Annotated in this window: 51 protein-coding genes, 1 tRNA gene and 4 pseudogenes (1 of these 56 only partly in view); 20 read left to right on the top strand and 36 right to left on the bottom strand. The window is 61.2% G+C overall.

The features are described from left to right. Positions 1 to 130, top strand: the 3' portion of a protein-coding gene (nudC, locus tag ACF8RA_RS02205; protein WP_176682264.1) for an NAD(+) diphosphatase. 701 nt of this gene lie to the left of the window's left edge; 130 of the gene's 831 nt are visible here — the last part of the coding sequence; its start codon lies beyond the left edge, outside the window; it ends in the stop codon at positions 128 to 130. Here the strand turns inward: nudC and ACF8RA_RS02200 are convergent. The 12 genes from ACF8RA_RS02200 to ACF8RA_RS02145 form a co-directional block, all read right to left on the bottom strand. Continuing rightward, positions 98 to 877, bottom strand: coding sequence for a TSUP family transporter (locus ACF8RA_RS02200; RefSeq protein WP_176682265.1), 780 nt, complete (start codon positions 875 to 877; stop codon positions 98 to 100). The two genes, nudC and ACF8RA_RS02200, sit on opposite strands and share 33 nt — an antisense overlap. Before the next feature lie 134 nt (positions 878 to 1,011). Next, positions 1,012 to 1,875: an RHS repeat-associated core domain-containing protein gene (locus ACF8RA_RS02195; RefSeq protein ID WP_176682266.1), complete on the bottom strand. Its 864-nt coding sequence runs from the start codon at positions 1,873 to 1,875 to the stop codon at positions 1,012 to 1,014. 202 nt (positions 1,876 to 2,077) lie between these two features. Beyond that, positions 2,078 to 2,908, bottom strand: a complete 831-nt coding sequence (locus ACF8RA_RS02190; RefSeq protein ID WP_392518738.1) for an alpha/beta fold hydrolase — start codon at positions 2,906 to 2,908, stop codon at positions 2,078 to 2,080. A gap of 194 nt (positions 2,909 to 3,102) precedes the next feature. After that, positions 3,103 to 4,392, bottom strand: a complete 1,290-nt coding sequence (locus tag ACF8RA_RS02185; RefSeq protein WP_392518736.1) for an NAD(P)/FAD-dependent oxidoreductase — start codon at positions 4,390 to 4,392, stop codon at positions 3,103 to 3,105. 145 nt (positions 4,393 to 4,537) lie between these two features. Continuing rightward, on the bottom strand, positions 4,538 to 6,502 hold the full coding sequence (locus ACF8RA_RS02180) for a DNA topoisomerase III (protein WP_392518735.1): 1,965 nt from the start codon (positions 6,500 to 6,502) through the stop codon (positions 4,538 to 4,540). A 207-nt stretch (positions 6,503 to 6,709) separates the two neighbouring features. Further along, a complete protein-coding gene (locus ACF8RA_RS02175) occupies positions 6,710 to 7,138 on the bottom strand; it encodes a GNAT family N-acetyltransferase (RefSeq protein ID WP_003251237.1) in 429 nt (142 codons plus the stop codon). Continuing rightward, positions 7,131 to 8,297, bottom strand: coding sequence for a cupin domain-containing protein (locus ACF8RA_RS02170; protein WP_176682271.1), 1,167 nt, complete (start codon positions 8,295 to 8,297; stop codon positions 7,131 to 7,133). The genes ACF8RA_RS02175 and ACF8RA_RS02170 overlap by 8 nt, the downstream gene beginning before the upstream one ends. Positions 8,298 to 8,378: 81 nt before the next feature. Next, positions 8,379 to 9,749 (bottom strand): adenylosuccinate lyase, encoded by a 1,371-nt coding sequence (purB, locus tag ACF8RA_RS02165; RefSeq protein ID WP_003251234.1) that lies wholly within the window; start codon positions 9,747 to 9,749, stop codon positions 8,379 to 8,381. Positions 9,750 to 9,964: 215 nt separating this feature from the next. Next, entirely contained in the window at positions 9,965 to 10,591 is a 627-nt protein-coding gene (gene hflD, locus ACF8RA_RS02160) for a high frequency lysogenization protein HflD (RefSeq protein ID WP_010954818.1), read from the bottom strand. Further along, the gene (mnmA, locus tag ACF8RA_RS02155; protein WP_176682272.1) at positions 10,588 to 11,712 is read right to left on the bottom strand and encodes a tRNA 2-thiouridine(34) synthase MnmA; all 1,125 of its coding nucleotides are present in this window, start codon (positions 11,710 to 11,712) and stop codon (positions 10,588 to 10,590) included. Before mnmA ends, hflD begins: the two co-directional genes overlap by 4 nt. 59 nt (positions 11,713 to 11,771) lie before the next feature. Next, positions 11,772 to 12,212 (bottom strand): NUDIX hydrolase, encoded by a 441-nt coding sequence (locus ACF8RA_RS02150; RefSeq protein WP_176682273.1) that lies wholly within the window; start codon positions 12,210 to 12,212, stop codon positions 11,772 to 11,774. Positions 12,213 to 12,413: 201 nt separating this feature from the next. Beyond that, on the bottom strand, positions 12,414 to 14,639 hold the full coding sequence (locus tag ACF8RA_RS02145) for an NADP-dependent isocitrate dehydrogenase (protein WP_176682274.1): 2,226 nt from the start codon (positions 14,637 to 14,639) through the stop codon (positions 12,414 to 12,416). Positions 14,640 to 15,052: 413 nt separating this feature from the next. Between ACF8RA_RS02145 and icd the strand changes: the two genes are divergently transcribed. Continuing rightward, positions 15,053 to 16,309: an NADP-dependent isocitrate dehydrogenase gene (icd, locus tag ACF8RA_RS02140; protein WP_176682275.1), complete on the top strand. Its 1,257-nt coding sequence runs from the start codon at positions 15,053 to 15,055 to the stop codon at positions 16,307 to 16,309. 71 nt (positions 16,310 to 16,380) lie between these two features. Here the strand turns inward: icd and cspD are convergent, their stop codons facing one another. Further along, complete coding sequence (cspD, locus tag ACF8RA_RS02135; protein ID WP_176682276.1) at positions 16,381 to 16,647, bottom strand: cold shock domain-containing protein CspD; 267 nt, start codon at positions 16,645 to 16,647, stop codon at positions 16,381 to 16,383. Between the two features lie 230 nt (positions 16,648 to 16,877). Here cspD and clpS point away from each other — a divergent pair, with 230 nt between their 5' ends. Both clpS and clpA read left to right on the top strand, forming a co-directional pair. Then, a complete protein-coding gene (clpS, locus tag ACF8RA_RS02130; protein ID WP_003251220.1) occupies positions 16,878 to 17,240 on the top strand; it encodes an ATP-dependent Clp protease adapter ClpS in 363 nt (120 codons plus the stop codon). A gap of 30 nt (positions 17,241 to 17,270) precedes the next feature. Further along, positions 17,271 to 19,541 carry an ATP-dependent Clp protease ATP-binding subunit ClpA gene (gene clpA, locus ACF8RA_RS02125; protein ID WP_012051826.1) on the top strand — a complete coding sequence of 757 codons (2,271 nt, stop codon included), beginning with the start codon at positions 17,271 to 17,273 and terminating at the stop codon, positions 19,539 to 19,541. An 85-nt stretch (positions 19,542 to 19,626) separates the two neighbouring features. Here the strand turns inward: clpA and infA are convergent, their stop codons facing one another. The 3 genes from infA to aat all read right to left on the bottom strand — a co-directional run bounded on the left by infA (position 19,627) and on the right by aat (position 21,391). After that, positions 19,627 to 19,845, bottom strand: coding sequence for a translation initiation factor IF-1 (gene infA / locus ACF8RA_RS02120; RefSeq protein WP_002553999.1), 219 nt, complete (start codon positions 19,843 to 19,845; stop codon positions 19,627 to 19,629). A gap of 101 nt (positions 19,846 to 19,946) precedes the next feature. Then, entirely contained in the window at positions 19,947 to 20,654 is a 708-nt protein-coding gene (locus tag ACF8RA_RS02115) for an arginyltransferase (protein ID WP_176682277.1), read from the bottom strand. Positions 20,655 to 20,710: 56 nt separating this feature from the next. After that, positions 20,711 to 21,391 (bottom strand): leucyl/phenylalanyl-tRNA--protein transferase, encoded by a 681-nt coding sequence (aat, locus tag ACF8RA_RS02110; protein WP_209967039.1) that lies wholly within the window; start codon positions 21,389 to 21,391, stop codon positions 20,711 to 20,713. A 395-nt stretch (positions 21,392 to 21,786) separates the two neighbouring features. Between aat and ACF8RA_RS02105 the strand changes: the two genes are divergently transcribed. The 6 genes from ACF8RA_RS02105 to cysG all read left to right on the top strand — a co-directional run bounded on the left by ACF8RA_RS02105 (position 21,787) and on the right by cysG (position 29,377). Beyond that, a complete protein-coding gene (locus ACF8RA_RS02105) occupies positions 21,787 to 24,279 on the top strand; it encodes a DNA translocase FtsK (protein ID WP_392518733.1) in 2,493 nt (830 codons plus the stop codon). A 62-nt stretch (positions 24,280 to 24,341) separates the two neighbouring features. After that, entirely contained in the window at positions 24,342 to 24,965 is a 624-nt protein-coding gene (lolA, locus tag ACF8RA_RS02100) for an outer membrane lipoprotein chaperone LolA (RefSeq protein WP_176682280.1), read from the top strand. Between the two features lie 12 nt (positions 24,966 to 24,977). Next, positions 24,978 to 26,303 carry a replication-associated recombination protein A gene (locus tag ACF8RA_RS02095; RefSeq protein WP_176682281.1) on the top strand — a complete coding sequence of 442 codons (1,326 nt, stop codon included), beginning with the start codon at positions 24,978 to 24,980 and terminating at the stop codon, positions 26,301 to 26,303. Further along, a complete protein-coding gene (gene crcB, locus ACF8RA_RS02090) occupies positions 26,300 to 26,674 on the top strand; it encodes a fluoride efflux transporter CrcB (protein ID WP_176682282.1) in 375 nt (124 codons plus the stop codon). Before ACF8RA_RS02095 ends, crcB begins: the two co-directional genes overlap by 4 nt. 30 nt (positions 26,675 to 26,704) lie before the next feature. Then, on the top strand, positions 26,705 to 27,985 hold the full coding sequence (gene serS, locus ACF8RA_RS02085) for a serine--tRNA ligase (protein WP_392518732.1): 1,281 nt from the start codon (positions 26,705 to 26,707) through the stop codon (positions 27,983 to 27,985). After that, complete coding sequence (gene cysG, locus ACF8RA_RS02080) at positions 27,986 to 29,377, top strand: siroheme synthase CysG (RefSeq protein ID WP_176682283.1); 1,392 nt, start codon at positions 27,986 to 27,988, stop codon at positions 29,375 to 29,377. It abuts the gene before it with no gap. A gap of 33 nt (positions 29,378 to 29,410) precedes the next feature. Here cysG and ACF8RA_RS02075 read toward each other — a convergent pair whose 3' ends face one another. From ACF8RA_RS02075 to ACF8RA_RS02045, 7 genes are all read right to left on the bottom strand, one after another. Beyond that, positions 29,411 to 30,370, bottom strand: coding sequence for a glutathione S-transferase family protein (locus ACF8RA_RS02075; RefSeq protein WP_392488505.1), 960 nt, complete (start codon positions 30,368 to 30,370; stop codon positions 29,411 to 29,413). Positions 30,371 to 30,463: 93 nt separating this feature from the next. Then, complete coding sequence (locus tag ACF8RA_RS02070) at positions 30,464 to 31,465, bottom strand: glycosyl transferase family protein (protein ID WP_392488504.1); 1,002 nt, start codon at positions 31,463 to 31,465, stop codon at positions 30,464 to 30,466. Further along, complete coding sequence (locus ACF8RA_RS02065) at positions 31,462 to 31,797, bottom strand: TusE/DsrC/DsvC family sulfur relay protein (protein ID WP_010954804.1); 336 nt, start codon at positions 31,795 to 31,797, stop codon at positions 31,462 to 31,464. The genes ACF8RA_RS02070 and ACF8RA_RS02065 overlap by 4 nt, the downstream gene beginning before the upstream one ends. After that, positions 31,794 to 32,090 (bottom strand): sulfurtransferase complex subunit TusB, encoded by a 297-nt coding sequence (tusB, locus tag ACF8RA_RS02060; RefSeq protein WP_392488503.1) that lies wholly within the window; start codon positions 32,088 to 32,090, stop codon positions 31,794 to 31,796. The genes ACF8RA_RS02065 and tusB overlap by 4 nt, the downstream gene beginning before the upstream one ends. Then, positions 32,090 to 32,449 (bottom strand): sulfurtransferase complex subunit TusC, encoded by a 360-nt coding sequence (tusC, locus tag ACF8RA_RS02055; protein ID WP_176682287.1) that lies wholly within the window; start codon positions 32,447 to 32,449, stop codon positions 32,090 to 32,092. Before tusC ends, tusB begins: the two co-directional genes overlap by 1 nt. A gap of 1 nt (position 32,450) precedes the next feature. After that, positions 32,451 to 32,843 (bottom strand): sulfurtransferase complex subunit TusD, encoded by a 393-nt coding sequence (gene tusD, locus ACF8RA_RS02050; RefSeq protein ID WP_176682288.1) that lies wholly within the window; start codon positions 32,841 to 32,843, stop codon positions 32,451 to 32,453. A 95-nt stretch (positions 32,844 to 32,938) separates the two neighbouring features. Next, positions 32,939 to 34,318 carry a nucleobase:cation symporter-2 family protein gene (locus tag ACF8RA_RS02045; RefSeq protein ID WP_003251186.1) on the bottom strand — a complete coding sequence of 460 codons (1,380 nt, stop codon included), beginning with the start codon at positions 34,316 to 34,318 and terminating at the stop codon, positions 32,939 to 32,941. On the opposite strand from ACF8RA_RS02045, the gene ACF8RA_RS02040 reads away from it, so the two are divergent. Next, positions 34,309 to 34,461, top strand: a complete 153-nt coding sequence (locus ACF8RA_RS02040; RefSeq protein WP_176682289.1) for a hypothetical protein — start codon at positions 34,309 to 34,311, stop codon at positions 34,459 to 34,461. The two genes, ACF8RA_RS02045 and ACF8RA_RS02040, sit on opposite strands and share 10 nt — an antisense overlap. A 193-nt stretch (positions 34,462 to 34,654) precedes the next feature. Here the strand turns inward: ACF8RA_RS02040 and ACF8RA_RS02035 are convergent, their stop codons facing one another. Further along, positions 34,655 to 35,326, bottom strand: coding sequence for a Bax inhibitor-1/YccA family protein (locus tag ACF8RA_RS02035; protein ID WP_176682290.1), 672 nt, complete (start codon positions 35,324 to 35,326; stop codon positions 34,655 to 34,657). A 133-nt stretch (positions 35,327 to 35,459) separates the two neighbouring features. Between ACF8RA_RS02035 and ACF8RA_RS02030 the strand changes: the two genes are divergently transcribed. Next, positions 35,460 to 35,547, top strand: a tRNA-Ser gene (locus ACF8RA_RS02030). A gap of 110 nt (positions 35,548 to 35,657) precedes the next feature. Here the strand turns inward: ACF8RA_RS02030 and ACF8RA_RS02025 are convergent. Next, positions 35,658 to 36,056, bottom strand: a complete 399-nt coding sequence (locus ACF8RA_RS02025) for a hypothetical protein (protein WP_176682291.1) — start codon at positions 36,054 to 36,056, stop codon at positions 35,658 to 35,660. On the opposite strand from ACF8RA_RS02025, the pseudogene ACF8RA_RS02020 reads away from it, so the two are divergent. After that, positions 36,036 to 37,087: pseudogene (locus tag ACF8RA_RS02020) on the top strand (DUF4113 domain-containing protein). The gene ACF8RA_RS02025 and the pseudogene ACF8RA_RS02020 sit on opposite strands and share 21 nt — an antisense overlap. A gap of 400 nt (positions 37,088 to 37,487) precedes the next feature. Here ACF8RA_RS02020 and ACF8RA_RS02015 read toward each other — a convergent pair. The 7 genes and pseudogenes from ACF8RA_RS02015 to ACF8RA_RS01985 all read right to left on the bottom strand — a co-directional run bounded on the left by ACF8RA_RS02015 (position 37,488) and on the right by ACF8RA_RS01985 (position 45,109). Continuing rightward, positions 37,488 to 38,069, bottom strand: coding sequence for a TetR/AcrR family transcriptional regulator (locus tag ACF8RA_RS02015; protein WP_176682292.1), 582 nt, complete (start codon positions 38,067 to 38,069; stop codon positions 37,488 to 37,490). Between the two features lies 1 nt (position 38,070). Continuing rightward, positions 38,071 to 39,354, bottom strand: a complete 1,284-nt coding sequence (gene fabF / locus ACF8RA_RS02010) for a beta-ketoacyl-ACP synthase II (RefSeq protein ID WP_176682293.1) — start codon at positions 39,352 to 39,354, stop codon at positions 38,071 to 38,073. Between the two features lie 28 nt (positions 39,355 to 39,382). Further along, positions 39,383 to 39,739 carry a hypothetical protein gene (locus tag ACF8RA_RS02005; protein WP_392488522.1) on the bottom strand — a complete coding sequence of 119 codons (357 nt, stop codon included), beginning with the start codon at positions 39,737 to 39,739 and terminating at the stop codon, positions 39,383 to 39,385. A gap of 49 nt (positions 39,740 to 39,788) precedes the next feature. Continuing rightward, positions 39,789 to 40,187, bottom strand: a pseudogene (locus ACF8RA_RS02000) (SDR family NAD(P)-dependent oxidoreductase); the annotation flags it as partial. A gap of 31 nt (positions 40,188 to 40,218) precedes the next feature. Next, positions 40,219 to 43,308: an efflux RND transporter permease subunit gene (locus tag ACF8RA_RS01995; protein ID WP_392488502.1), complete on the bottom strand. Its 3,090-nt coding sequence runs from the start codon at positions 43,306 to 43,308 to the stop codon at positions 40,219 to 40,221. Further along, positions 43,305 to 44,420 carry an efflux RND transporter periplasmic adaptor subunit gene (locus ACF8RA_RS01990; RefSeq protein ID WP_392514338.1) on the bottom strand — a complete coding sequence of 372 codons (1,116 nt, stop codon included), beginning with the start codon at positions 44,418 to 44,420 and terminating at the stop codon, positions 43,305 to 43,307. Before ACF8RA_RS01990 ends, ACF8RA_RS01995 begins: the two co-directional genes overlap by 4 nt. Positions 44,421 to 44,491: 71 nt before the next feature. After that, positions 44,492 to 45,109 carry a TetR/AcrR family transcriptional regulator gene (locus ACF8RA_RS01985; protein ID WP_392514337.1) on the bottom strand — a complete coding sequence of 206 codons (618 nt, stop codon included), beginning with the start codon at positions 45,107 to 45,109 and terminating at the stop codon, positions 44,492 to 44,494. A gap of 103 nt (positions 45,110 to 45,212) precedes the next feature. Here ACF8RA_RS01985 and ACF8RA_RS01980 point away from each other — a divergent pair, with 103 nt between their 5' ends. After that, a complete protein-coding gene (locus ACF8RA_RS01980; protein ID WP_392514336.1) occupies positions 45,213 to 46,013 on the top strand; it encodes a TolC family protein in 801 nt (266 codons plus the stop codon). A gap of 280 nt (positions 46,014 to 46,293) precedes the next feature. Here ACF8RA_RS01980 and ACF8RA_RS01975 read toward each other — a convergent pair whose 3' ends face one another. The 3 genes from ACF8RA_RS01975 to ACF8RA_RS01965 form a co-directional block, all read right to left on the bottom strand. Then, positions 46,294 to 47,211, bottom strand: a complete 918-nt coding sequence (locus ACF8RA_RS01975) for an oxidoreductase (RefSeq protein WP_392514335.1) — start codon at positions 47,209 to 47,211, stop codon at positions 46,294 to 46,296. Between the two features lie 48 nt (positions 47,212 to 47,259). Then, positions 47,260 to 47,829 (bottom strand): TetR/AcrR family transcriptional regulator, encoded by a 570-nt coding sequence (locus ACF8RA_RS01970; protein WP_176682299.1) that lies wholly within the window; start codon positions 47,827 to 47,829, stop codon positions 47,260 to 47,262. A gap of 264 nt (positions 47,830 to 48,093) precedes the next feature. Next, a complete protein-coding gene (locus ACF8RA_RS01965; RefSeq protein WP_392514334.1) occupies positions 48,094 to 48,852 on the bottom strand; it encodes an SDR family NAD(P)-dependent oxidoreductase in 759 nt (252 codons plus the stop codon). A gap of 164 nt (positions 48,853 to 49,016) precedes the next feature. Here ACF8RA_RS01965 and ACF8RA_RS01960 point away from each other — a divergent pair, with 164 nt between their 5' ends. The 3 genes and pseudogenes from ACF8RA_RS01960 to ACF8RA_RS01950 all read left to right on the top strand — a co-directional run bounded on the left by ACF8RA_RS01960 (position 49,017) and on the right by ACF8RA_RS01950 (position 52,074). Continuing rightward, positions 49,017 to 49,916: an AraC family transcriptional regulator gene (locus tag ACF8RA_RS01960; protein ID WP_176682301.1), complete on the top strand. Its 900-nt coding sequence runs from the start codon at positions 49,017 to 49,019 to the stop codon at positions 49,914 to 49,916. A 212-nt stretch (positions 49,917 to 50,128) separates the two neighbouring features. Next, positions 50,129 to 51,307 (top strand): annotated as a pseudogene (locus tag ACF8RA_RS01955) (IS1182 family transposase); the annotation flags it as partial. Between the two features lie 185 nt (positions 51,308 to 51,492). After that, on the top strand, positions 51,493 to 52,074 hold the full coding sequence (locus ACF8RA_RS01950) for an MliC family protein (RefSeq protein ID WP_392514333.1): 582 nt from the start codon (positions 51,493 to 51,495) through the stop codon (positions 52,072 to 52,074). A gap of 203 nt (positions 52,075 to 52,277) precedes the next feature. Here the strand turns inward: ACF8RA_RS01950 and ACF8RA_RS01945 are convergent. Continuing rightward, a pseudogene (locus ACF8RA_RS01945) lies at positions 52,278 to 52,562 on the bottom strand (transposase); the annotation flags it as partial. A gap of 50 nt (positions 52,563 to 52,612) precedes the next feature. Here ACF8RA_RS01945 and ACF8RA_RS01940 point away from each other — a divergent pair. The 3 genes from ACF8RA_RS01940 to ACF8RA_RS01930 all read left to right on the top strand — a co-directional run bounded on the left by ACF8RA_RS01940 (position 52,613) and on the right by ACF8RA_RS01930 (position 55,276). Further along, a complete protein-coding gene (locus ACF8RA_RS01940) occupies positions 52,613 to 53,767 on the top strand; it encodes an NAD(P)/FAD-dependent oxidoreductase (protein WP_176682302.1) in 1,155 nt (384 codons plus the stop codon). A 37-nt stretch (positions 53,768 to 53,804) separates the two neighbouring features. Next, positions 53,805 to 54,158, top strand: a complete 354-nt coding sequence (locus tag ACF8RA_RS01935) for a RidA family protein (RefSeq protein WP_176682303.1) — start codon at positions 53,805 to 53,807, stop codon at positions 54,156 to 54,158. Between the two features lie 665 nt (positions 54,159 to 54,823). Beyond that, positions 54,824 to 55,276 (top strand): PACE efflux transporter, encoded by a 453-nt coding sequence (locus ACF8RA_RS01930; RefSeq protein WP_176682304.1) that lies wholly within the window; start codon positions 54,824 to 54,826, stop codon positions 55,274 to 55,276. Positions 55,277 to 55,509: the final 233 nt, after the last annotated feature.

Genomic DNA, 55,509 nt, shown 5'->3' with positions numbered 1-55,509 from the left:
CGAGGACGCCAAGTGGTTCAGCGTCCACGACCTGCCGCCGCTGCCGGCCGGGCGGTCCATTGCCCGGTACCTGATCGACCTGTATGTAGCCAGGCGCCTAGGGTTGCCCGAACCAGTGTTGCCACGCTAAGCGCACGGTCAACGCCAGCACCACGGTGATGAACACCGGGCGGATGAACTTGCTGCCACCGCTGATTGCCGTGCGTGCGCCGAAAAAGGCGCCGACCATCACCGACAGGCCCATGCATAGGCCAACGATGTAGTCCACCTGCCCGGAAATGATGAACACCGTCAGCGCCGCGATGTTGCTGACGAAGTTCATGCTGCGCGCCACGCCGCTGGCGCGTACCAGGTCGATGGGGTACAGCAGCAGGGTACTGACGGTCCAGAACGCCCCGGTACCCGGGCCGGCCACGCCGTCGTAGAAGCCCAGGGTGAAGCCTTGCGGCACTTGCCACTTCTTCTTGATTGGCGCATCGGCATCCAGCGGTGCCTTGGGCGTGCCGCCGAACAACAGGTAGATGCCACAGGCGAAGACGACCACCGGCAGCATCTTGTTCAGCCATTCAGCTGGCATGTAGTGGGCGATGACAGCGCCGAGCAACGCCCCGGCCAGGGTGGCGAACAATGCCGGGCGCCACTGCGCCGGATGGAACAGCTTGCGTTTGTAGTAAGTGAAACTTGCGGTGGCCGAGCCGAAGGTGGAACTGAGCTTGTTGGTGCCCAGCACCAGGTGCGGTGGCATGCCGGCCGTGAGCAGGGCCGGAGTGGTGAGCAGGCCCCCGCCACCGGCGATGGCGTCGATGAATCCGGCGACGAAGGCGACCAGCGCCAGGATGAGCAGGGTCAGGGGTTCTACGGTGAGTTCGAAGGGCATGGGGTTTGGGCGCAGGGAGAAAGGCAAAAGGTGAGCAAAGGTCGCTCTGAAGGCTGAGATGGTAATACTCACCGGTTAGGCTTGCCAGTGCCAGGTGTTTGCGAGATTGCCCTTGCGCTTTAACCTCTGGCAGTTCACTTGGTTTGACCCCTCACGTTCGATTGTTCGGGCTGAAATGAAAAATTCGCAGGGGGTGATGGTAGCTTATGAATGACGACTGCCTCTTCTGGAGGGGTATATACTTTTTCAATGCGTTTTGCGGTTTTATTGATCTTCCTCATGTAAATGGTGGTTATGTTATCTGCTTGCGCCTCATCGTTGAGCAGATACCTGGCATCGTTATTAGGCTCCCAATTTTCTAGCGTCTCTTTGTATTTGATTAGGTTTGCAGCTTTCTCTAAATGTTTTCCTTGGGTGTGTGGGCTATCATACCACTTGGGGAATTTGGCCAGTGCAGGGAAGGTTTCAGTAGCCTTGACAGCATCGTTGTAGTACGGGTTTTCATTGTTCGGTGAGAGCGTCGAGGTGTCGCGTTTTATCTTGAAGAAATCCAAAATTCTCCTCAGCATCTGGCCGGATGGGTCCAGATTGTTCGTTGGGTCGCCCTCGCAATAGGCATATGCATTTCGCCCCCCCTTGCCAAAAGGGCTGAGGTTGTCAGGCGAATAAAAGCGCATGAGATAAGGGCTATATGCACGGTGGCCGTTGCCAAGGAGGTACAGTTTCGTGAAGCGATCACAACGTTGCCCGGTGTATCCCAGGATATGCTCAATGTGGCTGTGCCCATAAGCGCTGTAGGTCAGACTTTGAATGCGGTCACGATGTATGCTGTTGGTTATGGAGTTCTGCGCATTTACTGCCGTTATCAGCGTTTCGGCAGCGCGCTCCGCGAGTGGAGTGCCTGTGGCTGAAAACAGTGTAATAGATTGGTTGATGCCAACTGCTGTTGATAACTGGTCGATATTATAGAATAAGTGCTGCTTTAGGTTCTGTTGCATGATCAGCCTGCCGGCAATGTAATGTATTGATGCTACCTTCGGATAATTTAGCCATGCGTGCAACTGGTATATTTGCCAGTTGCACGCAGGCACTCTATATGTGTTGCCAGTGCCGGCCCTTTCGCGGGCAAGCCCGCTCCTACGAAGATGGCGTAATCCCGGATCGGGTTTACCCGCGAAAGGGCCGGTACTGGCGAAAACATCAACTACGGATAAACGCCAGCAAATCCGCATTGATCACATCGGCATGGGTGGTGGGCATGCCATGCGGGTAGCCTTTGTAGGTTTTCAGCGTGCCATTGGGCAGCAGCTTGGCCGACAGTACCCCGGAGTTTTCATAGGGCACGATCTGGTCATCGTCGCCGTGCATCACCAGCACCGGCTGCTTGATGCCCTTCAGGTCCTCGGTGAAATCGGTCTGGGAAAACGCCACGATGCCATCGTAATGGGCCTTTGCACTGCCGATCATGCCTTGGCGCCACCAGTTGCCAATGATGCCTTCGCTGGCTTCGACCCCTGGGCGGTTGTAGCCGTAGAACGGCCCTGCTGGCACATCCCGGTAGAACTGCGCCCGGTTGCTGGCAACCTGGGCCTGGAAGCCGTCGAATACCGACTTGGGCAGGCCACCGGGGTTGCCGGGGGTTTGTACCATCAAGGGGGGTACGGCCGCGATCAGCACGGCCTTGGCCACCTTGTCTTCAGGGTACCGGGCCAGGTAGCGCACTACCTCGCCGCCGCCGGTCGAGTGGCCGACATGCACAGCACCCTGGGTGCCCAGGTGGGCGACCACGGCGGCTACATCGTCGGCATAGTGGTCCATGTCGTGGCCGTCCCATACCTGGCTGGAGCGGCCATGGCCTCGCCGGTCGTGGGCGACCACCCGGTAGCCTTCAGCGAGGAAGAACAGCATCTGCGCGTCCCAGTCATCGGCACTGAGCGGCCAGCCGTGGTGGAAGTGGATCACCGGCGCATCGCGCGGGCCCCAGTCCTTGTAGAAGATCTGTACGCCGTCCTTCGTGGTTACATAGCTCATGGTCGTGTCTCCTGAGTGCAGGAAGCGAAGGGAGCTATTGAGAATAGGAGGAATTTTGGCGGGTATCAGGAAGTTGTGTTGCCTGTGTGGGCCTCTTCGCGGGTGAACCCGCTCCTACAGGGATCTCATGGATTTTGAATGCGCAGGAGCGGGTTCACCCGCGAAGAGGCCCGCACAAGCAACACTCATGTCCTTCAGACACGGTCGCGCATGCGGTACCAGGCCTTTGCCGCAGCTTCCAATGGCGCAGCCAGCAGGTCGCCGCCGGGGAAGCGGCCGTTTTCGATGCCTTGGTACAGCGCCAACAGGTCTTCATCGCCGAGAATGGCATCGCTGACCGCACGCGCCGCCGCCAGGGTCGGCAGAACGCCATGGCCGGAGAAACCCTGCAGCCAGTAGCGCTGGCCCTCGCGGCCGACGTCCGGGGTGCGCTTGATGCTGCAATCGATGTGGCCGCCCCAGGCATAGTCGATGGCCACCCCGGCCAGTTGCGGGAATACCCGCTCCAGGTACGGGCAGGTGGCGCTGGCGACGTCCTTGGGAATGCCGCCCAGGTAAGTGCAGCCACCGCCGAACAGCAGGCGGTGGTCCGGGGTCAGGCGGAAGTAGTCGGGTACGAACTGGTTGTCGATCACGCAACTGTTGCGAGGTAGTAACGAATGGGCGAAGTCGGCATCCAGAGGCGCAGTGGCTACCTGGTAGGAACCGACGGGCAACAGGCGGCGCGACAGGCCGCGGTCAAGGCGGTCGATGTAGGCGTTGCAGGCCAGCACCAACACCTGGCAGCGAACTTCGCCACGGTCGGTGCGGGCGACATAGCCGTCGCGAGCCTGCTGGTAGCTGAGCACCTGGCTCTGTTCGTAGATTCGCCCGCCAGCAGCCTCGATGGTACTGGCCAGGCCCTGCGCCAGTTTCAGTGGGTTGAGGTGGGCGCCTTTGGCATCGTACAGCGCGGCCTGGTAGCGCGGGCTGTCGATCCATTGCGGCAACTCGTCACGGCCGATCAGGCGCAGGGCGTCGTAACCCCATTTATGCTCGGCATCATGCAGCGCCTCTTCGAGCATTTTCACCCGGCGTGGCAATACTGCAGTCCACAGGCTGCCCTGCCGGTAGTCGATGTCGAAACCGTGGCGTTGGGGCAGCTCGCGCATCTCGTCGGCGGCCCAGCACATGCTGGCCCACAGCCGTTGGGTACGTTCGATGCCAAGGGCCTGCTCCAGCGGCGACATGTCGCACGACCAGCCCAACAGCGCCTGGCCACCGTTGCGACCGGAGGCCGCCCAGGCAACCCGGCTGGCTTCCAGCAGTGTTACGCGTTTGCCGGCCTGGGTCAGGCGCAGGGCAGTATGCAGGCCGCTGAAACCGGCACCGATGATCAGTACGTCGGTGTCGTGGGGGCCTTGCAGGGTAGGGCGTAACGGGATGTTGGCGGGGTAGGTCTGGGCGTAGTAACTGGCGACGTGCTGGGCGGATTGTTTGAACATGCCGGGCTTCCGTGAAAATTATTATGTTTATTTTCATGAAAAGTTAGCAGTTAAATTTCACGTTGCCAATGTGTTGGTCGGGGTTTGTGGTTTGCCTGTGGTTAATGTGTTGCCTGGGCTGGCCTCTTCGCGGGTGAACCCGCTCCTACAGGGGGGCTTGCTTTTTCCGCGCCTGCCGTGGCTTGCTCGGAGTTGCCTTGTTTCCAGCCGCTTTGCTTTTGCCACCTCCACCGCGACGTTTCTTCTTCCAGGACGGCGCCGCCCCGGCCGCTGGCCCGCTGATGGTCATGCGCATGCCGCTGCAACGCTCTACCAGCTTGCCCATCCACGCCGACTGCCGGGCGACGAACTCTTCCAGGGTCATCTCGCCGCTTTGCACCATGTCCAGCGCCTGCTCCCAGATTGCCGTGGTGCCGGGGTCGGCAATCGCGCGGGGAACGGCGTCGATCAGGCTGAAGGCCGCAGGTGTGGCCGACAGCGCCTTGCCGTTCTTTACCAGGTAACCGCGGTCGAGCAGGCCCTGGATAATGCTGGCGCGGGTGGCCTCGGTGCCGATGCCGGTGGTTTCCTTGAGCTTCTGCTTCAGCCGAGGGTCATCCACCAGCTTGGCCACGTTCTTCATTGCTTTGATCAGGTCGCCTTCGGTAAACGGCTTGGGTGGCTGGGTCCACAGGTCTTTCAACTGCAGGCCTTGTACGTTGCAGTCCTGGCCTTCGCGCAGCGCTGGCAACACCTGGGCCGGGGGTGCCTCGCGGCCTTTGGCCGGGGTCAGCGCTTCGGGCAAGGCGCGGCGCCAGCCCGGCTCGACGATCTGTTTGCCCACAGCACGCAGCGCATGACCGGCGCAGTCGAAGTCGGCCTGGGTGCGGTCGTATTCATGGTTGGGCAGGAACTGCGCCAGATAGCGGGCGCGGATCAGGGTATACACGGCCTTGTGTTTGGCCGGCAGGCGCGAGGGGTCGCTGGCGGCGACGGTGGGAATGATGCCATGGTGAGCGCTGACTTTGGCGTCGTTCCACGCCCGCGATCGGCGTTGCGGCTCCAGGTAGGGCTGCAGCGGCGCCAGGCTGACATCGGCCCGTTGCAGGGCGGCGAGGATGGCGGGTGCCTCGACGTGCTGGCTTTGTGGCAAATAGCCGCAATCGCTGCGCGGGTAGGTGATCAGTTTGTGGGTTTCGTACAGTGCCTGGGCAATGTCGAGGGTTTCCTGGGCGCCGAGGCCGAACTTTTTCGAGCACAGCTCCTGCAGGGTGCCAAGGTCGAAGGGCAGCGGTGCTGCTTCGCGCACACGCTCGGTCGCTACCTTTACCGCTCGGGCAGTGCCGGCATGGCCGATGTCGGTGGCGGCCTGCTGTGCCAGGCCTTGCTTCAGGCAGCGGCCTTGGTCATCGCAGGCGTCTTCGGGGGCGCGCCATTGGGCATTGAAGCGTTGGCCGGCGTGTTCCAGTTGCACCTCGATGGCCCAGAACGGCACCGGCACGAAGTCGGCGATGCTGCGATCGCGGTCGACCACCAGGCGCAAGGTCGGCGTTTGCACGCGGCCTACCGGCAGCACACCCTGGTAGCCGGATTGGCGGCCCAGCAAGGTGAAAAGCCGGCTCATGTTCATGCCGATCAGCCAGTCGGCGCGCGAACGCCCCAGCGCCGAGTGGTACAGGTTGAACGTCTCGTGGCCTGGCAGCAGGCGCGCCAGGGCCTTGCGGATGGAGGCGTCATCCAGCGCCGACAGCCACAGGCGCTGCACCGGGCCCCGGTAGCGGCAATGCTCGACCAGCTCGCGGGCAATCATTTCGCCTTCGCGGTCGGCGTCGGTGGCAATCACCAGTTCCCGCGCTTCACCGAGCAGGCGCTTGACCGCCTTGAACTGGCTGGCCGTCTTGGGCTTTACCAGCATCTTCCATTTGTCTGGAATGATCGGCAGGTCGGCCAGGTTCCAGCGCTTGTAACGTTCGTCGTAGCTGTCGGGCGGTGCGGTTTCCAGCAGGTGGCCGATGCACCAGGTGACGCAGATGTCGGTGCCTTGCCAGCAGCCGTCGCCTTTGCGGTTGGCGCCGAGCACTTTGGCGATGTCTTTTGCCTGGGAGGGTTTTTCACAGAGGAACAGGCGCATGGCCGGGACGCTTCATCGGGGTGGTGGGCCATAGGATGCGCAAGCGGGGGCGCAGAGGCAAGTTTTATCTGGATGGATGTACAGGTTTTTGTCAGGAGAAGTGTCTTTACCTGTGCCGGCCTCTTCGCGGGCAAGCCCGCTCCCACATGAATCGTATTCCCATGCAGGAGCGGGCTTGTCCGCGAAGCGGCCAGTGCAGGTTATGGATCAGGCGCGCGAGTCGCGCACCATGTCGACATGCGGGATGCCAGCTTCGAGGAATTCCTCGCTGACTACGCGAAAGCCCAGCCGCTCATAGAACGGCGTGGCGTGCACCTGGGCGCTGAGCATCTGCTGTTTCAGGTCGCGGTTCTGCGCTTCGACGATGACCGCATTGACCAACGCATCGCCCACCTTCAGGCCGCGCCAGTCCTTGAGCACCGAGATGCGCCCGATGGTGCCGTCGGCCAGCAGGCGCGCAGTACCGATCGGATAGTCGCCTTCCAGGGCCAGGAAGTGCAAGGCGTCCTGATCTTCCGAGTCGAACTCCAGCTCTGGCGGAATGTGCTGCTCGGCGACGAACACGGCTTCACGGATACGGCGGATGTCGGCGTTGTCTTTGTGCCAATCGGCGAGGCGAACGCTGATCTTATTCATTGGCGAAACCCAGGCTCCCTTGTTTGACCAGCTGCTGTACCAGCATAAGGCCATCTTCGTCCTGCAGCCACTCGGCCAGGTTATCGATGTGCAAGGCGTCGGCCGCGCATACCAGCTTCAGCAGCTCGCGCAGTTTGCCGGGCAGTGGGCAACTACGGCCGCTGGCGAACAGCAGCAGGTCATCTTCGAATTCGGACCAGGCCAGGCGTGCGCTGGGGTTGCGGATCAGGATGGCGCCTTGCTCAAGGGCATTGATCAGCTCTTCCTCGCTCAGCTCTTCGCCAACGATCTGTTCGGGGTAGCGTGGCTCGGTCATGAACTGGCCGAACCAGGTCAGCAGCAGGTCCTTGTCGCCCATGTGCTTGTCGAGCAGCGCCTTGAGGCGGTCGAGGGCATCGTGCTGGATCTGGTGCGGGTCGCTGACCGGCTGGGCGTCGGCGTCGCTGTAGCGCTCTTCGTCGGGCAGGAACTGGCCGAGGAAGTCGGTGAAATGGGTCAGCACTTCGGCAGCGCTCGGTGCGCGGAAGCCTACCGAGTAGGTCAGGCAGTCGTCCACGGCCACGCCGTAGTGGGCCAGGCGCGGTGGCAGGTAGAGCATGTCGCCAGGCTCCAGGGTCCACTCGCCGCTCTGCTCGAACTCGGCCAGGATACGCAGGTCGGCGTGCTCCAGCAGCGGGCTGTCACTGCTGCACATCTGGCCGATCTTCCAGTTGCGCTGGCCGTGGCCTTGCAGCAGGAACACATCGTAGTTGTCGAAGTGCGGGCCGACGCTGCCACCCGGGGCGGCGAAGCTGATCATCACGTCATCGATACGCCAGCTGGGCAGGAAGCGGAAGTTTTCCAGCAGTTCGGCCACTTCCGGAACGAACTGGTCAACGGCCTGTACCAGCAGAGTCCAGTCTTTTTCCGGCAGTTCGGCGAAGGTGTCTTCGCCGAACGGGCCGCGGCGCAGCTCCCACGGATGCGCGCCGTGTTCCAGCACGATACGCGACTCGACTTCATCTTCCAGGGCCAGGCCGGCGAGTTCGTCGGGGTCGATCGGGCTGATGAAGTCCGGGAAGGCCTGGCGCACCAGCAGCGGCTTCTTCTGCCAGTAGTCGCGCATGAATTCGCGGGCCGAGATGCCGCCGAGCAGCTGCAGTGGAGTATCAGGATTCATGTTCAACCTATTGAAAAAACGTAATTTTCGTACGGGAATAAAAACGCCCGGCCAGGCCGGGCGTTGTACGCGACGCTCAGCTTAGATGCGTTTGGCCTGGGCTGCCGCGTTACCGATGTAGGTAGCGGGGGTCAGCTGCTTGAGCTCGGCCTTGGCTTCGGCTGGCATGTCCAGGCCGTCGATGAAGGTCAGCAGCGCTTCTGGGGTGATGCCCTTGCCACGGGTCAGCTCTTTGAGCTTCTCGTAAGGGTTTTCGATGTTGAAGCGGCGCATCACGGTCTGGATCGGCTCGGCCAGCACTTCCCAGCAGGCGTCCAGGTCGGCGGCGATGCGAGCTTCGTTGACTTCCAGCTTGCCGATGCCTTTCAGGCTGGCCTCGAAGGCGATGACGCTGTGGGCAAAGCCCACGCCCAGGTTGCGCAGCACGGTGGAGTCGGTCAGGTCGCGCTGCCAGCGCGAGATCGGCAGCTTGCTGGCCAGGTGCTGGAACAGCGCGTTGGCGATGCCCAGGTTGCCTTCGGAGTTTTCGAAGTCGATCGGGTTGACCTTGTGCGGCATGGTCGACGAACCGATTTCGCCGGCGACGGTCTTCTGCTTGAAGTAACCCAGCGAAATGTAGCCCCACACATCACGGTCGAAGTCGATCAGGATGGTGTTGAAGCGGGCGATGGCGTCGAACAGCTCGGCGATGTAGTCGTGCGGCTCGATCTGGGTGGTGTACGGGTTGAACTGCAGGCCCAGTTCGTCTTCGATGAAGGCGCGGGCGTTCTCTTCCCAGTCGATCTGCGAGTAGGCCGACAGGTGGGCGTTGTAGTTGCCCACGGCGCCGTTGATCTTGCCCAGCAGCGGTACGGCGGCAACCTGGGCGATCTGGCGCTCCAGGCGATACACGACGTTGGCCAGTTCTTTACCCAGGGTGGTCGGCGAAGCCGGCTGGCCGTGGGTGCGCGACAGCATTGGCACTTCGGCGTGGGCGTGGGCCAGGGCGCGGATGGCGTCGGCGACCTGGCGCATCAGCGGCAGCAGCACTTCGTCACGGCCGGCGCGCAGCATCAGGGCGTGGGACAGGTTGTTGATGTCCTCGCTGGTGCAGGCGAAGTGGATGAACTCGCTGACCTTGGCCAGCTCAGGCAGCTTGGCGGCCTGCTCCTTGAGGAGGTATTCAATGGCCTTGACGTCGTGGTTGGTGGTGCGCTCGATTTCCTTGACGCGCTCGGCGTGCTCCAGCTTGAAATCGTTGGCCAGGCTGTCCAGCAGGGCGTTGGCTTCGGCGGAGAACGCCGGCACTTCGCCGATTTGCGGGTGGGCGGCCAGGCGCTGCAGCCAGCGCACTTCGACCAGGGCGCGGAAACGGATCAGGCCGAATTCGCTGAAAATGGGGCGCAAGGCCTGGGTTTTGCCGGCATAACGGCCGTCTACAGGGGAAACCGCAGTGAGCGAAGAAAGCTGCATGGGGTGTTCTCGGACAGTCAGGCTTTTGGAAGGGCGCATATCATACATGAAAAATGCGCCAGGGTCGGGTGGCTGACCAAAGGTCGGCCCAATTTGGATCAGGTGGCAGACCCTGTGGGAGCGGGCATGTCCGCGAACACCGGCGTAGCCGGTGCCATACACCGCGTCGCCTGCTTCGCGGGCATGCCCGCTCCCACAAAGGGCAGCCCAGCCCGTCAGTTCGGGCTGCGCATCATGTCGTACAGTTCGTTCAGCAACTTGCGCCGGCTGAACACCAGTTGCCAACGGTGCCCGCCCAGCTGCCGCCACAGTCGCGCGGCGCGGATGCCGGCCAGCAGCAGGGCGCGGATCTTCGAGGCGTTGTTGGGCTGCTGCAGGAAGCGCATGTCGCCGTGCACCTGGATGCGCTGGCGCAAGGTGCTCAGGGTGTCCTGGTACAAGGCTCCACTGGAAGCAATGACGTTTTCGTGAACCAGGCCGAAATGCTCGGCCTGCGACTGGATTTGCGGCAGGCGGTTGCCGATGGTGTCCAGCAGGTCGCCACGCTTGTTCAGCTGGCGCTCCAGGCCCAGCATCGACAGGGCGTAGCGCAGCGGCTCGCGCTGCAGGCTGTTGGGGTCGCGCTCGAGGGCGCCGATCAGTGCCCGGTAGCCGTCGCGCAGGTTCAGGTCGTCACCGCCGAACACCTCCAGGGTGTCCTTGGGGTCGCGCACCAGCAGGCTGCCCAGCATGCAGCCGATATTGGCTTCACTGGCCTGGCCGGTGCGGGCGATGCGGTCGACCAGCACGGCGGCCTGGAACACACCACCCAACGCAATCAGCTGCTCCTGCAGGTTGCTCATGCGCGCGGGCTCCATGGCTCGGCAGCCTCGATCACGCCACCGCCCAGGCACACTTCGCCGTCGTAGAACACCACCGACTGGCCCGGCGTAACGGCGCGCTGAGGCTCGTCGAACACGGCGCGGTAGCCGCTGGCGGTGCGTTCCAGGGTGCATCGCTGGTCGCTCTGGCGGTAGCGCACCTTGGCAGTCAGCTGGCGCGGGCTGTCGAGGTCGACCGGGTTGACCCAGAAAATTTCCGAGGCCAGCAGGGCGCGGGAGAACAGCCATGGGTGCTCGTTGCCCTGGCCGACCACCAGTACGTTGCGAGCCAGGTCCTTGTGCAGCACGTACCACGGCTCGTCACTGGCATCCTTCAGGCCGCCAATGCCCAGGCCCTGACGCTGGCCGATGGTGTGGTACATCAGGCCATGGTGGCGGCCGATCACTTCACCTTCGGTGGTTTCAATGTCGCCCGGCTGGGCCGGCAGGTACTGCTTGAGGAAGTCGCTGAAGCGGCGCTCGCCAATGAAGCAGATGCCGGTGGAGTCTTTCTTCTTGGCGGTGGCCAGGCCGTGTTTCTCGGCAATGGCGCGTACTTCGGGTTTTTCCAGTTCGCCGACCGGGAACAGGGTGCGGGCAATTTCCTGGCCGCCGACGGCGTGCAGGAAGTAGCTCTGGTCCTTGTTCGGGTCCAGGCCCTTGAGCAGTTCGGTGAGCGCGCCAGTATCGCGGCGGCGCACGTAGTGGCCGGTGGCGATCAGGTCGGCACCCAGCGACAGGGCGTAGTCGAGAAACGCCTTGAACTTGATTTCGCGGTTGCAGAGGATATCGGGGTTAGGGGTGCGGCCAGCCTTGTATTCCTCAAGGAAGTGCTCGAACACGTTGTCCCAGTATTCGGCGGCGAAGTTGGCGGTGTGCAGCTTGATGCCGATACGGTCGCACACGGCCTGGGCGTCGGCCAGGTCTTCACGGGCGGTGCAGTATTCGGTGCCGTCGTCCTCTTCCCAGTTCTTCATGAACAGCCCTTCCACCTGGTAGCCCTGCTCGATGAGCAGAAGGGCTGAGACGGAAGAGTCCACGCCGCCGGACATGCCGACGATGACGCGGGTCTTGGCGGGGTCTTTAAGTGCTGGGCTGGTCATGGGTACCGGTGTGTATCAAGGGGGAGAAACGCCGATTCTATCAAACCCGTGGCGCCGCGTCAGTCGCGTAGCAGGTCGAGGCTGTGCAGCGGGCCTTTGAGGTAGTCATCAAGGCAGCGTGGCACCAGCTCGCTGCGCCAGCGAGTGGGGTCGGCCAGCAGTTCGTCGCGGGTCAGCCACACGGCGCGGACGATGTCGCTGTCCAGTGCCAGGTCGGCATGGTGGCGTACGGGGCGGGCGGCGAAGCAGACGCGCTGGTAGGTCACGCCGTTGCTGGGGGCGGTGTACAGGTAGATGCCGACCAGGCCGATCAGCTCGACCTCCCAGGCGGTTTCTTCCAGGGTTTCGCGCAGGGCGGCCTGGGACAGGGTCTCGTTGGGTTCGAGGTGGCCGGCGGGCTGGTTGAAGACGTGCTGGTTGGCTTTGAACTCCTCGACGAAGAGGAACTTGCCTTCGTGCTCGACGATGGTCGCTACGGTGATGTGGGGTTGCCAGGTCATTGCCATGTCCTTTCAGGTTGCCGGGACCGCCTTGCGGTCCTTCGCGGGCTCGCCCGCTCCCACAGGTGCAGTGCAGGTCTTGCTGGCAGCACCTTTCCTGTGGGAGCGGGCAAGCCCGCGAAGGGCTGAGCAGCGGCCCCGATCCAGAAAGCACAAACCCCGGTGCGTGGCCGGGGTTTGTGCTGTTACTTCAAGCGAACCTTACAGGGCAGCGATGGCGCTGTTCAGGGTCTGGCTCGGACGCATCACCTTGGCGGTCAGCTCGGCATCCGGGGCGTAGTAGCCGCCGATGTCGGCTGGCTTGCCCTGAACGGCGTTGAGCTCGGCGACGATGGTCGCTTCGTTCTCGGCCAGGGTTTTTGCCAGTGGTGCGAAGCGTGCCTGCAGGGCAGCGTCGTCCGTCTGAGCGGCCAAGGCTTCGGCCCAGTACAGGGTCAGGTAGAAGTGGCTACCGCGGTTGTCGATACCGCCGACTTTGCGCGACGGCGACTTGTTGGTGTCGAGGAACTTGCCGGTAGCCTGGTCCAGGGTGTTGGCCAGAACCTTGGCGCGCGGATTGTCGTAGGTGTTGCCCAGGTGCTCCAGGGAAGCGGCCAGGGCCAGGAATTCACCCAGCGAGTCCCAACGCAGGAAGTTCTCTTCAACCAGCTGCTGCACGTGCTTCGGAGCCGAACCGCCGGCGCCGGTTTCGAACAGGCCGCCGCCGCTCATCAGCGGCACGATCGACAGCATCTTGGCGCTGGTGCCCAGTTCCATGATCGGGAACAGGTCGGTCAGGTAGTCGCGCAGCACGTTGCCGGTCACCGAGATGGTGTCCTTGCCTTCGCGGATGCGGGCCAGGGAGAACTTGATGGCGTCGACCGGTGCCAGGATGCGGATATCCAGGCCGGTGGTGTCGTGATCTTTCAGGTACTGCTGCACCTTCTCGATCATGACGCCGTCGTGGGCGCGAGCCGGGTCCAGCCAGAACACCGCCGGGGTGTTGCTCAGGCGGGCACGGTTGACGGCCAGCTTGACCCAGTCCTGGATCGGCGCGTCCTTGGTCTGGCACATGCGGAAGATGTCACCGGCTTCGACGTTCTGCTCCAGTACGACGTTGCCCTTGCCATCGACTACGCGAACCACGCCGTCAGCCTTGATCTGGAAGGTCTTGTCGTGGGAGCCGTACTCTTCGGCCTTTTGCGCCATCAGGCCAACGTTCGGCACGCTGCCCATGGTGGTCGGGTCGAAGGCACCGTTGGCCTTGCAGTCTTCGATGGTGGCCTGGTAGATGCCGGCATAGCAGCGGTCCGGGATCACGGCCTTGGCGTCTTGCAGTTCGCCTGCGGTGTTCCACATCTTGCCCGAGTCACGGATCATGGCCGGCATCGAGGCGTCGACGATCACGTCGCTCGGCACGTGCAGGTTGGTGATGCCTTTGTCGGAGTTGACCATGGCCAGGGCCGGGCGCTCGGCGTACAGGGCCTGGATGTCGGCTTCGATCTCGGCCTGCTTGTCGGCTGGCAGGTCCTTGATACGGGCGTACAGGTCGCCGATACCGTTGTTGGCGTTGAAGCCTACTTCGGCCAGGGCAGCGGCGTGCTTGGTCAGCACGTCGTTGTAGAATTCTTCGACGATGACGCCGAACATGATCGGGTCGGAGACCTTCATCATGGTGGCTTTCAGGTGCACCGACAGCAGCACGCCGGCGGCCTTGGCATCGGCGATCTGCTCGGCGATGAAGGCTTTCAGGGCCTTGCGGCTCATGGTGGCGCAGTCGATGACTTCGGCGGCTTTGACGGCGGTCTTTTCTTTCAGCACGGTGGTGCTGCCGTCTTTGCCGACCAGCTCGATGCGCAGGCTGTCGTCAGCTTCGATCAGTGCGGCTTTTTCGCTGCCGTAGAAGTCGCCCTGGGTCATGTGGGCAACGTGCGACTTGGAGTCAGCGGCCCAGGCGCCCATCTTGTGTGGGTGCTTGCGGGCGTAGTTCTTGACCGACAGCGGCGCGCGGCGGTCGGAGTTGCCTTCGCGCAGCACCGGGTTCACGGCGGAGCCCTTGATGCGGTCGTAGCGGGCACGGGATTCTTTTTCTTCCGCGGTGGCCGGCTCGTCGGCGTAGTCAGGGATGTTGAAGCCCTTGCCTTGCAGTTCCTTGATCGCGGCTTTGAGCTGCGGTACCGAGGCGCTGATGTTCGGGAGTTTGATGATGTTGGCTTCAGGGGTGGTAGCCAGCTGGCCCAGTTCCGCCAGGTGATCGCCTACTTGCTTCTCTGCGCCCAGTTGCTCCGGGAAGGCGGCAAGGATACGGCCAGCCAGGGAAATGTCGCGAGTTTCGACAGCGATGTCAGCCGAGGCGGTGAACGCTTCGATGATCGGCAGCAGCGAGTAAGTGGCGAGGGCGGGGGCTTCGTCGGTGAAGGTATAGATGATCTTGGAACGGGTGGGCATGCGGGTTAACTCTCTGTGTGCTGAGCGTGCTCGAGTCTCGTGGTGCGCAGGGTAGGCGCATCGCCCTGGCAGCGCCATGAGCGGAAAGTCGAGAGGCTGCGAGCGGTGATGGTGGATGCATCAGTCGAGCGTCAAGTGCTGGGGTGCGGTAACAACCCAGGCTTAGTGGCCGTTGATGGCCTAGGGCGGTCCGCATTTCCTGGGATTCGCCCCGATGACCCTTCGGTCGCGGCGGAGTATACCAAACCATTTGGGCTAATCAGCAAGGCCAAGTGATATCGGCCCATTTATAAGACCAAAGACTAAGCGGCAATGCGGCGGGTTGTCGCATGCCTTGCAGGTCGGCAGATGTGGTTTAGGCTCAGTGGATCGCACGATGTCCAAACCACACCCGACAGCGGAGTAGTGCAAGCATGGGATACCAGAAAATCAAGGTTCCGACCGACGGCAGCAAGATCACCGTCAATGCAGATCATTCGCTTAATGTGCCTGATCATCCGATCATTCCTTACATCGAAGGCGACGGGATCGGCGTCGATGTCTCGCCAGTGATGATCAAGGTGGTCGATGCCGCCGTGGAGAAGGCCTACGGCGGCAAGCGCAAGATTGCCTGGATGGAGGTGTACGCTGGCGAGAAAGCCACCCAGGTGTATGACCAGGATACCTGGCTACCACAGGAAACCCTCGATGCCGTGCGTGATTACGTGGTATCGATCAAGGGCCCGCTGACCACCCCGGTCGGTGGCGGCATCCGCTCACTCAACGTAGCCCTGCGCCAGCAACTGGACCTGTATGTGTGCCTGCGGCCGGTGTTGTGGTTCCAGGGTGTACCGAGCCCGGTGAAAAAGCCTGGCGACGTCGACATGGTGATTTTCCGCGAGAACTCCGAAGACATCTATGCCGGCATCGAGTGGAAGGCCGGATCGCCCGAGGCGAACAAGGTGATCAAGTTCCTGAAGGAGGAAATGGGTGTCACCAAGATCCGCTTCGACCAGGACTGCGGCATTGGCGTCAAGCCGGTGTCGAAGGAGGGTACCAAGCGACTGGTGCGCAAGGCCCTGCAGTACGTCGTGGATAACGACCGCGAATCGCTGACCCTGGTGCACAAGGGCAACATCATGAAGTTCACCGAAGGTGCCTTCAAGGACTGGGGCTACGAAGTGGCGCGTGATGAGTTCGGTGCTGAACTGCTCGATGGCGGCCCGTGGATGAAGTTCAAGAACCCCAAGACCGGCCGCGAGGTCATCGTCAAGGACGCCATTGCCGACGCCATGCTGCAGCAGATCCTGCTACGCCCGGCCGAGTACGACGTGATCGCCACCCTCAACCTCAACGGTGACTACCTGTCCGATGCCCTGGCGGCGGAAGTGGGCGGAATCGGCATTGCGCCGGGCGCCAACCTGTCCGACACCGTGGCCATGTTCGAGGCTACTCACGGCACTGCGCCCAAGTATGCCGGGCAGGACAAGGTCAACCCGGGCTCGGTGATCCTCTCGGCAGAGATGATGCTGCGCCACATGGGTTGGACCGAAGCCGCCGACCTGATCATCAAGGGTACCAATGGCGCTATTGCGGCCAAGACCGTGACCTACGATTTCGAGCGGCTGATGGACGGCGCCAGGCTGGTGAGCAGCTCAGGCTTTGGCGACGAAATGATCAAGCACATGTAAAGCAAGAGAAAACCGGCCGCCTCCTGTAAAGAAGCGGTCGGTTGCTTCGTATACCGGCACAGCGCAGGCAGTCAGGCTTTTGCGGTTTCGCTTTGCGGCTCGCCCAAGGATCTGGCAGCCTCTGCTGCTGCGGCCGCGGCATCCTTGATTTCGACGGCGTGCAAGCCTTTGGGGCCCTGGACGATGTCGAATACCACGGCCTGGCCTGCCTTCAGGGTCTTGTAACCGTCCATTCGGATGGCGGAATAATGGGCGAACAGGTCATCGGATTTACCTTCCTCATTGATGAATCCATAGCCCTTGGCATTGTTGAACCACTTGACTTTACCGCTTGCCATCCCTATGTCCCTCTGCAAAGGACTCCATCACTGGAGTATCATCCACTTCATCCGCATACGAACCTTGCGAAAAATCTGGTTGACTGCGCGGATCTTTATCGCCCACGGTGGGTTCTTATTGGTTGTAACACCGTTTTGCCGATAGTCAAGGTCACGCGGCGCCTGCGCTGGCGGTGGCCTGTGCAGTCAACCCGCAACCTTAACCTGACGCTCATGATGAAATTCTTTCCATGCATGCACCTAGTGAGATTCGACTAACATTCAATCAGGATCGCCCGCAATCGAATGAGGACGACGGCTCAGGTCTTGCAGTCCAGGAAGCCAAGCCGATCCTGCAGGCGCCACCGATGTACAAGGTGGTTTTGTTCAACGATGACTACACGCCAATGGATTTCGTCGTCGAAGTGCTCGAGACGTTCTTCAGTCTGAACCGCGAGCTGGCGACCAAGATCATGCTGACCGTCCATACCGAAGGGCGGGCAGTGTGCGGATTGTTTACCCGTGACATCGCCGAAACAAAGGCTATGCAGGTCAACCAATACGCCAGGGAAAGCCAGCATCCGCTACTCTGTGAAATCGAGAAGGACGGTTAATCGCCGACCACTTGGGTATGAGGTGAAGCTATGTTAAACCGCGAGCTCGAAGTCACCCTCAATCTTGCCTTCAAGGAGGCCCGTTCGAAGCGTCATGAGTTCATGACCGTCGAACATCTGCTGCTGGCACTCCTTGACAATGAGGCTGCCGCGACCGTTCTGCGCGCCTGTGGCGCCAATCTCGACAAGCTCAAGCACGACCTGCAAGAGTTCATCGATTCCACCACGCCGTTGATCCCTGTGAACGACGAAGACCGTGAAACCCAGCCGACCCTGGGCTTCCAGCGCGTGCTTCAGCGTGCCGTGTTCCACGTGCAAAGCTCTGGCAAGCGCGAAGTGACCGGCGCCAACGTGCTGGTGGCGATCTTCAGCGAACAGGAAAGCCAGGCCGTGTTCCTGCTCAAGCAGCAGAGCGTGGCCCGTATCGACGTGGTCAACTACATCGCCCATGGCATCTCCAAGGTGCCAGGGCATGGTGCGCAATCTGAAAGCGACCAGGACATGCAGGACGAAGAGGGCGGTGAAACCTCCTCTTCGAGCAACCCGCTGGACGCCTACGCCAGCAACCTGAACGAACTGGCCCGTGCTGGCCGTATCGACCCGCTGGTAGGTCGCGAGCAGGAAGTGGAGCGCGTGGCGCAAATCCTGGCCCGTCGGCGCAAGAACAACCCGCTGTTGGTGGGTGAGGCAGGCGTGGGCAAGACGGCCATCGCCGAAGGCCTGGCCAAGCGCATCGTCGATGGTCAGGTGCCTGACCTGCTGGCACAGAGCGTGGTGTACTCCCTCGATCTGGGTGCCTTGCTGGCCGGAACCAAGTACCGTGGTGACTTCGAGAAGCGCTTCAAGGCGCTGCTCGGTGAGCTGCGCAAGCGTCCGCAGGCCATCCTGTTCATCGACGAGATTCACACCATTATCGGTGCCGGCGCGGCGTCGGGCGGGGTGATGGATGCCTCCAATCTGCTCAAGCCGTTGCTGTCGTCGGGTGAAATCCGCTGCATCGGTTCGACCACGTTCCAGGAGTTTCGCGGCATCTTCGAGAAGGATCGTGCCTTGGCGCGTCGTTTCCAGAAGGTGGATGTCAGCGAGCCATCGGTCGAAGACACCGTGGGCATCCTGCGCGGCCTGAAAGGCCGTTTCGAAAGCCACCACAACATCGAGTACAGCGACGAAGCCCTGCGCGCCGCCGCCGAACTGGCCTCGCGCTACATCAATGACCGGCACATGCCTGACAAGGCCATTGATGTGATCGACGAGGCTGGTGCTTACCAGCGCCTGCAGCCGGAGGCCAATCGCGTCAAGCGCATCGATGTGCCGCAAGTGGAAGACATCGTCGCCAAGATCGCGAGAATTCCGCCGAAGCACGTCACCAGTTCCGACAAGGAGCTGCTGCGCAACCTTGAGCGCGACCTGAAACTGACCGTGTTTGGCCAGGACCAGGCAATCGACTCGCTGGCCACTGCGATCAAGTTGTCCCGTGCCGGCCTCAAGTCGCCAGACAAGCCGGTGGGTTCGTTCCTGTTCGCCGGCCCTACCGGCGTCGGCAAGACCGAAGCGGCGCGGCAGCTGGCCAAGGCACTGGGTGTGGAATTGGTGCGTTTCGACATGTCTGAGTACATGGAGCGCCACACCGTGTCGCGTTTGATTGGTGCGCCGCCGGGTTATGTCGGTTTTGACCAGGGTGGCTTGTTGACCGAGGCAATCACCAAACAGCCGCACTGCGTATTGTTGCTCGACGAAATCGAGAAGGCCCACCCGGAAGTCTTCAATCTGCTGCTGCAGGTGATGGATCACGGGACCCTGACCGACAACAACGGGCGCAAGGCCGACTTCCGTAACGTGATCCTGATCATGACCACCAACGCCGGTGCAGAAACCGCGGCGCGGGCGTCGATCGGCTTCACTCATCAGGACCACGCGTCCGATGCCATGGAAGTGATCCGCAAAAGCTTCACGCCAGAGTTCCGCAACCGTCTGGATACCATCATCCAGTTTGGCCGCCTGAGCACGGAGACGATCAAAAGCATCGTCGACAAGTTCCTTATCGAACTGCAGGCGCAGCTGGAAGACAAGCGTGTGCTGCTGGAGGTCAGCGATGAAGCGCGCGGTTGGCTGGCGGTGTCGGGCTATGACGTGCAGATGGGTGCGCGGCCAATGGCGCGGCTGATCCAGGACAAGATCAAGCGGCCGCTGGCCGAGGAGATCCTGTTTGGCGAGCTGGCCGAGCATGGTGGCGTGGTGCATGTCGACCTGCGCGATGGCGAACTGGTGTTCGACTTCGAAACCACGGCTGAGGTCGCGTGATGTGCAGGGGCTGCCTTGCAGCCCCTGCAATTTCTTGAGGCACAAAAAAGCCCGGCACCTGGCCGGGCTTTTTCATGGCTTGAGCTTAGCGCGCACGGTAGGTGATGCGGCCCTTGCTCAGGTCGTACGGCGTCAGCTCGACGCGGACCTTGTCGCCAGTGAGAATACGGATGTAGTTCTTGCGCATCTTTCCGGAGATGTGCGCGGTTACGACGTGCCCGTTTTCCAACTCCACGCGGAACATGGTGTTGGGCAGGGTGTCGACGACAGTACCTTCCATTTCGAAGCTGTCTTCTTTCGACATGCAGTTGAGCCCTCGGATCCAGTGTTAGCCCGACGCATATCCGCACCGGGCAAAAAAGTGGCGTGGATTATGCCGGAAAACTGCGTGTCAAGCCAATGCTTTCAGTTGAGGGTGACCCAGCGCTGGTTTATCAGCAACTCGATGGGGCGGTACTGCGTCTTGTAGTTCATCTTCTTGCAGTTCTTGATCCAGTAGCCCAGGTAAACCGCCTCCAGGTCCTGGCGCAGCGCTTCGGTGATCTGCCAGAGAATGGCGAAACGGCCAAGGCTGCGGCGCTCCTCGTCCGGCTCGTAGAAGGTGTACACCGCCGACAGGCCATTGGGTAGCAGGTCGCACACTGCCACCGCCATCAACCGGCCTTCCAGGCGAAACTCGTAGAACCAGCAGAACGGCAGGTCGCGCACCAGGAAGGTGGAGAACTGATCGCGGCTGGGCGGGTACATGTCGCCGTCGGCGTGGCGCGTTTCGATATAGCGCCGGTACAGCTCGAAATACTCTTCCCTGAACGCCGGGCGTGCTGCGGTTACGGTCAGGTCGGCGTTACGCTTGAGAATGCGCCGCTGCTGGCGGTTGGGGATGAAGCGCGCCGCCGGGATGCGCGCCGGCACGCAGGCATTGCAGTTCTGGCAGTGCGGGCGGTACAGGTGGTCGCCACTGCGGCGAAAGCCCATTTCCGATAAATCGGCGTACACATGCACGTCCATCGGCTGGCTGGGGTCGAGGAACAGCGTGGTCGCCTGCTCCTCCGGCAGGTAGCTGCAGGAGTGGGGCTGAGTGGCATAGAACTTCAACCGCGCCAACTCTGTCATGATCAACCCCTTCGGTGAGACTTTGAGTTAAGTGTAAGCCAGCTACGGGAACTCGCCTAGGCAACCCATGAAGCGCTATTGGGCTGGTCAAGGTGGTGTGCCAGGTAGCTGGCGAACTCGGCACGGCTGATGGCGTGGGCGCCCAGGCTGTGCAGGTGGTTGGTGGGCATCTGGCAGTCGATAAGCACGAAACCGGCGTCTCGCAGGTGGTTGACCAAGGTTACGAAACCGACCTTGGAGGCGTTGTCGGCGCGGCTGAACATCGATTCGCCAAAGAACAGCTGGCCCATGGCCAGGCCGTACAGGCCCCCAACCAGTTCGCCATCCTGGCGAACTTCAACCGAATGGGCGATGCCACGGCGGTGCAGTTCGCAGTAGGCGTTGCGCATGGTGTCGGTGATCCAGGTGCCGTCAGCGTAATCGCGCGGCGCGGCGCAGGCGGCGATCACGGCCGGGAAGTCGGTGTCGAAACTGACCTGGTAGCGGCCTTGGCGCATCAGCTTGGCCAGCGAGCGCGAGACATGCAACTGGTCAGGCAGCAACACCGTGCGCGGGTCAGGTGACCACCACAGGATCGGCTGGCCGTCCTGGTACCACGGAAAGCAGCCGTGGCGATACGCCTGCACCAGGCGCTCGGGGCTCAGGTCACCGCCGGCGGCCAGTAGGCCGTTGGGGTCGTGCAGCGCCTTTTCCAGGGGGGGGAAGGTCAGCGAGTCGCGGGTCAGCCAGGTGAGCATGGTCTATCGTGCGGTGGGGGAGGGGAGAGGGCAGCATGGCTTGGGTCAAAAGCGGGGTCAATCTCTTTGGGTGCCTCAACGCCGGCGCGGTACCCTGCACAAGGCTACCCCTACAGAGGGGCACGGCAATTTAGGCAATTTCCTACACATTCATCAAACCGCAGGCACCATCGGCTACATTTGCTGTCACACCTGTGCAAAAACACAGCATAAGCCTTTGTCACAAAAGAAAATGCGTGCTCAAATTGCAGCTATACGAATTCGCCTCCGGCCAAACCCCCATACGGCGTGCCGCCATGGCGGCTGGCGGGCAGTAATGTTAAAAGTAGTGGTTCGTTGGTCGCGCAGCGGCCGATCACTATTGGACGCGCACCACGCGCAGGAATAGACGCGTTTTGAAGAAATCCACCGCAACTCCAGCTCCATTGCCTGTGCCACTGTGGCGGCAGCAGCTGCATTATCGCCTCAAGGAAGGTGCGTTGATCGCTGTCGGCGCCCTGTGCCTGTACCTGTGGATGGCGCTGCTGACCTACGACACCTCGGACCCGGGCTTCAGCCACACCAGCAACGTCGACCAGGTGCAGAATGCAGCCGGGCGTGCCGGTGCCTACTTTGCCGACATCCTGTTCATGGTGCTGGGTTACTTCGCCTATATTTTCCCGCTGCTGCTGGCGGTCAAGACCTGGCAGATTTTCCGCGAACGCCACCAGCCGTGGGACTGGAGCGGCTGGCTGTTCTCCTGGCGGCTGATTGGCCTGGTGTTCCTGGTGCTGTCTGGGGCGGCGCTGGCGCATATCCACTTCCACCCGTCAGCCGGCCTGCCGTTCTCCGCCGGTGGTGCGTTGGGCGAAAGCCTGGGTGACCTGGCGCGCAACCTGCTGAACGTGCAGGGCAGCACGCTGATGTTCATTGCCCTGTTCCTGTTCGGCCTGACCGTCTTCACCGACCTGTCGTGGTTCAAGGTGATGGACCTGACCGGCAAGATCACCCTCGACCTGTGCGAGCTGGTGCAAGGGGCTGCCACCCGCTGGTGGGAAGCGCGCAACGAGCGCAAGCGCCTTGAGGCGCAACTGCGCGAGGACGAACCGGTGTTCAAGGCCGCGCCGATGGCTGCCGAGAAGCGCGAGCCGGCCAAGCCTTCGCTGCGCGAGCGCATCCTCAAGCGTGAAGAAAAAACCGCCCAGCCGGTTGAGCCGACCCTTGCACGCGAACCGATTGTACCGCCGCGTGAAACGGCGCCTGAGGCATTGGCGCCGCGTGAAACCGTGGTGCCCCGCCAGCAGCACCCAGCGCCCACCATTGTGCCGCCGTCAGCCGCCAGGGCGCCGGAGCCGAGCAAGCGGGCGATGAAGGAAAAGCAGGCGCCGCTGTTCGTCGACAGCGCCGTGGAGGGCACCTTGCCTTCGATTTCCATTCTCGACCCGGCTGAACAGAAGAAGATCGAGTATTCGCCAGAATCCCTGGCCGGCGTCGGCCAGTTGCTGGAAATCAAGCTCAAGGAGTTCGGTGTGGAAGTGGCGGTGGATTCGATCCACCCCGGCCCGGTGATTACCCGTTACGAAATCCAGCCGGCCGCAGGCGTGAAGGTCAGCCGCATCGCCAACCTGGCCAAGGACCTGGCGCGTTCGCTGGCCGTGACCAGTGTGCGAGTGGTCGAGGTCATCCCTGGCAAGACCACAGTGGGTATCGAGATACCCAACGAAAACCGCCAGATGGTGCGCTTCTCCGAAGTGCTGGCCACGTCGCAGTATGACGAGCAGAAATCGCCCGTCACGTTGGCGCTGGGCCATGATATCGGCGGCAAGCCGGTGATCACCGACCTGGCCAAGATGCCCCACCTGTTGGTGGCCGGTACGACCGGTTCCGGTAAGTCGGTGGGTGTGAACGCGATGATTTTGTCGATCCTGTTCAAGTCCAGCCCGGAAGACGCGCGGCTGATCATGATCGACCCGAAAATGCTTGAATTGTCGATCTACGAAGGCATTCCGCACCTGCTGTGCCCGGTGGTCACCGACATGAAGGACGCCGCCAATGCCCTGCGCTGGAGCGTGGCCGAGATGGAGCGGCGCTACAAACTCATGGCGGCCATGGGCGTGCGTAACCTGGCCGGTTTCAATCGCAAGATCAAGGACGCCCAGGAGGCTGGCGAAATCATCCATGACCCGCTGTATCGCCGTGAGAGCATGGACGATGAGCCGCCTGCGTTGAAAACCCTGCCGACCATCGTGGTGGTGGTGGACGAATTCGCCGACATGATGATGATCGTCGGCAAGAAGGTCGAGGAGCTGATCGCCCGTATCGCGCAGAAGGCACGGGCGGCCGGTATTCATCTGATCCTCGCCACCCAGCGCCCGTCGGTGGACGTGATCACCGGCCTGATCAAGGCCAACATCCCGACCCGTATGGCGTTCCAGGTGTCGAGCAAGATCGACTCGCGTACCATCATCGACCAGGGCGGTGCCGAGCAGTTGCTGGGCCATGGCGACATGCTGTACATGCCGCCGGGCACCAGCCTGCCGATCCGGGTACACGGCGCATTCGTGTCCGACGACGAAGTGCACCGCACGGTAGAGGCGTGGAAGCTGCGTGGCGCCCCGGACTACAACGACGATATCCTCAACGGCGTCGAAGAAGCCGGTAGCGGCTTTGATGGCGGTGGCGGTGGTGGCGACGGTGACGATGCCGAAACCGACGCCCTGTATGATGAAGCGGTGCAATTCGTGCTTGAGAGCCGTCGTGCCTCCATTTCTGCCGTGCAACGCAAGCTGAAGATCGGCTACAACCGTGCCGCGCGCATGATCGAGTCGATGGAGATGGCCGGCGTTGTCACCCCGATGAACAGCAACGGCTCGCGGGAAGTGATTGCCCCGGGCGGCCCGCGCGACTGATGAACACCCTGCCGGGCGCCAACGGTGGCGTCCGGCCTTTTCAACGCTCAATGAGGATTCCCATGCGCGCGATTCGCATGCTGTTGGTTTCTGCCCTGACCCTGGGCTCGGTTACTGCTTATGCCGGTGAGCAAGACGTACAACGCCTGACGCAGCTGCTGGAAAAGTCGCAGACCATCGAGGCCAACTTCTCCCAGCTGACCCTGGGCGCCGATGGCACCAGCTTGCAGGAAACCTCGGGCAAGATGGCGGTCAAGCGCCCTGGCCTGTTCTACTGGCATACCGATGCGCCACAGGAGCAAGTGGTGGTCTCGGACGGCAAGAACGTCACCCTGTGGGACCCGGACCTGGAGCAGGCCACCATCAAGAAGCTCGACGTGCGGCTGAACCAGACCCCAGCCCTGTTGCTGTCCGGTGATGTGTCGAAGATCAGCCAGAGCTTTGACATTGCGTCCAAGGAGCAGGGCGAAGTGATGGACTTCACCCTCAAGCCAAAGACCAAGGACACCCTGTTCGACTCGCTGCGCGTGTCGTTCCGCAAAGGCCTGATCAACGACATGCAACTGATCGACAGCGTCGGCCAGCGCACCAACATCCTGTTCAATGGCGTCAAGGCCAACCAGGCGGTGCCGGACAGCAAGTTCAAGTTCGACATCCCCAAGGGCGCGGACGTGATCAAGGAGTAACCAGAGCTCGCCATGGACCTGTTTCGAAGCGAACCCGTCGCCCAGCCCCTGGCCGCCCGTCTGCGCCCCTCCAGCCTGGACGAGTACGTCGGCCAGGAGCACCTGCTGGCGCGCGGCAAACCGCTGCGCGAGGCGCTGGAGCAAGGTGCGCTGCATTCGATGATCTTCTGGGGCCCTCCCGGGGTCGGCAAGACCACGCTGGCGCGGTTGCTGGCGCAGTTCTGCGATGCGCACTTCGAAACGGTGTCGGCAGTGCTGGCCGGGGTGAAAGAGATCCGCCAGGCGGTGGAGGTGGCCAAACAGCAGGCTGGCCAGTATGGCCGTCGCACCATCCTGTTCGTTGACGAAGTGCACCGCTTCAACAAGTCGCAGCAGGATGCCTTTTTGCCCTATGTGGAAGACGGCACCCTGCTGTTCATCGGCGCCACCACCGAGAACCCGTCGTTCGAGCTGAACAATGCGCTGCTTTCGCGGGCGCGGGTGTATGTGCTCAAGAGCCTGGACGAAGCGGCCCTGCGCAAGCTGGTCAACCGTGCGCTGACGGAAGAGCGTGGCCTGGGCAAGCGCAACCTGCGGGTGGGCGACGACGCCTTCAAGATGCTGATGGCCGCCGCCGACGGCGATGGCCGGCGCATGCTCAACTTCCTCGAGAACGCCTCGGACCTGGCTGAAGACGGCAGCGAGATCGACGTCGAGATGCTGCAGAGCCTGCTGGGTGACAGTCGCCGCCGGTTCGACAAGGGCGGCGAGGCGTTCTACGACCAGATTTCCGCGCTGCACAAGTCGGTGCGCGGCTCCAACCCCGATGGCGCCCTGTACTGGTTTGCCCGCATGCTCGACGGCGGCTGTGATCCGCTGTACATCGCCCGCCGTGTGGTGCGCATGGCCAGCGAGGACATCGGCAATGCCGACCCCCGTGCGCTTAGCCTGTGCCTGGCAGCCTGGGATGTGCAGGAGCGCCTTGGCAGCCCCGAGGGCGAATTGGCGGTGGCCCAGGCCATCACCTACCTGGCCTGTGCGCCCAAGAGCAACGCGGTGTACGTGGGCTTCAAGACTGCCCTGCGCGAAGCGGCCGAGCACGGTTCGCTGGAGGTGCCGTTGCACCTGCGCAATGCCCCGACCAAGCTGATGAAGCAGTTGGGCTATGGCGACGAGTACCGCTATGCCCACGATGAACCCGACGCCTACGCTGCTGGTGAGGATTACTTCCCCGACGAGCTGGAGCCACGCCAGTACTATCAGCCGGTGCCCCGTGGCCTGGAACTGAAAATTGGCGAGAAGCTGCGCCACCTGGCCGATCTCGACCGCAACAGCCCCCGCCAGCGGAGAAAATCATGATTGCACTTATCGCCGCGGTCAGCGCGGGTGGTATCGCCGGTACCTTGTTGCGCTTTGCTACCACCAACTGGGTGGCGGCCCACTGGCCACGGCACTTCTATGTCGGTACGCTGGCGGTCAACCTGGTTGGCTGCCTGCTGATCGGCTTGCTCTATGGCCTGTTCTTGCACAAGCCGCTGGCGCCGGTAGAGTTGCGCGCCAGCCTGATTGTCGGCTTTCTCGGTGGCCTGACGACCTTTTCCTCCTTCTCGCTCGATACCGTGCGCCTGATGGAAAGCGGGCAAGTGCCCCTTGCCTTGGGCTATACCAGTATCAGCGTGGTGGGCGGGCTGCTCGCAACCTGGGCTGGCTTGTCCCTGACCCGATTCTGAACCAACACCTACACATAACGAGAGAACGATATGCTCGATTCCAAACTGTTACGCGGCCAACTTCAGGAAGTGGCGGACCGCCTGGCCTCCCGTGGCTTCAGCCTGGATGTCGCGCGCATCGAATCACTGGAAGAGCGCCGCAAGGCGGTGCAGACCCGCACCGAACAACTGCAGGCTGAGCGTAACGCCCGTTCCAAGTCCATCGGCCAGGCCAAGGCCAAGGGCGAAGACATCGCCCCGCTGATGGCTGACGTCGAGCGCATGGCCAACGAACTGACTGCCGGCAAGGCCGAGCTGGACGCCATTCAGGCCGAGCTGGATGGCATCCTGTTGACCATTCCCAACCTGCCGGACGCCAGCGTACCGGTCGGTGTCAGCGAGGACGACAACGTCGAAGTGCGCCGTTGGGGCACGCCGAAGGCGTTCGACTTCGAAATCAAGGACCATGTGGCCCTTGGTGAAATCAGCGGTGGCCTGGACTTCGAAGCGGCTGCCAAGCTGTCCGGCGCCCGTTTTGCTGTGCTGCGTGGTCCGGTTGCCCGTCTGCATCGCGCCCTGGCGCAGTTCATGATCAACCTGCACACCGGCGAACATGGCTACGAGGAACACTACACCCCGTACATGGTGCAGGCCCCGGCGCTGCAGGGCACTGGCCAGTTGCCGAAATTCGAGGAAGACCTGTTCAAGATCACCCGTGAAGGTGAGGCAGACTTCTACCTGATCCCGACCGCCGAAGTGTCGCTGACCAACCTGGTGGCGGGTGAAATCCTCGACGCCAAGCAGTTGCCGCTGAAACTGGTTGCCCACACCCCATGCTTCCGCAGCGAAGCCGGCGCGTCCGGCCGTGACACCCGCGGCATGATCCGCCAGCACCAGTTCGACAAAGTCGAGATGGTGCAGGTGGTAGAGCCGGCCAAGTCGATGGAAGCCCTGGAAGGCCTGACTGCCAACGCCGAGCGTGTGCTGCAGTTGCTTGAGCTGCCATATCGCGTGCTGGCCCTGTGCACTGGCGACATGGGCTTTGGTGCGGTGAAAACCTACGACCTGGAAGTGTGGGTGCCAAGCCAGGACAAGTACCGCGAGATCAGCTCGTGCTCCAACTGCGGTGACTTCCAGGCGCGCCGCATGCAGGCTCGCTGGCGCAACCCGGAAACCGGCAAACCAGAGCTTGTACACACGCTCAACGGCTCCGGTCTGGCCGTAGGCCGTACCCTGGTTGCGGTGCTGGAAAACTACCAGCAGGCCGACGGTTCGATCCTGGTGCCGGAAGTGCTGAAACCGTACATGGGCGGCGTCGAGGTCATCCGCTAAATGGATTACCTGCCGCTGTTCCACAAGCTACAGGGCGGCCGTGTGCTGGTCGTCGGTGGCGGTGAGATCGCCTTGCGCAAGGCGCGCCTGCTGGCCGATGCCGGCGGCGTGCTGCGCGTGGTGGCGCCGGACGTCGACGGCCAGTTGGCCGCGTTGGCCCGGGAAGGTGGCGGTGAGGTGCTGATGCGTGGCTATCGGGCTGCTGACCTGGTCGGTTGCCGGCTGGTGATCGCGGCGACTGACGACCCTGGGCTGAATGCTCAGGTGTCGGCCGATGCGCAGGCCCTTAGCCTGCCGGTCAATGTGGTGGATGCGCCGGCCTTGTGTACGGTGATCTTCCCGGCGATCGTGGATCGTTCGCCGCTGGTAATTGCTGTTTCCAGCGGCGGTGATGCCCCGGTACTGGCGCGCCTGATTCGAGCCAAGCTCGAGGCGTGGATCCCTTCGGCCTATGGTGAGTTGGCCGGGCTGGCGGCACGCTTCCGGCACAAGGTCAAATCCCTGTACCCGGACGTCAACCAGCGTCGAGGCTTCTGGGAGACCGTATTCCAGGGGCCGATCGCCGAGCGTCAGCTGGCCGGGCAGGGTGCTGAAGCCGAACGTCTGTTGCAGGCGATGGTAGACGGCGCACCGGTGCAGCAGGGTGGTGAGGTGTATTTGGTTGGTGCAGGCCCGGGTGATCCGGACTTGCTGACCTTCCGTGCCTTGCGCCTGATGCAGCAGGCCGACGTGGTGCTGTACGACCGCCTGGTTGCGCCCGCCATCATCGATATGTGTCGTCGTGATGCCGAGCGCATCTATGTAGGCAAGCGCCGCGCTGACCATTCTGTGCCGCAGGACCAGATCAACCGCCTGTTGGTCGACCTGGCCCGGCAGGGCAAGCGGGTGCTGCGCCTGAAGGGTGGCGACCCGTTCATCTTCGGCCGGGGCGGCGAAGAGATCGAAGAGTTGGCCGAGCATGGCATTCCGTTCCAGGTGGTGCCGGGTATTACTGCGGCCAGCGGCTGCTCCGCGTATGGCGGCATTCCGCTGACTCACCGTGATTACGCCCAATCGGTACGCTTCGTCACCGGGCACCTCAAGGATGGCACCAGCAACCTGCCGTGGAATGACCTGGTGGCGCCGGCGCAGACCTTGGTGTTCTACATGGGGTTGGTGGGCTTGCCGACCATCTGTGCCGAGCTGATTCGCCATGGGCGTGCCGCGAGTACCCCGGCGGCGTTGGTGCAGCAGGGGACCACGCGTAATCAGCGAGTATTCACCGGTACCTTGGCGGACCTGCCAGACCTGGTGGCCCAGCATGAGGTGCATGCGCCGACCCTGGTGATTGTGGGGGAGGTGGTGCAGTTGCGTGACAAGCTGGCCTGGTTCGAAGGTTCACAGAACAGCTGAAATCGTTGGGGCTGCAAAGCAGCCCCGGCTTCCTCAAGCCTGCCAGATCCCTTTGCCCACCAACCGTTCTCGATCATGCGGCAAGCCAAAGTCCTGCAAAGGCCCTTTGGGTACAATCCCGTTCGGGTTGATGGTCTTGTGGCTCATGTAATAGTGCTTCTGGATATGCTCCATGTTCACCGTACCTGCCACCCCTGGCCATTGGTACAGCTCACGCAGCCAGTTCGACAGGTTGTGGTAGTCGCTCAGGCGGCGCAGGTTGCACTTGAAGTGCCCGTGGTACACCGCGTCGAAGCGCACCAGTGTAGTGAACAGGCGTACATCAGCCTCGGTCAGGTACTCACCCGCCAGGTAGCGATTGCGGCCTAGCAAGGCTTCCAGGTAATCCAGTTCGTTGAACACATCGTCAAAGGCAGCCTCGTAGGCGTCTTGCGTGGTGGCAAAGCCTGCGCGGTACACACCGTTGTTCACCGCTGGGTAGATACGCTCGTTCAGTGCTTCGATAGTCGGGCGCAGCGATGCGGGGTAAAGGTCCAGGGTATTGCCAGTCAGCTCGTTGAACGCGCTGTTGAATATGCGGATGATTTCTGCAGACTCATTGTTGACGATGCACTTCTCTTTCTTGTCCCACAGCACTGGTACCGTCACGCGCCCCGTATAGTGCGGGTCATCCTGCGTATAGCGTTGGTGCAGGTACTGCAGGGCGTCGAGGTGGTCCCCGCTGGAGCCTTGCTGTTGGTCGAAGGTCCAGCCATGGTCCTGCATCAGCCAACTGACCACCGACACGTCGATCAATGGCTCCAGGCCTTTCAGCGCACGAACGATCAGGGTGCGGTGGGCCCATGGGCAGGCCAGCGACACGTACAGGTGGTAGCGGCCTGCCTCGGGGGCGGGCAGCTGATTGCGGCGCTGGGCGTTCTCTCGCTTGAACGTGCCGTCTTTGCCGTTTTCATACCACTGGTCGTGCCAGCGGCCATCGATCAATAGGCCCATGGTGAGCTCCTGAAACAAGTTGTTTGTCGTTGGAGCCCAGTCTAGGGAAAATCGTTCGAAGAAATAGCGCAAAGATCGGGGTTCTATTATCGGCTAAATCGATCTATCTCGAGTGTCCCAGTAGCCTTGCGCTGTTACGAACGCCTGCTCACGGTGCTGTCCCAGACCACGCAGGGCCAGGGCCATGGTCGCGATCAGGGCCTTTTCGCCATAACTGTCTTCTACTTCGCCACGCCAGAACGCCAGCAAGTGCTGGGCCTGCAAGCTGGGCGGCTTGACATGGCGGCGTTCGCTCAGCGCTGGCCATTCTTCATCCCACGCTTCACCTGCCGTGGTGCCGTAGAGATGGCTGATGACATCGGGGTTGACCTCGATTTCGCCGCCATCCCCCTTGATCACCACGGCATGGTCGCCCAGCAGGCGGCTGGCCTCGCGGTGCACTGCCTGGTAACCAGGGTGAAAGATGCTCTGCAGTCCACAGCGAGCGCCCAGCGGGTTGAGCACCCGAGCCAGCGAATGGATGGGCGAGCGCAGGCCCAGGGTGTTGCGCAGGTCGATCATGCGTTGCAGCTGCGGCGCCCAGTCGTGCAGCGGGAAGAATGCCAGCTGGTGCTGGTCCAGCGCCTTGCCGACGGCGGCCCAGTCGCGGCACAGCGGAATCTGCAGCAGGCCGAGCAGTTGCTCTGTGTACATACGCCCGGCAGTGTGTGCGCCGCCGCCGTGCATCAAGATGCGCACGCCATTGTTGGCCAGGCACTTGGCCGCCAGCAGGTACCAGGGCAGGTGACGCTTCTTGCCGGCGTAAGTGGGCCAGTCCAGGTCAACGGTGATGCGCGGCGCCTGCAGGTGGGCGCGCAGGGCCTCGGTGAAGCCTGCCAGCTCTTCGGCGCTTTCTTCCTTGTGCCGCAGCAGCATGAGGAAGGCACCGAGCTGGGTGTCTTCGACCTTGCCTTCCAGCAGCAGGGTCATGGCTGCGCGGGCCTCTTCGCGGGTCAGCCCACGCGCGCCGCGCTTGCCTTTGCCGAGAATGCGCACGAATTCGGCGAACGGGTGTTCGGCGGGGGTTTCCAGAGTGAGCGGACGAGGTTCGGTCATATGCAGTTGGTCGGCTTGGGCAGGCCCGCCAGCTTGGCGGCAAGTTTGGCGGGGGTGCCGTTGAACAGGCGGTTCAGGTGCGGGCTGTTGCCCTTTTCAGGGCCCAGCTTGAGGGCCGTGTACTTGATCAGCGGGCGCGTGGCCGGAGACAGCTGGTATTCCTGGTAGAACTGACGGAGCAGTTCGAGGATTTCCCAGTGGTCTGCCGTCAACGGGATACCTTCGCGCTTGGCCAGCGCCTCGGCGGCGTCGTGGGACCAATCTTGCAGGTCGACCAGGAAGCCATCCTTGTCCAGGGCGATCACCTGATCGCCAACGGTGAGCGTATTCATAGCCAGCTGTTGACCTTGTCGTATTGCAGCGACAGTTCGACGAACCCGGCGTAGTCCACGGCCTTTGCCAGGTCGTTGCCGACCGCGCGGGCCTGTACATCCTCGTCCAGGGCGAACAGGCGCTGGGCCAGGCCGGCGGCTTGCAAATGGCCGTGCGGCTCGCTGCCGCTGCGCAGGGCATACACGGCATCGCCGCACAGCAGCAGGGCATCTCCGGCACCGAGCAGGCGCAGGCAACTGGCCAGGCGCTCGTCACCAAACGGGGAATGGGCAATTACATGCAGGGTCTTCATCAGAGCGTTATCACCTGGTCGAAACGGGCTATCAGCGCGGCCAGCGCTGCGTCATCGAGCACTTGCACCGGCAGCGCCAGGGTATGGGCTGCCAGGCCACGACGGGCCAGGCTGTGGTTGCAGGCGAACAGCTCTTCGACACCGAACATCGGCAGCGCCTGCAGGTTGGCAGCCAGGTTCTTCTGTTGCACGGCGGCGGGTTGCTGGTCCGGCGCGAGCTGGAACACACCATCGTCGAGGAACAGCATGCCCAACGGCAGGTCGAACGCGCCGCCGGCCAGGGCGATGTCCAGCGCCTCGCGGGCAGAGGGGCCATTCCACGGTGCCTGACGGCTGATGATCAACAAGGACTTGGCCATATCAGTCGCCTCCGAAGCAGACAAGGCGATCGGCCACTTGCGCGGCCTCGTGCAGTTGGCCCAGCCCCGACAGTTCCCAGGGCTTGGGCAGGTTCACGGCCGGGCGCTGGTAGCGGTTGGCCTCGGCTTCGTCGAGCACGCCACGGCGCAGGGCGGCGGCGATACACACCACGGCGTCCAACTGATGGGTCTGTATGAATGTGCGCCACTGGCCAGCCACGTCCAGTTCGTCCTGGGGAGCGACCACGTTGGCCGAGGCACTGTGTACCCCGTCCTGATAGAAGAACAGCCGGGCAATCTCATGCCCGCCGGCCAGCACTGCCTCGGCGAAACGCAGGGCGCGCCGCGAAGAGGGCACGTGGGCCGGGGAGAACACCGCGATAGCGAATTTCATGGCTAACTCATGCAAAGGAATGGTGCCATGATAAAGCAAAAAAGCCCGCGCTCGCTTGTGCAAGCGGGCGCGGGCTACTCATTCAGTCTCAAGGTTCAAGCCTGCTCCTTGCCCTCCGGCAAGAACCAGTTCAGCACCAGCGCACAAATCCCCCCGGTAGCCACACCCGACTCCAGCACATTGCGAATCGCCGCTGGCATGTGCGCCAGGAATTCCGGCACCTGTGCCACACCCAGGCCCAGTGCCAACGACACGGCGATGATCAGCAGGGCACGACGGTCCAGCCGAGTGCTGGCCAGAATATTGATCCCCGACGCCGCAACCGCGCCAAACATGACCATCGCCGCGCCGCCCAGCACTGGCTCCGGCACAGCCTGAATCACCCCGGCAACACTCGGGAACAGCCCCAGCAACACCAGCATCACGGCAATCCACATACCGATATGGCGGCTGGCGATACCGGTCAGCTGAATCACCCCGTTGTTCTGGGCAAAGATCGAGCTAGGGAAGGTGTTGAACAGACCGGCCAGCAGTGAGTTGGCGCCGTTGACCAGCACGCCCCCCTTGATCCGCTGCATCCACACCGGCCCTTCGACCGGCTGGCGCGACACCTTGCTGGTGGCGGTAACGTCACCGATGGCTTCCAGCGAAGTGACCAGGTAAATCACCAGCATTGGAATGAACAGCGCCCACGAGAAGCCCAAGCCAAAGTGCAGTGGTGTCGGCACCTGGAACAGCGCGGCCTCGTGCATGCCGGTAAAGTCCAGACGGCCCAGGAATCCGGCCAGCGCATAGCCGACCGCGAGGGCGATGACGATGGCGCAGCTGCGCATCCACACCACCGGGATACGGTTGAGAACGACGATGATCGCCAGTACCACGCCGGACATCAGCAGGTTTTCGCCATTGGCAAAGGTGCCATTGGCCATGGCCCCAAAACCACCGCCCATGCTGATCAGGCCGACCTTGATCAGCGTCAGGCCGATCATCAACACCACGATGCCAGTCACTAGCGGGGTGATCAGGCGTTTGACGAAGGGCAGGATGCGCGACACGCCCATCTCGACGAACGAGCCTGCGATTACTACGCCAAAAATGGCTGCCATTACGCCCTCTACCGGCGTGCCTTGCTTGACCATCAGCGCACCACCGGCAATCAGCGGGCCGACGAAGTTGAAGCTGGTGCCCTGAACGATCAGCAGCCCCGCGCCAAATGGCCCGAAGCGCTTGCACTGGACGAAGGTGGCGATACCCGAGATCACCAGCGACATTGAAACGATCAAATTGGTATCACGTGCAGATACACCCAACGCCTGGCAGATCAGCAGGCCAGGGGTGACGATCGGCACGATGATCGCCAGCAAGTGCTGCAGGGCTGCCAGCAGGCCGATCAACAGCCGTGGCTTGTCCTCCAGACCAAGCACCAGTTCATTGGCAGGCGCCGCTGCGCCTGGGCTGTGTTCGTGTGAGCTCATTGCTGAAAGCTGCCCCGGAAGAAAAAAGGAGCGCATTCTACGGGGTGATGATGGATAGCGGTAGAGAAAAGCAGGATGTCGGCATGATCGACGACCATTTGCCTGCTTATCTGACTTTTTGGTCAGTTATTGCGATTGGCTGAGGGGGGCAGGTGCAGTTACAGGCATATCTCGCTTGAAACTGATGTGGAGCGGGCTTGCTCGCGATGCGCCGCGTGGGCGGCGCTCGATCTATCAGGCGCTGAACCTGTTCCGATGAACGTCCCGCAGCCCAACCCATTTCCAGCGCCTACAAAAAAGCCCGCCGAAGCGGGCTTCTTGCGGCACGGCAATCTATCAGTCATCACGACCCATGAGGCCGAACAACTGCAGCAGGCTGACAAACAGGTTGTAGATCGACACATACAGGCTGATGGTCGCCATGATGTAGTTGCGCTCGCCACCATGAATGATCGCGCTGGTCTGGAACAGGATGCAGACCGACGAGAACAGCACGAAGCCGGCGCTGATTGCCAGTTGCAGGCCGCTGATCTGGAAGAAGAAGCTGGCAACGACAGCACCCAGCAGGACGAAGAAGCCAGCAGTGATGAAGCCGCTCAGGAAGCTCATGTCCTTGCGGGTGATCAACACATAGGCCGACAGACCACCAAATACCAGCGCGGTCATGGCAAAGGCGGAGCTGACCACCTCGGCGCCACCGGCCATGCCGAGGTAACGGTTGAGGATCGGGCCAAGGATGAAGCCCATGAAACCGGTGAGTGCGAAGGTGGACACCAGGCCCCAGGCCGAATCACGCAGCTTGTTGGTAAGGAAGAACAGCCCGTAGAAGCCGATCAGCACCACGAACACGTTCGGGTAGCCGACGCGCATCTGCTGGGCAACGAAAGCCATGACACCGCTGAAGGCGAGGGTAAGCGCCAGCAGGCTGTATGTGTTGCGCAGGACCTTGCTGATCTCCTGCTGCTCGACCTGCTGGCCGTGGTGGACGGCGTAATCCTGTTCGCGCATGGCGACACTCCTTGGTAAACCTGTGGTTTCGGACGTTCAGATGCTAGGAGTCTATCAGAGCTCCTGCAACCCGCGACACAGAGAGTTTGACAGCGTGTTTCATTAAGGTATTATGGCGGCCGCAAAACGAGCTGGAAGCGTGGCCGAGTGGTTTAAGGCAACGGTCTTGAAAACCGTCGATGGGCAACTATCCTAGAGTTCGAATCTCTACGCTTCCGCCATATTCAAAGCCCTGATTATTCAGGGCTTTTTGCGTTTCTGGGGCATAGAAAATCTACCCATGGGAGCACCCTTGGGGATGGTTTATTTCGGAAGCGCTTCCGATACTTCCTTACCTGGTAGGCTTTGCCAAGGCACCGACTCGGCGATAAACCCGCTCGGTTATGTCGCCCTTGGTGTGGCCTAGAAGTACGCTGGCGTGGTCGACATCGACGATTTCGGACGCAGCGCTTGGTCGGATGTCGCGGAACTGGAATTGGCTGATACGACCAGCCAGCACTTGGTCTCCGGCGGCTACGGTTTCCTTCACTGCTTCCTCCCGGGCGTCGTCCCAACGATGGCGTAGCATGGCTGCCGTAACACGTTTTGCCTTCTCGGTCAGCAGCAGGTAAGGCGATCCGTGCTGCGCGTTGCGCGCCAGTATCTTTCGGATCAAGGCGCCAAGGCCGCTTTCAACCCCATCCACCTCAAGCATGATCCTCAGCTTCTTTTGGAGCTTCTTCTGTTTCACGCCGAGGGCCTTGAGCGTGTCATGTCGCAGATCGAGTCGATGGTGCCTGCCACCGAGATCTACAGCATCGGTGAGTGCTTCGCTTATCTGTCCGGTATTCAGGAAAACCTGACCCAATTCGGGCGAAAGCTGAGGTCCAGGATCTTCCAGTGCACCGGCATACCTGTGGGGGGCGGGATCGCCGGGACAAAAAACTTGGCCAAGCTGGCCAATCACACGGCCAAGCGCCTGCAGGCCCAGACCGGCGGCGTGGTCGATATCACCGATCCGTTCAAGCGGGATTGGGTGCTGCGCAACACCGAAGTGAAAGCGGTGTGGGGCGTTGCCCGGCGGATGACTGCCCACCTTGAAGCGATGGGCATTCACACGGCGATGGATCTGGCCAAGGCTGATGCCAGGGCTCTGCGACGGCAGTTTAGTGTGGTGATAGAGAAGACTGCCCGCGAACTGGCTTGAACGCCTTGCCTGGAGCTGGACGAGGCCGAGCCCCCGAAGCAGGAAATCTGCTGCATCCGGATGTTCGGCAAGCGCCTGACCGAGTTGGCACCGATCAAGCAGGCAGTGGCCACCTACGTTGGTCACGCAGCAGAAAAGCTCCGTGCCCGGGGATCGGTTTGCAAGCGCATGCGCGTCAGCATCCACACCGGTATGTTCAACCCCGACTAGGCCCATCACGCCCAAGGGGCGTTGGTAGCGCTGCCGTACCCAACCTGCGCACGCTGCTGATGACCAGGTTGGCTACCGACGCGGTTGGCCGGATCTTCAGGCATGGGTTTCGATACAGCAAGGCTGAGGTGCTGTTAATGGATCTGCGGCAGCCAGGCGAATTCACAGAGGATTTGTTCGCGCTCAAGCAGCCGGTGGTATGTGACCGACTGATGCAGGTGATGGATGACATGAATGAGCGCTGGGGCAGGGGGACAATGCGGGCCGTCAGCGTGCTGGCGAATCCGGGCTGGGGCATGAGGAGGGAGATGATCAGCCATTCCTTTACGACGCGGATCGATCAGCTGTGGACGGTGAAATGTTGAGCGTTCCAGCACCGTGGCTTGCTGAACTAAATGACGAGGTCGCTTTGGTGACGGATCCAGATGGGCGCACGGCAGTGCTCAGCGCCATGGCTTATGCCGCGCTCAGGCGGGGAGATGTCGGTGACGGCGACCTAGTGGACATGCTGGAGCTGGCTTGGGTCGATAGCCGTCACTGGCTGCCATGTGCTTCCGCCCCATTAGCCGTTGTTTGCACAAGGCGGCTCAAGCGACCTCCTCATGCTCGATCAGCGCCCATAGCCTGGTAGACTAAGCGCCTGTTGCGAGCAGCAGCAATCGGCCATGAGCGGACGCTCCAACCAATGTCAAAATGAGCTAATACCGCAAGTAGAGCGACAAAATAAAGTTCGTCTTCGCTCTGAGCACTAATAGCGACCGTGCTTTAGGCACGTCTAAATGGCCTTTGTGTAGGCTTGAGCGAACATTCGACAGCCGCATCTAGCCGCTCTTTGCTAACTACCAGGGGGCTGTTGCAGTCTAGGCTGCCAACCGCCGGCAGAAGGAACTGTTTAGCTGCTTGTTCGGGCTCTGGGCAGCGAGCCCAGCGGGACAGGGCCTTTGTCAGGTAGCGCTGATATGGCAGAAAGCGCTGCCGCCAGCGCTTATGTGCAACCCGGTTCGAACGCAGCACCATTTGAGTGAGCGCGTGATAGGCCGTGTTTTGGTGCTGTAGCAGTAGCTCATGTGCGGCTTTTTCCAGGTAGGCGCGCAGTCCTCCTCGCGCCTGGATTGGCAGTCTCGGCTCCGGCAATTGCTCCAACCAGTATTCGATCGCTGCGCTGTAGAGCTGTGCCTTGTCGCCAAAATGGGCATAGAGAGTTGCCTTGGTCATGCCAGCCGAATCGGCCGTGGCCTGCATGCTGGCATGGTCGAAGCCGAACACCATGAAAACCTCGCTTGCGGCGAGCAGCATCGCTTGCCGACACCTGTCCCGGCGCAAGTCCTTGGCGGTTGGCTGGTTCATATCAGGCCTTCCAGCACCTGAACAACAGGCTGGCATTGACGCCGCCAAATCCGAAGCCATTCGACAGCGCGTAATGCAGGGGCATTTGCCGGGCATTCAGGGCGACCAGGTCGAGGCCTGCGGCGGTCTCATCGGGAGCGGTGAGGTTGAGCGTCGGCGGGACGACCTGATCACGCAGGGCCAGTGCGGTGAAGATGGCTTCGACGCCACCGGCAGCGCCAAGCAGATGCCCGGTGCTGGATTTGGTCGAGGTGATCGCTACGCCCGATCCACCGCCGAACACGGAGCGGATGGCCGCCAGCTCGCCACGGTCGCCCACTGGCGTTGAGGTGGCGTGGGCGTTGATATGTTGCACGTCACTGGGAGCGATGCCGGCCTGGCGCAACGCCAGTTGCATGGCGCGGCGGGCACCGTCTCCATCTTCAGGTCCGGCGGTAAGGTGGTAGGCGTCGGCACTGGTGCCGTAGCCGACCAGCTCGGCCAGCGGTTGCGCGCCCCGTGCCAGGGCATGTTCCAGCGACTCGATCACCAGCATCCCTGCGCCTTCGGCCATGACGAAACCGTCGCGGTCGCAATCGAATGGGCGCGATGCTTCGTGAGGGCGATCATTGTAGCCACTGGATAGCGCGCGCGCGGCGGCGAAGCTGCCGAGCGTGACGCGATCAATGGCAGCTTCGGTGCCGCCGCACAAGGCAATATCGGCCTCACCGTTACGAATCAGCCGGGCTGCGTCGCCGATGGCCTGCGCGCCGGCGGCGCAAGCGGTCACCGGCGCTCCGAGCGGCCCTTTGAATCCATGTCGGATGGAGACCTGGCCGGCCGCCATGTTGGCCAGGAACGACGGTGCGGTGAAAGGGGACAGGCGCCGTGGGCCGCGTTGATCGGTGATCCGCACGGCCTCTGCAATGGCGCCGAAGCCGCCGACTCCTGACGCAATGATGGTCGCAGTGCGCTGGCGCTGCGCATCGTCCGTCGGCCGCCAGCCGGCCTGTGCCAGGGCTTCCTCGGCAGCGACCAGGGCGAACTCGATGAAGCGATCCATCTTCTTGCGTTCCTTGGCGGGAATGTACCGCTCGGGATCGAAGCCGGCCAGGGGATCGTCGGCAATGCCGGGCACCTGCCCGCCAACCGCGCTGCCGGTGCCTTCGCTCAGCTCAACTGGCAACGTACGGATGCCCGAGTGGCCAGCCAGCAGGCGCGTCCATACTGTCTCGCTGCCACAACCCAGAGGGCTGACGATGCCCAGGCCGGTAACGACGATTCGTGTGCAGTGTTCTCTGTGCATGGTGTTGTCTCGTACGTGAAGGGGGAAATCAGCCGAGGCCGAAAGTCTTGCGCAGGCCCGAGTCGACTGGGCCCGCCGGCATAAAGCGGCGCAGGCGTCTGAGCAAAGTGGCCTCGCCTTTAGGGGTATGGCGCATTTTCCACGTGCTCAGGGCGGCCTCGACGATTGTCGCGGCGACCGCATCGGGTAAAGGCGCCTTCTGCACATTCATTTGGATGGCCTGGGAGACGGTTGCCCGCTCGCTGTCGTAGGCAGGGATGCGCAGGGCGGCCCGTGGCGCGTTGAGGTCGAGGCTGGTCTTGGTGAACGAAGGCTCGACCAACGCGACGCGAATGCCGAAGCGCCGCACCTCGTGATCCAGGGTTTCGCCCCCCCCCCACGGCATGTTTGGAGGCCGAGTACAGACCCATGTAGGGCGCTGGCAGGAAACCGAGCACCGAACTAACGTTGACGATGCGCCCGCTGCCTTGCTGGCGCATCTGCGGCAGTACCACCTGGGTGATGCGCAGGACGCCGAAGACGTTGGTATCGAACAGCGCCTGGGCCTCGTCGATGGCGGTTTCTTCTGTCGCACCGATCAGTGTGGTGCCTGCATTGTTGATCAGTGCGTCGATGCGTCCGGCTTCCGCGATCACATGTTCGATACCCTGGCGTATCGAGGTTTCATCACGGACATCCAGGTGGATCAGCTCGACACCCGGGATGGCCTGCGATTTGGTCGGGTTGCGCACGCTGCCGAACACGCGGCAGCCGCGTCGGGCGAGCTGTTCGGCCGCCGTGCGACCGATGCCTGATGACACGCCGGTTATGACGACCACTGGAGGAATGGGCATGGCAGTTACTCTCGATCAGGGAGGGGGCTGTTCATGCAGGTTGTGCCTGCGCGACTGGCTCGTGGGGGATGGGGCGGATGCCGAACCAGATGGCGTACATGGCCGGCAGGAACACCAGGGTCAGCACGGTGCCGGCGAAGGTGCCGCCGATCAGGGTGTAGGCGAGTGTTCCCCAGAACACGGAATGCGTAAGTGGGATGAACGCCAGGATCGCCGCCAGCGCGGTGAGAATCACCGGCCGGGCACGCTGCACGGTGGCCTCGACCACGGCGCGGAACGGATCGAGACCGATCTGCTCGTTGTGGCGGATCTGCCCAATCAGGATCAGCGTGTTGCGCATGAGGATGCCGGACAGCGCGATCAGCCCGACCAGCGCGTTGATGCCAAACGGCTGCTGGAACAGGATCAGCGTCGGCACCACGCCGATCAGCCCCAGCGGGCTGGTGAGAAAGACCATGATCATCGCAGCGATCGAACGCACCTGCAGGATGATGATGATCAGCGTGACGGCCAGCATGATCGGGAACAGCGGCAGCATGGCCTTGCTGGCTTTGCCCGATTCCTCGATGGAGCCCGCCTGCGCGATGCGGTAGCCGCTCGGCAGTCGTTCGATGAGCGGTTGCAACTGCTGGCTGATAGCGGTCGAAACGTCGGGCGGCTGCAGGCCTTCGGCGATGTCGCCGCGCACGGTGAGGGTGGGTACGCGATCACGCCAACGCATGATCGGCTCTTCCATGCGTACCTCCACTTCGCCCACCTGCGACAGCGGAATGCGCTGGCCGTTGGCGCCGGCTAGGGTGAAGTCCATCACCCGCGCCGGGTCGAAGCGAATATCGCCGGCTGCACGGGCCATCACCTGCACCGTGCGGATGTCTTCGCGTACGGCGGTGACGGGTACGCCGCTGAGCAAAAACTGCAGTTGCTGCGCGACGGCACTTGAGCTCAGTCCCACCGCCTGCAGGCGATCCTGTTGCAGGTTGAAGTGCAACGTGGGGACGCGGGTGCCCCAGTCGGTATTGACCGTGCGCATCCGCGGGCTGGCCTCCATCACTTGGCGCACCTCGCTGGCGATCTCGCGCAAGCGTTGCGGATCTGGGCCACTGACCCGGTAGGCCACTGGATACGGCGAGTAGGGGCCGAACACCAATTGACTGACGCGCACCTGTGCCTCGTTGGCCAGCCCCTCGGCAATCGCCTTGCGCAGGCGATGTTTCAGAGCTTCGCGCTCATCCGGGTTGTCGGTGCGTACGACAATTTTGGCGAACGATGGGTCCGGTAGTTCCGGGCTCATGGCCATGAAGAAGCGCGGTGCGCCCTGGCCGATGTACGCCGTGACGATCTTCGCCTCTGTCTGCTGGGCCAGCCAGGCTTCGACTTTTTCCGCAGCGGCGCTGGTCTGGAGGATCGAGGTGCCATAAGGCATCTGTACCTCGACCATGACTTCGGGGCGGTCGGAGATAGGGAAGAACTGTTTCTTGACCAACGCCATGCCGAGCACGGCCGCCATGAACAGCCCGACCACTGAGCCTGCGACCAACCACTTGTGGGCGATCACCCTACCCAGAATCCGACGAAAGCGGTTATAGCGCGGAGTGTCGTAGATGGCGTCGTGACCGCCCTCGACCTTCTTGATCGCGGGCAGCAGCTTGACGCCGAAGTACGGCGTGAAGATCACCGCGACCAGCCAGGAAGCGATCAGCGCGATGCCGACGATCCAGAACATGTTGCTGGTGTATTCGCCGGCCGTGGAGCGGGCGAAGCCGTTGGGCATGAAGCCGACGGCGGTAACCAGGGTGCCGGAGAGCATCGGCGCCGCTGTGTGGCTCCAGGCATAGGCGGAGGCTCGCACGCGGTCGTAGCCTTCCTCCATCTTCACCACCATCATCTCGATGGCGATGATCGCATCGTCCACCAGCAGGCCAAGGGCGAGGATCAGCGAGCCTAGGGTGATGCGGTCGAAGTTCTTGCCAGTAGCGGCCATCACCACGAAGACCATCGCCAGGGTCAGCGGCACTGCCACCGCGACCACGACGCCGACGCGCCAACCCATGCTGACGAAGCACACCAACATCACGACCAACAGCGCCACGAAGAACTTGATCATGAACTCGTCGACGGACGCGCTGATGTTGACGGCCTGGTCGGTGACCTTGCTCAGGCTCATGCCCAGCGGCAGTTCAGCGTTGATCTGCTGCACTTCATCGTTCAAGGCCTTGCCCAGATCGAGTCCGTTCCAGCCTTCACGCATGATGATGCCGAGCAACAGGGCCGGCTCTCCGCCGTTGCGAATCAGGAAGGTGGCCGGGTCTTCGTAGCCGCGCTTGACCGTGGCGACATCGGAAAGCTTCAAGGTGCGGCCTTGGGCGATGATCGGGGTGTCGCGGATCTTCTGCAGCTCATCGAAGGCACCATCCAGACGCAGGAACACGGCCGGGCCGCGGGTTTCCACGGAGCCGGCTGGGGTCAGGGCGTTCTGCCCATTGAGCGCGGCGAACACGTCCTGGGGGCTAATGCCCAGGGTGGCCAGGCGCTCGTGGGAGAACTCGACGAAGATGCGTTCGGCCTGCTCGCCGATGATGTTGACCTTCTTCACGCCAGGTACATGCAGCAGGCGCTGACGCAGGGTCTCGGCGTCGCGCACCAGGTGGCGATGCGGCTCGCCCCTGGCCTTGAGCGCGAACAGGGCGAAGGTCACGTCCGAATACTCGTCGTTGACCAGCGGGCCGATCACCCCGGCAGGCAGTGTCTTGGCCTCGTCGCTGATTTTCTTGCGCGCCTGGTAGAACTCCTCGGGCACCTCCGAGGGCGGTGTGGTGTCGAGCAGCGACAGGGTGGTGAAGGCCAGGCCCGGGCGTGTGTAGGTTTCGCTGCGGTCGTACCAGCGCAGTTCCTGCAGGCGCTTCTCGATCTTCTCGGCAACCTGATCCTGCATTTCCTGGGCGGTGGCGCCCGGCCAGGCGGTGACGATGGTCATGACCTTGATGGTGAAGGCCGGGTCTTCTGCCCGCCCCAGCTTGAAGAAGGCGACCAGCCCCGCCAGGGAGATCAGGCAGACCAGGAACAGGGTGACGGAGCGCTCGCGTACGGCGAGTGCGGAGAGGTTGAAACGACTTTCGCTCATGGCTGGCCTTCCTCGGTTGCCGCCACGGTGGCCGGCTCGGCCAGGCGAACGGCTTGGCCGTCGCGCAGCAGGTGAGCGCCCAGAGCGACAATCCTGTCGCCCGCCTTGATCGCGCCGCTGATGCGTGCGTTCTCGTCATCCAGCGTCTGAACGCTGACGGGCGTCCACGCCACCTGCGCCGGCTCTCCGCGAATCATCCAGATGCCAGGCCCGTTGCCTGCGTCGTACAGCGCGGCGATGGGCACCTGCACTGCGCTTGGTGAAGCGGTTTGCAGGTTGCTGATTTGCACGGTGATGGTGGTGCCCAGCGGCGCATCGGCCAGCTCGCCTTCGAGCACGTAGCGCGCCTCGAAGGTGCGGGTCTGGAGGTCGGCTACATCCGACAACTGGCGCAGCTGGGTGGTGACGCTGACGTCTTGCCTGCCAAAGAGCCTGGCCTGGGCGCTCGAGCCAATTGCTGGACGCAGGGTTTCCGGCAGTTGCACCAGGGCTTCGCGTGGGCCGGCATGTGCAAGCCGCACTACGCTCTGGCCGGCGCTGACCACCTGGCCTGGCTCGGCCAGGGTTTCCATGACGATGCCGTCAGCATCGGCGAGCAACTCGGCATAGCGGGTGGCGTTACCGGCAACTTTGGCTTGGGCCTCTGCTGCACTCAGTTGCGCGCGAGCCGAATCCGCTGCCGCCTTGTACTGGTCGTAAGCGGACGCGGAAACGGCACCAGTGCTGCGTAGAGCGCGGTAACGAGCCTCGTCATCGCTGGCCTGCTGGGCCCGTGCCCGCGCTGCGGCCACCGCCTCGCGCTGGGCATGGGCGGCGAGTTGCAGATCGATAGGATCAAGGCGCAAAAGCACCTGGCCACGCTTGACGGTTTGGCCGGTATCGACCAGGCGCTGCAACACTTTGCCGGACACGCGGAAACCCAGCTCACTCTGCACCCTGGCCGCGACGATGCCTGTGAAGGCGCGCGATGTTGCGGTTGCCGACTGGATGGTGGTGACGCGGACCAGTGGCGCGTCAGTGCGGGGATCGGGGGGCGTCTGGTCGCTACAGGCGACCAGCACGAACGGCATCACGCCGACCAGAGTGGACAGAAGGAGGTTGCGCCGGCGCATGAGGAACCCGTTGCGAAGTCGTAGGGAGCCTCACTTTGATTCTTGTGACTAATTTAGTCAATGGTCACAAATCAGGGTGACAGACTGCGCAACACCAGGTTGGACAGCAGGGCCGGCGCTTCATCGGTGGTTTCGAGCCCGTACTGGAGCAGCAGCGGGTTGAAATAGGGGCGCATGATCAGGTGGATCGCGCGGGTGGTTTCGTCCAGGGGCGTCTTGCGTTCGAAGTCGCCGCTCTGCCGGCCCTGCTGCAGGATCTCGCGAAGGGTCTGCTCGATGAAACCTTCGTAGAGCAGGGTTGCCGGCCAGCGCCCGGAGGCGGCGGAGGCGGCGATGTCGTAGAGTTTGCGATCCTGGAAGAACAGCCGCAGGCAGGCTTCCACCAGCGCCTTGAGCATGCGCCGCAGCTTCTCCGGCGGGCTGTCCACCTCATCGATGGCAGCATTCACCTCGGTCTGTATCTGCTGCAGGCAGTTCGAGCAGATCATCTCGCCGATGGCCTGCTTGGACTCGAAGAACTTGTAGATATAGGCCTTGGAAAAACCGATGGCCTTGGCCAGGTCGGAAACCGTGGTCTTCTCGTAGCCATACAGGCGGAAGTGCTCGGTCGCCGCTGCCACGATCTGATCGCGCACCTCGTGATCCACCGGACCACGTGCTGCAACTTTGGGGGAGGGGGTCTTGTTCATGGGGGGATAGCCTACAGAGCGGCAGGGTGATGGACAACAAGTGACCAAAATGCATTATGGTCACTGAGTTTGTAAATTCCCCTTTGCCCTGGAAGAAAATCCAATGCCGTCAAAGCGCACCCTCGTTGTACTGATCAGTACCAGCCTGGTGGCAGGTTGCGCGGTTGGCCCCGACTATCAGTGTCCCGAGATTTCACTGTCTGAGCGCTTTCTGGGACAGGATGCCGTCGAGCAGCGGCCTGTGAGTTCTACGGGCGATTTGATCGATTGGTGGACGGGCTTTGGCGACCCGCAACTGACTCGCTTGGTAACGCTCGCACTTCAGCAGAACCTGGATCTGGCCCAGGCCGAAGCACGTATCGCCCAAGCCCGCGCCAGCCTGGGGGCGGCCAATGCGGCGTTGTTGCCGTCCGGCTCCGTCAGCGGCCAGGCAGCACGCGCCTACCAATCGGTGGAGACGCCGTTGGGCCAGGTACTCGATTCCACACCAGGGTTGAGTGGTGTGTTGGGGCTGCGTTGGCGCCTATTCGACTTCGGCCGCATCGATGCCCAGATCGACTTGGCCAAAGGGCAGGAAGCCGAGCAACTGGCGGCCTACCGCCTCGCCGCGCTGCGTGCCACCGAGGGCGTGGAAAATGCCTTCTCGGCACTGGTCAAGCGTGAGCTGCAGGCCCGTGTGCTGGAGCAGGGCGTGGACTCGCTCAGCCGCGCGCGGCAGGCTTCTTTCGAGGCCTACCAGCAGGGCGTCGTCAGCCTGATCGAAGTGTTGCAGGCCGATGAAAACTTGTTGCGTGCCACCGATGCCCGAGCCCAGGCGCGAACCGAGTCGGCCCGGGCTGGCGTTGCGGCATTCAAAGCGTTGGGTGGTGACTGGAAGGCGCACGACGCACTTGCGGCCAAGTGATTGCCGAGCAGCGCCTGGGCTTTACCAGTTGGTTGCTTTGTCGCCATGAGCGCCCGTTCGCATGCTTTGGCCTCTGCTGGTGGTCGTGCCAACCGTCGGCGATCAGGTCATACAACTTAATCGCTTCTTTGTCCGTTTCAACTCAGTTGCGTGATGATCCAGCCTCTCTGCTTGGTGACATCCTTAACGCGGCAGCAGGGCGGCTGTGCACAAAGCAATGCAGGGTTGTACCGCAGCCTAGGGCCAGCAGATGGAGGTAGCCACTGGCTCGGCGGTTTGCTCAGATTGCCGGCAATCCCGGGTCTATTCCGGTCATAGCAATGGATACGTCCCAAAGTCGTTTGGCAAGCAACGGGTCTTCAGCCTGCGGCGTGCGTTTGGCCTCACCTGCAACGCCTCTGATCCTGCCAAATCCTGTTGGACCGTAATAACCACCCGGTGTGACGTCACCCGTTGCGGCGAGTAATGCCGGCCAGGCGCCTTTATCCGCACTATTTAGGAGGAGGCCCACGATCGGCAATGCCAACTGGGCCAGTCCCATGTGCCGACCCAGGCTGGTGCTTGCTACGCCAGGGTGAACGCCAACAGCCGTAATACGGGAGTGGCTTGCGCGCAAGCGACGGTCTAATTCGAAGAAAAATAGTGCATTGGCCAGCTTGCTGGCACCGTAGCGTTGTCCCTTGGAATAGCTGTGTTCGGCATTGAGGTCGTCCCAGTCTATCTTCGCCTTTCGGTGCGCGATGCTTGAGGTGACGACAATGCGTGATCCCTGTGTCTCAGCCAGCTTTGGCAATAGCAGGGAGGTGAGTGCGAACACCCCCAGATGGTTGATTCCAAATTGGGACTCAAACCCTTGACTGGTCCGCGTCAACGGCGGGGTCATGATGCCGGCGTTGTTGATGAGTGCATCAATGCGCGGTTCGCCTGAGGCGGTGACTGCGGCTGCGCGCACGGCTTGGATGTCGCCCAGATCCAGTGGTAGCCAGGCAAGATTGGCGTTTGGCGTCAGCCGTTTGATGCACCTGATGGCTTCTTCAGTTCTCTCCTTTGCCCGACATCCCAACAGGACGCGGGCGCCCCGTGCGGCTAATACTCTGGCTACCTCGAAGCCTATCCCTGCATTGGCGCCGGTAACGATGAAGCATTTGCCTGATTGTTCAGGGACATCTGTTTCTGTGAAACCGTGGTGACGTTGCATACCCACCTCTGAATTGAGTGATTACATGCTCATTTATTTAGCAAAAAATTAAGCTGTAGATCCTTTCCAAAACAGCTCAAAGGCTGCGAGTCCAATGGACTCCCGTTCGCTTGGCTTTGCGGCAATGGCATTGATCGTAATATCTGCCAAATCGAACAGGATCGTATCGATATAGAAGGCGATACGGTCAGATGCAGCATGCCCAGCCAGGCACTGCTCCACGATCAAGCGAGGCTCCCGGAACAGGGCGTTACAGCGATTTCGGCTTTCGCTGGTCACGCGCTCAGATACTTTCAGCTGGATCAACGTCTTGCGCGATGCGGCATGGTTCAACCCCCACTCGAGCAAACGACTCCAAACGATGAACAGTCGCTCTCGTGAAGAGGCATTCTCCGGATAGGGGGCTGACATTGTCGCCGCAAGTTTGGTCTCAATCTCAATGAACAACTGGTTCAGCAAATCATCCTTGGTAGGAAAATAGGTGAACAGGGTGCCCTCTGAAACCCCCGCCGCCTTGGCGATCCTGGCGGTAGGAGCACTGATCCCTACTTGGGCAATGAGGTCGGATGCTGCGCTGAGCAAGGCATCACGCTTTGCCTCACTTAAAGGGCGTGCCACAAGCAAGAACTCCTAAATGAGTGAGTGGTTGCTCAACTATATTGGAGTGCGTATGGAGAGTTCAAGCACTGGACAGCGCATTGCAGTTCGCCATGCTTGCAGAGCACGGCGTCCGCTTCGCTGGGCTGGTCTACGCAGCAGCCGGGGCACCAGGAGCCAGCAGGCATTGGCTCCTGGTGCCCGAGTCAAGCGATAGGTCATCACCACGCAGAGAACATGACGGCGTTCTAGCGTTCCGTCAGAAGGAACTGTGCCTGCCAAGCTTCAGAGCAATTGCCCACCCGAAATGTCGAAGGTTGTGCCGTTCGCCCACGCCATGTCATCGGACAGAATAGCGGCTACCGCAGCGCCAATATCGTCTGGCAGACCGACACGCCCAAGTGCGATGCCTTGCGCCACGTAGGCGTTTATATCTTTGTTATCGCGTACTGCGCCACCGCCGAAGTCGGTCTCGATGGCTCCAGGGGCAATTGCATTCACCCGGATCTGGCGCGAGCCAAGCTCTATGGCCATGTAACGGGTCATCACTTCGAGTGCAGCCTTAACTGCCGCGTAAACGCTGTAGCCCGGCAGAGTAAAGCGCACAAACCCGGACGATACGTTCAGGATACGACCGCCGTCTTGCATCAGCGGCAACAGCTTTTGGGTCAGGAATACAGGGCCTCGAAAATGCGTGGCAACCAGCGAGGCGAATTGTTCTTCAGTCGCGTCGACGAAGTTTGCAAAGAGCCCGTTGCCAGCATTGTTGATGAGAAAGTCGAAGCGCTCACGATCGAAAACGTGCTTTAGCGTGTTACTCAGTACGTCGGAAAAAGTCTGATAGTTGGCGGTATCGGTTAAGTCGAGCGCTAGCATTGTGGCCTTGCCGCCCAGCATTTCGATTTCTTGCTTCAACGTCTCGGCTTCCGCCATGCCGCTGCGATAGGTTCCGATGACATGGATTCCGCGTTTGGCGAGGTGAAGCGCCATGTTGCGGCCAAGGCCACGGCTGGCGCCAGTGATGAGTGCGATCTGATTGGTCATGAGTTTTCTCTGCTATCTGCTAGGTTAGGCACGCCTCACGGCGCACTCTGGACCTGCCCAAGATAGGTAATGACCGGGTTGCAGCCCACGCCCAATAGACTCAATTCCTTGCCTGATTGTCTCATATAAATTGCGCGCTGCTGATACGTTGGCATAATTGGCCGATGAACAAAGACCTAGCGCCGCATCTCGATATAGCTCTGCGCCATGCGCCTCCGGGGTTGACTGCCACCTGCATTCCGCGTGTGGATATCTGCGTGGGGCAAGGCTCCACAGGCAAGGCGCCATGCCTGTATCGCTCAATGATCTGCTTCATCCTGCAAGGCTCGAAGCGCATTGCGCTCAACGATAACCTACTGAGGTACGGCAGCGAGCACTATCTCATCAGCGCTCTGGATCTGCCTTTGGTTGGGCAGATTTTTGATGCGCCAGAAGGGCAGCCCTATGTCGCGGTATCGCTAGTGCTCGATCCCGCCATTCTGACGGAGTTGGCGGCGACCATCGCGCCGGTGCGCGAGAACGAACAGAGGGGCATCGGTATCACGATAAATCCGATGACCGCACCGCTGCGTGACACATTACTACGTCTGTTGTCGTTGCTCGACACGCCTGACGATATAGCGGTTCTCGGCCCCATGGTCGAACGTGAGTTGCTCTATCGTCTCCTCCAGGGGCCCCAGGGACGACTGCTGCGACAGATTGCCCAACCTGAGGGGGCACTGGGTAGCATCCGGCGAGCGGTTGCCTGGATCAGGGACAACTACACGACGCGACTGCGCATCGAGCAGTTATGCGCGGCGAGCGGTATGAGCCGGGCAAGCCTGCATCGTCATTTCCTGTCACTGACGGGGCTCAGTCCTATCCAGTACCAGAAGCAGCTTAGACTGCAAGAGGCTCGCCATCTTCTGCTGGCCGGCGAGTATCGTGCTGCCGATGTGGCGTTCGCCGTCGGCTATGAAAGCGCGTCACAGTTCAGCCGTGAGTATCTCCGCCAATTCGGCGCACCACCCGCCCGCGACGTACGCGAGATACGGCAGGCGATTGGCGCCAAGAGAAGGGTATGAGCGGAGAGTAACTTAGCTGTGAATGAAAGTTGATCTTGGCCGTTTTCAGGACGTTATCGGCTCGGCTCCATGAGCGACCAAAGCTGCAGGTTCACAAGGCCTACTTTTGGCCGATAGCTGTCTTACGCGAGGGGCAGCGATGGGGCCAGGCTGTGTGAAAAGACCGGCGGTTGTCTAACCTTCTGATCGTCGGGATCGTGGCGGGGACGATCATGAAGTGGTTCATTGAGGGTGAGGCTCGGACGCAAGTCACGCTGCTGCCGGAGTGCCTGGAAGATTACATAACCGAAGAAATCCCAGTTCGGGTGATCGACGTTTTCGTCGATGAACTCGACCTTGGAGTACTGGGGTTCGAGGGTGTTGATTCGGCTGTAACGGGTCGTCCGGCCTGCCATCCAGCAGTCCTGCTGAAAATCTACATCTATGGATACCTCAACCGGATTCAGTCCAGCCGCCGGCTTGAGCGCGAGGCAGAGCGCAATGTCGAGCAGATGTGGCTAACGGGCCGGTTGGCTCCCGACTTCAAAACGATTGCCGACTTTCGTCGAGACAACGGTAAAGCCATTCGCAGCGTCTGCCGGCAATTCGTAGTGCTTTGCCGTAACCTCAATCTCTTCACCCAGTCGATCATCGCCATTGACGGCAGCAAATTCAAAGCCGTGAATAAGCGCGATCGCAACTTCATCCAGGGCAAGATCAAGGCGCGCATGCAGCAGATCGAGCAGAGCATTGACCGCTATCTTGCAGCGATGGATTCGGCGGATCGGGCAGCGCCCGAGGTCGCCGAATCCAAGGCTGAACGGCTGAGCGAAAAAATAGAAAAGCTGAAACAGCAGATGATGAAGCTCAAGGACATTGAAGCGCAGCTTCACGCCAGCCCAGATCAGCAAATCGCTCTTACCGATCCTGATGCACGCTCAATGGCCACGAGCGGCCGAGGTACTGGCACGGTTGGCTACAACGTACAAACAGCAGTCGATGACAAACACCATTTGATCATTGCCCATGAAGTCACCAATGTTGGAAATGACCGAACGCAGCTGAGCAATATGGCGAACCAGGCACGCGAACAGATCGGCGCTGAGTCGCTGACAGTGGTAGCCGACCGAGGCTATTACAAAGGTCCGGAAATCCTTGCTTGGGAGCAGGCCGGGATCACCACTTTTGTACCGAAGCCGCTGACATCAAGCAGCAAAGCGGAAGGCCGATTCGGCAAGCAGGACTTCATCTACATCGCTGCATCGGCTGAATACCGATGCCCTGCGGATCAACTACTGACCCGCAGGCATTCTTCGGTGGAAGACGACATGTTGCTGCACTCCTACTGGTTCTCTGGCTGCCAGAGTTGTTCCATGCAGAAGCAGTGTACGACGGGTAAGGAACGCCGGTTAGCTTCTTTCGCTACTCGACCTACTTACTTGCGTTTTCACACAGCCTGGACCCAAAGTGGCCCTTCGCAAAGTACCGCGATCGGCCAACGGCAGTAATGAGCCGCCGAGGAAAGCTAGGCCACCCTCCACGTTATTCAAAAGAGTTAGACTGAGCCCAGTATTTTTAATCGCTAATGGTGGTTCCCATGAAGCACTGGCTTCCCCTGCTGCTCACTCTGCCTCTGTCGCACACCCAAGCTGCGGGACCTGCCTTCAACTGCACTCAGGTCGTGGCCGGCAGCATCGAACAACAAATCTGCCAGAGCGAGCCGCTCTCGGCACTAGACCGGCAAATGGCCGAGGTCTATACGGCCGCGCAGCAGAAGGCCGGTAATGAACATCCGCCGGTGCTCAAGGCCGAGCAACGGGGCTGGATCAAGGGCCGCAACGATTGCTGGAAAAGCGCGGACCAGCCTACCTGCATCGCCGACAGCTATCGCCTGCGCATCGCCGAACTGCAGGCGCGCTACCGGCTGGTCGAGGCCAACGGCCCGGTGTTCTACCAGTGTGACGGCAACCCGGCCAAGGAAGTGGTTGCCAGCTTCTTCCGCACCGAGCCGCCCACGGCCATCGTCGAGTTCGGTGACCGCAGTTCGCTGATGTACCTAGAACAGACGGCAAGCGGCGCGCGCTACCAGGGACAAAATGAGAGTTTATGGGAGCACCATGGCGAGGCCATCGTAGTGTGGGGCTATCAGGGGCCGGAAATGCGCTGTACAGCGCGTTGAAAGCCATCTGGAGGGAGCCTATGCACCGATTTCTATCACACAGCCTGCTGACCAGCAGTCTGGTGCTGTCGTAAACCACCCAGGCCGCCAACAATGCGGAGGCGGAACTACGCCGACTGCAGGATGAAACCCGAGAGAACCCGCGAAGCCAGTCGCAATTTCTGTGGTGTTTCGCAAGTAACGCTCATATTTTTCGGCCTAGCAGCCTCGGCTGCACGGCCGACGCTCGCCAAGATGTGATCGGCCTTTCGATGCCAGCGAAAGGGGCGGCGGTTGGCGTTATGAGTGGACAGGTAGTACTCAATAGACTCCTCTAGATCTTTCACGCTGGTATGTGCCTGGCGCTTGATCCATTTCTCGCTCAGTGTCGAGAAGACGCGCTCCACCAGATTCAACCAAAATGCCGAAGTAGGCGTGAAATGCACCGGGTAGCGCGGATACGCTGCCAGCCACGCTTTTACTTTGTCAGTCTTGTGTGTCGCGTAGTCGCATGCTCTGTGCGATGCGCAAACAGACGGGGGGCGATTAGTCATTCAAGGTGCTCGAATATGCCCAACTCAAAGCTCTGGTACCCGAGATCGGCCCGCGTGTGGCCGCCGCGACTTCGGCCTGCCAGCATGGTCTGGATGTCGCCCTGCTTGACGAACAAGCCGTCCCGGGTGGGCAGATCGGCGGCCAGAGTCGCACCTTGCGTGCGGCGAAAATCTTGCTGGCCACCGGCGCACAGGAGCGGCCGGTCCCCTTCCCGGGCTGGACCCTACCCGGCGTGATGTTGCTGTTGATTGCCTGGCAACTGCACAAAGCTGGCGGGCCGATCAGCGCAGTGCTGGATACCACGCCGTCAGCCAACTACTTCAAGGCACTGCGCCATGGGGTCGGGGCGCTCCGGGGCTGGCGCATGCTGCTCAAGGGGCTGGGCTATCTACTCTCGCTGCGCAAGGCTGGGATCAAGATGCGCAGCGGGGTGACGCAGCTGCGCGCCTACGCCGACAGCAGCGGCCGCCTGGCGCAAGTGCACTTTCAGCATCAGGGCCGTAGCCAGTTGATTAACTGCCAGTCACTCCTGGTGCATCAGGGCGTGGTGCCCAATGTCCAGTTGACCTGCGTGATGGATGCGCGACATTCATGGCACGAACAACAGCAATGCTGGCATCCGCAGATCGATGCCTGGGGCGAAACTTCGATCAACGGTGTTTTCGTCGCCGGCGACTCAGCGGGGATAGGTGGCGCATTAGCTGCAGAACACTTCGGGCGCCTGACGGCCTGTCAAGTTGCCTGCCAACTGGGACGCCTCTCCAGCACTGAACGGGACAGGTTGGCACGGCCGGTGCGCCAGACCCTGGGCGGGTTGATGGCTATCAGGCCGTTTCTGGATGTGCTTTACCAACCGGCAGCCGAATTTCTGCGGCCGGCTGATGACACAATCGTCTGTCGTTGCGAGGAGGTCAGTGCCGGCGATATCCGCCGCTTCGTGGGGGGGGGCTGTAGCGGTCCGAATCAGACCAAGGCTTTTAGTCGTGCGGGCATGGGGCTCTGTCAGGGCCGCATGTGTGGCCTTACTTTGGCGCAGATCATTGCCGCCGAGCGCAATGTCGACATCGAGCAAGTGGGGTATTACACCATCCGTGCGCCGATCAAGCTGCTTTCCCTGGGGGAGCTGGCTTCGCTTGTGAGCCGTGGGGGCAAGCAGTAGCCTGTCATTTCAACATGAAACTTCAATAGGAGAAGTGATGAGCATTAGCCGATATGAAACAGCCGCGCGCATGAGCCGAGTCGTGGTTCATAACCAGACTGCCTACTTATGCGGCCAGGTCGCAGAGGACCGTAGCGCCGGCATCGCCGAGCAAACACGCACCATGCTGGCTAAGGTCGATGCGCTGCTGGAGTCGGTCGGCAGCAACCGTGAGCAGTTGCTGTCGGCCACCATCTACCTGAAGGATATGAGCCTGTTTGCCGAAATGAACAGTGTATGGGACAGCTGGGTGCCGTCAGGCTTCGCCCCTGCGCGTGCCTGTGTCGAGGCTAAGATGGCCAGCCCAGAGTTGCTGGTAGAAATCTCGGTGATTGCAGCCATTCCTCAGTAGTTTCATCTGCTGCGCGCTGGCTCTTATTCACTTACTGCCTGCTCAGCTTTCAGAGTAAGACCGCGGCGGACACAGTAAGAAAACCGGTTGACCTGTTATGAGGAGGGGCTGTATTACCAGTCAGCCCCTGTTTCTGTAGACTACTTCGAATGATCTATCCTGGCCGTTAGTTGCCCTTCGTGAAGGGCAACAGTCGGTCTAAATGGGTATTTTTATTATGGTTCAAGTCCTTGCTTAAGTTTTGGAGCATACCTAAGAAGCGAGAGGGAGTCACAGGTTCTATCTTGTAATGATTTATCTGCTGAGCAAGGTTCTAAGCCTGCTCCAGGATTTGGAGTTGCGCTGAAGAATGATGAATGCATGGCGCGAAATAAAATTAATCTAAGTTATAGGGTTTCTCGTTGTGATGCTTAAAGACTCCTTGGAGAAAGTCCGGTTTCGAGCTGGGTGAGTTACTTCTTTCATCATCCTGAAGCGCCATCACAAATTATGAGCATTGATATAACCCCTATTGGCGAGCTTTAAGTGCTTTGACAGTTGCTGGCGGATCTGGTAAAAATGGAGCTTCGAAAGCTTATCTCTCAATCGGCCCGGAAGGCTGATCGATTATCGAAATAATCTAAGATAGGGGGTCCGCCACAAAGTCCATCAAGGAATGTCTGACTATGGCTCTAAAACCTTGGCAGCGTCGTGTTTTTTATGTGAGTTTGTACGAATGTTTCGCGATTGCATTTTCTTCTTTTATATTGGCCTACTTAGCCGGCGGTAAGCCAATTGAATCGACGCCAGTCGCAATATGTATTTCTGTCATCGCCACAACTTGGAATTTCGTCTACAACACCGCATTTGAATACTGGGAGTCTCGACAGCTTATCAAAGCCCGCAGCTTGTTAAGGCGAGCTACCCAGGCGATTGGCTTCGAGGTTGGTTTGATATGCTTCATAATCCCGGTGTACATGTGGTGGTACCAGATTGGCTTCTATAATGCCATTCGAATGGAAATCGCCATTCTGGTGTTTTTCTTAGTCTATTCTTTCTCTTTCAGCTGGTTGTTTGACCGTCTGTTCGGTTTGCCGGTCAGCGCACGTTCGTTAACGGCGAGTTCTACTGAAAATTAGACATGTATGACTATTGGCGAACTCTGAAAGCACAAAAATCGATTCCAAAACTGAAACGGCGACCCTTGGATTTTGCGGCCTGTAGTTGTGCCGTTTCGTCAATGTTTTGGAAGCGATTTTGCCGTGCAGTCCACACAGGGCGTGGATTTGTGCCACGGTCTTGAAACCGTCGATGGGCAACTATCCTAGAGTTCGAATCTCTACGCTTTCGCCATACAAGTACTTGATTTCAT

This window comes from Pseudomonas sp. FYR_5, assembly GCF_043106315.1.
Taxonomy (GTDB): domain Bacteria; phylum Pseudomonadota; class Gammaproteobacteria; order Pseudomonadales; family Pseudomonadaceae; genus Aquipseudomonas; species Aquipseudomonas putida_Y.
This window is presented reverse-complemented; position numbering and strand designations above follow the sequence as displayed.

Bases quoted from the DNA above. Each gene is read 5' to 3' on its own strand.
- purB (WP_003251234.1), bottom strand. From the start codon at position 9,749: ATGCAGCTTTCTTCGCTCACTGCGGTTTCCCCTGTAGACGGCCGTTAT.
- ACF8RA_RS02170 (WP_176682271.1), bottom strand. From the start codon at position 8,297: ATGAATCCTGATACTCCACTGCAGCTGCTCGGCGGCATCTCGGCCCGC.
- ACF8RA_RS02070 (WP_392488504.1), bottom strand. From the start codon at position 31,465: ATGACCGAACCTCGTCCGCTCACTCTGGAAACCCCCGCCGAACACCCG.
- ACF8RA_RS01985 (WP_392514337.1), bottom strand. From the start codon at position 45,109: ATGAACAAGACCCCCTCCCCCAAAGTTGCAGCACGTGGTCCGGTGGAT.
- lolA (WP_176682280.1), top strand. From the start codon at position 24,342: ATGCGCGCGATTCGCATGCTGTTGGTTTCTGCCCTGACCCTGGGCTCG.
- ACF8RA_RS02015 (WP_176682292.1), bottom strand. From the start codon at position 38,069: ATGAACCAGCCAACCGCCAAGGACTTGCGCCGGGACAGGTGTCGGCAA.
- ACF8RA_RS02200 (WP_176682265.1), bottom strand. From the start codon at position 877: ATGCCCTTCGAACTCACCGTAGAACCCCTGACCCTGCTCATCCTGGCG.
- ACF8RA_RS01960 (WP_176682301.1), top strand. From the start codon at position 49,017: ATGAACAAAGACCTAGCGCCGCATCTCGATATAGCTCTGCGCCATGCG.
- ACF8RA_RS01950 (WP_392514333.1), top strand. From the start codon at position 51,493: ATGAAGCACTGGCTTCCCCTGCTGCTCACTCTGCCTCTGTCGCACACC.
- ACF8RA_RS01995 (WP_392488502.1), bottom strand. From the start codon at position 43,308: ATGAGCGAAAGTCGTTTCAACCTCTCCGCACTCGCCGTACGCGAGCGC.
- tusC (WP_176682287.1), bottom strand. From the start codon at position 32,449: ATGGCCAAGTCCTTGTTGATCATCAGCCGTCAGGCACCGTGGAATGGC.
- fabF (WP_176682293.1), bottom strand. From the start codon at position 39,354: ATGCACAGAGAACACTGCACACGAATCGTCGTTACCGGCCTGGGCATC.
- ACF8RA_RS02185 (WP_392518736.1), bottom strand. From the start codon at position 4,392: ATGTTCAAACAATCCGCCCAGCACGTCGCCAGTTACTACGCCCAGACC.
- clpS (WP_003251220.1), top strand. From the start codon at position 16,878: ATGCATGCACCTAGTGAGATTCGACTAACATTCAATCAGGATCGCCCG.
- ACF8RA_RS02065 (WP_010954804.1), bottom strand. From the start codon at position 31,797: ATGAATACGCTCACCGTTGGCGATCAGGTGATCGCCCTGGACAAGGAT.
- ACF8RA_RS02150 (WP_176682273.1), bottom strand. From the start codon at position 12,212: ATGACCTGGCAACCCCACATCACCGTAGCGACCATCGTCGAGCACGAA.
- ACF8RA_RS01990 (WP_392514338.1), bottom strand. From the start codon at position 44,420: ATGCGCCGGCGCAACCTCCTTCTGTCCACTCTGGTCGGCGTGATGCCG.
- ACF8RA_RS02115 (WP_176682277.1), bottom strand. From the start codon at position 20,654: ATGACAGAGTTGGCGCGGTTGAAGTTCTATGCCACTCAGCCCCACTCC.
- ACF8RA_RS02195 (WP_176682266.1), bottom strand. From the start codon at position 1,875: ATGCAACAGAACCTAAAGCAGCACTTATTCTATAATATCGACCAGTTA.
- ACF8RA_RS02190 (WP_392518738.1), bottom strand. From the start codon at position 2,908: ATGAGCTATGTAACCACGAAGGACGGCGTACAGATCTTCTACAAGGAC.
- serS (WP_392518732.1), top strand. From the start codon at position 26,705: ATGCTCGATTCCAAACTGTTACGCGGCCAACTTCAGGAAGTGGCGGAC.
- crcB (WP_176682282.1), top strand. From the start codon at position 26,300: ATGATTGCACTTATCGCCGCGGTCAGCGCGGGTGGTATCGCCGGTACC.
- ACF8RA_RS02075 (WP_392488505.1), bottom strand. From the start codon at position 30,370: ATGGGCCTATTGATCGATGGCCGCTGGCACGACCAGTGGTATGAAAAC.
- tusD (WP_176682288.1), bottom strand. From the start codon at position 32,843: ATGAAATTCGCTATCGCGGTGTTCTCCCCGGCCCACGTGCCCTCTTCG.
- ACF8RA_RS01965 (WP_392514334.1), bottom strand. From the start codon at position 48,852: ATGACCAATCAGATCGCACTCATCACTGGCGCCAGCCGTGGCCTTGGC.
- mnmA (WP_176682272.1), bottom strand. From the start codon at position 11,712: ATGACCAGCCCAGCACTTAAAGACCCCGCCAAGACCCGCGTCATCGTC.
- icd (WP_176682275.1), top strand. From the start codon at position 15,053: ATGGGATACCAGAAAATCAAGGTTCCGACCGACGGCAGCAAGATCACC.
- ACF8RA_RS02005 (WP_392488522.1), bottom strand. From the start codon at position 39,739: ATGCCGTGGGGGGGGGGCGAAACCCTGGATCACGAGGTGCGGCGCTTC.
- aat (WP_209967039.1), bottom strand. From the start codon at position 21,391: ATGCTCACCTGGCTGACCCGCGACTCGCTGACCTTCCCCCCCCTGGAA.
- ACF8RA_RS02180 (WP_392518735.1), bottom strand. From the start codon at position 6,502: ATGCGCCTGTTCCTCTGTGAAAAACCCTCCCAGGCAAAAGACATCGCC.
- cysG (WP_176682283.1), top strand. From the start codon at position 27,986: ATGGATTACCTGCCGCTGTTCCACAAGCTACAGGGCGGCCGTGTGCTG.
- infA (WP_002553999.1), bottom strand. From the start codon at position 19,845: ATGTCGAAAGAAGACAGCTTCGAAATGGAAGGTACTGTCGTCGACACC.
- hflD (WP_010954818.1), bottom strand. From the start codon at position 10,591: ATGAGCAACCTGCAGGAGCAGCTGATTGCGTTGGGTGGTGTGTTCCAG.
- ACF8RA_RS02035 (WP_176682290.1), bottom strand. From the start codon at position 35,326: ATGCGCGAACAGGATTACGCCGTCCACCACGGCCAGCAGGTCGAGCAG.
- ACF8RA_RS02045 (WP_003251186.1), bottom strand. From the start codon at position 34,318: ATGAGCTCACACGAACACAGCCCAGGCGCAGCGGCGCCTGCCAATGAA.
- ACF8RA_RS02145 (WP_176682274.1), bottom strand. From the start codon at position 14,639: ATGCCCACCCGTTCCAAGATCATCTATACCTTCACCGACGAAGCCCCC.
- ACF8RA_RS02175 (WP_003251237.1), bottom strand. From the start codon at position 7,138: ATGAATAAGATCAGCGTTCGCCTCGCCGATTGGCACAAAGACAACGCC.
- clpA (WP_012051826.1), top strand. From the start codon at position 17,271: ATGTTAAACCGCGAGCTCGAAGTCACCCTCAATCTTGCCTTCAAGGAG.
- cspD (WP_176682276.1), bottom strand. From the start codon at position 16,647: ATGGCAAGCGGTAAAGTCAAGTGGTTCAACAATGCCAAGGGCTATGGA.
- ACF8RA_RS01975 (WP_392514335.1), bottom strand. From the start codon at position 47,211: ATGCAACGTCACCACGGTTTCACAGAAACAGATGTCCCTGAACAATCA.
- ACF8RA_RS01980 (WP_392514336.1), top strand. From the start codon at position 45,213: ATGCCGTCAAAGCGCACCCTCGTTGTACTGATCAGTACCAGCCTGGTG.
- ACF8RA_RS01935 (WP_176682303.1), top strand. From the start codon at position 53,805: ATGAGCATTAGCCGATATGAAACAGCCGCGCGCATGAGCCGAGTCGTG.
- tusB (WP_392488503.1), bottom strand. From the start codon at position 32,090: ATGAAGACCCTGCATGTAATTGCCCATTCCCCGTTTGGTGACGAGCGC.
- ACF8RA_RS01930 (WP_176682304.1), top strand. From the start codon at position 54,824: ATGGCTCTAAAACCTTGGCAGCGTCGTGTTTTTTATGTGAGTTTGTAC.
- ACF8RA_RS02095 (WP_176682281.1), top strand. From the start codon at position 24,978: ATGGACCTGTTTCGAAGCGAACCCGTCGCCCAGCCCCTGGCCGCCCGT.